The sequence below is a fragment of the Pseudomonas sp. 32A genome (assembly GCF_052682255.1).
This window is the reverse complement of sequence record NZ_JBQYLY010000001.1, coordinates 1,484,633-1,542,303: the sequence shown is the minus strand read 5'-3', so window position 1 is coordinate 1,542,303 and position 57,671 is coordinate 1,484,633. Positions and strand designations below refer to the sequence as shown.

The 57,671-nt window shown below is 60.5% G+C and carries 48 protein-coding genes (2 of these 48 running past the window's edge); 27 read left to right on the top strand and 21 right to left on the bottom strand.

All coding sequences use genetic code 11. From position 1 onward, the window contains the following. The 5 genes from ACUN0G_RS07060 to cobA form a co-directional block, all read left to right on the top strand. Nucleotides 1-884: the 3' portion of a protein kinase domain-containing protein gene (locus ACUN0G_RS07060; RefSeq protein ID WP_445572986.1), read on the top strand. Its footprint begins 787 nt before the window's first position; 884 of the gene's 1,671 nt are visible here — the last part of the coding sequence; the start codon falls outside the window, past its left edge; the stop codon is at nt 882-884. 232 nt (nt 885-1,116) lie between these two features. After that, the gene (gene nirB, locus ACUN0G_RS07055; RefSeq protein ID WP_421525731.1) at nt 1,117-3,570 is read left to right on the top strand and encodes a nitrite reductase large subunit NirB; all 2,454 of its coding nucleotides are present in this window, start codon (nt 1,117-1,119) and stop codon (nt 3,568-3,570) included. Then, complete coding sequence (gene nirD / locus ACUN0G_RS07050; RefSeq protein ID WP_063032355.1) at nt 3,567-3,884, top strand: nitrite reductase small subunit NirD; 318 nt, start codon at nt 3,567-3,569, stop codon at nt 3,882-3,884. Before nirB ends, nirD begins: the two co-directional genes overlap by 4 nt. Next, nucleotides 3,884-6,592, top strand: a complete 2,709-nt coding sequence (locus ACUN0G_RS07045) for a nitrate reductase (RefSeq protein WP_445572985.1) — start codon at nt 3,884-3,886, stop codon at nt 6,590-6,592. Before nirD ends, ACUN0G_RS07045 begins: the two co-directional genes overlap by 1 nt. Before the next feature lie 9 nt (nt 6,593-6,601). Continuing rightward, the gene (gene cobA / locus ACUN0G_RS07040) at nt 6,602-7,345 is read left to right on the top strand and encodes a uroporphyrinogen-III C-methyltransferase (protein WP_445572984.1); all 744 of its coding nucleotides are present in this window, start codon (nt 6,602-6,604) and stop codon (nt 7,343-7,345) included. 60 nt (nt 7,346-7,405) lie between these two features. Here cobA and ACUN0G_RS07035 read toward each other — a convergent pair whose 3' ends face one another. From ACUN0G_RS07035 to ppsA, 8 genes are all read right to left on the bottom strand, one after another. Then, nucleotides 7,406-8,389 (bottom strand): OmpA family protein, encoded by a 984-nt coding sequence (locus tag ACUN0G_RS07035; protein WP_421525728.1) that lies wholly within the window; start codon nt 8,387-8,389, stop codon nt 7,406-7,408. Nucleotides 8,390-8,496: 107 nt separating this feature from the next. Then, nucleotides 8,497-9,087 carry an RNA polymerase sigma factor SigX gene (gene sigX / locus ACUN0G_RS07030; protein WP_258344320.1) on the bottom strand — a complete coding sequence of 197 codons (591 nt, stop codon included), beginning with the start codon at nt 9,085-9,087 and terminating at the stop codon, nt 8,497-8,499. A gap of 87 nt (nt 9,088-9,174) precedes the next feature. Continuing rightward, nucleotides 9,175-9,999: a mechanosensitive ion channel family protein gene (locus ACUN0G_RS07025; protein ID WP_008432650.1), complete on the bottom strand. Its 825-nt coding sequence runs from the start codon at nt 9,997-9,999 to the stop codon at nt 9,175-9,177. A 2-nt stretch (nt 10,000-10,001) separates the two neighbouring features. Further along, entirely contained in the window at nt 10,002-10,247 is a 246-nt protein-coding gene (locus ACUN0G_RS07020; protein ID WP_003215011.1) for a hypothetical protein, read from the bottom strand. 86 nt (nt 10,248-10,333) lie between these two features. Further along, nucleotides 10,334-11,329: a zinc transporter ZntB gene (locus tag ACUN0G_RS07015; RefSeq protein WP_258344319.1), complete on the bottom strand. Its 996-nt coding sequence runs from the start codon at nt 11,327-11,329 to the stop codon at nt 10,334-10,336. Between the two features lie 25 nt (nt 11,330-11,354). Beyond that, on the bottom strand, nt 11,355-11,846 hold the full coding sequence (rraA, locus tag ACUN0G_RS07010) for a ribonuclease E activity regulator RraA (protein ID WP_258344318.1): 492 nt from the start codon (nt 11,844-11,846) through the stop codon (nt 11,355-11,357). Nucleotides 11,847-12,068: 222 nt separating this feature from the next. Further along, nucleotides 12,069-13,058: an alpha/beta hydrolase gene (locus ACUN0G_RS07005; protein WP_258344316.1), complete on the bottom strand. Its 990-nt coding sequence runs from the start codon at nt 13,056-13,058 to the stop codon at nt 12,069-12,071. A 107-nt stretch (nt 13,059-13,165) separates the two neighbouring features. Further along, nucleotides 13,166-15,541 (bottom strand): phosphoenolpyruvate synthase, encoded by a 2,376-nt coding sequence (ppsA, locus tag ACUN0G_RS07000; protein WP_063032371.1) that lies wholly within the window; start codon nt 15,539-15,541, stop codon nt 13,166-13,168. 178 nt (nt 15,542-15,719) lie between these two features. On the opposite strand from ppsA, the gene ppsR reads away from it, so the two are divergent. Then, a complete protein-coding gene (gene ppsR, locus ACUN0G_RS06995) occupies nt 15,720-16,538 on the top strand; it encodes a posphoenolpyruvate synthetase regulatory kinase/phosphorylase PpsR (protein WP_003215001.1) in 819 nt (272 codons plus the stop codon). Nucleotides 16,539-16,709: 171 nt separating this feature from the next. Here ppsR and ACUN0G_RS06990 read toward each other — a convergent pair whose 3' ends face one another. Next, complete coding sequence (locus tag ACUN0G_RS06990; protein ID WP_017479080.1) at nt 16,710-18,134, bottom strand: aminotransferase-like domain-containing protein; 1,425 nt, start codon at nt 18,132-18,134, stop codon at nt 16,710-16,712. Nucleotides 18,135-18,284: 150 nt separating this feature from the next. Between ACUN0G_RS06990 and ACUN0G_RS06985 the strand changes: the two genes are divergently transcribed. The 7 genes from ACUN0G_RS06985 to ACUN0G_RS06955 all read left to right on the top strand — a co-directional run bounded on the left by ACUN0G_RS06985 (nt 18,285) and on the right by ACUN0G_RS06955 (nt 27,034). Beyond that, nucleotides 18,285-19,178 (top strand): DMT family transporter, encoded by an 894-nt coding sequence (locus ACUN0G_RS06985; RefSeq protein ID WP_177071781.1) that lies wholly within the window; start codon nt 18,285-18,287, stop codon nt 19,176-19,178. Nucleotide 19,179: 1 nt separating this feature from the next. After that, nucleotides 19,180-21,039, top strand: a complete 1,860-nt coding sequence (gene moeB, locus ACUN0G_RS06980) for a molybdopterin-synthase adenylyltransferase MoeB (protein WP_445572983.1) — start codon at nt 19,180-19,182, stop codon at nt 21,037-21,039. Between the two features lie 24 nt (nt 21,040-21,063). Then, nucleotides 21,064-21,978 (top strand): PLP-dependent cysteine synthase family protein, encoded by a 915-nt coding sequence (locus ACUN0G_RS06975; RefSeq protein ID WP_063034033.1) that lies wholly within the window; start codon nt 21,064-21,066, stop codon nt 21,976-21,978. Between the two features lie 22 nt (nt 21,979-22,000). Next, nucleotides 22,001-22,993: a serine O-acetyltransferase gene (locus ACUN0G_RS06970; protein WP_258344314.1), complete on the top strand. Its 993-nt coding sequence runs from the start codon at nt 22,001-22,003 to the stop codon at nt 22,991-22,993. A 2-nt stretch (nt 22,994-22,995) separates the two neighbouring features. Next, the gene (locus ACUN0G_RS06965; protein WP_076017166.1) at nt 22,996-23,724 is read left to right on the top strand and encodes an alanyl-tRNA editing protein; all 729 of its coding nucleotides are present in this window, start codon (nt 22,996-22,998) and stop codon (nt 23,722-23,724) included. Nucleotides 23,725-23,951: 227 nt separating this feature from the next. Further along, nucleotides 23,952-25,697, top strand: a complete 1,746-nt coding sequence (locus tag ACUN0G_RS06960; protein WP_258344313.1) for an ABC transporter permease — start codon at nt 23,952-23,954, stop codon at nt 25,695-25,697. A gap of 14 nt (nt 25,698-25,711) precedes the next feature. Further along, nucleotides 25,712-27,034 carry an ABC transporter ATP-binding protein gene (locus tag ACUN0G_RS06955; RefSeq protein WP_076017164.1) on the top strand — a complete coding sequence of 441 codons (1,323 nt, stop codon included), beginning with the start codon at nt 25,712-25,714 and terminating at the stop codon, nt 27,032-27,034. Nucleotides 27,035-27,201: 167 nt separating this feature from the next. On the opposite strand, the gene prpD is transcribed toward ACUN0G_RS06955, so the two are convergent. The 6 genes from prpD to ACUN0G_RS06925 form a co-directional block, all read right to left on the bottom strand. Further along, nucleotides 27,202-28,686 carry a 2-methylcitrate dehydratase gene (gene prpD, locus ACUN0G_RS06950; protein WP_445572982.1) on the bottom strand — a complete coding sequence of 495 codons (1,485 nt, stop codon included), beginning with the start codon at nt 28,684-28,686 and terminating at the stop codon, nt 27,202-27,204. A 161-nt stretch (nt 28,687-28,847) separates the two neighbouring features. After that, on the bottom strand, nt 28,848-30,038 hold the full coding sequence (gene prpF, locus ACUN0G_RS06945) for a 2-methylaconitate cis-trans isomerase PrpF (protein ID WP_445572981.1): 1,191 nt from the start codon (nt 30,036-30,038) through the stop codon (nt 28,848-28,850). Nucleotides 30,039-30,080: 42 nt separating this feature from the next. Next, entirely contained in the window at nt 30,081-32,675 is a 2,595-nt protein-coding gene (gene acnD / locus ACUN0G_RS06940) for a Fe/S-dependent 2-methylisocitrate dehydratase AcnD (RefSeq protein WP_421553578.1), read from the bottom strand. Nucleotides 32,676-32,880: 205 nt separating this feature from the next. Further along, complete coding sequence (gene prpC, locus ACUN0G_RS06935; protein WP_258344308.1) at nt 32,881-34,008, bottom strand: bifunctional 2-methylcitrate synthase/citrate synthase; 1,128 nt, start codon at nt 34,006-34,008, stop codon at nt 32,881-32,883. Between the two features lie 174 nt (nt 34,009-34,182). After that, nucleotides 34,183-35,076 carry a methylisocitrate lyase gene (gene prpB, locus ACUN0G_RS06930; RefSeq protein ID WP_003214976.1) on the bottom strand — a complete coding sequence of 298 codons (894 nt, stop codon included), beginning with the start codon at nt 35,074-35,076 and terminating at the stop codon, nt 34,183-34,185. Next, nucleotides 35,073-35,786 carry a GntR family transcriptional regulator gene (locus ACUN0G_RS06925; RefSeq protein WP_258344306.1) on the bottom strand — a complete coding sequence of 238 codons (714 nt, stop codon included), beginning with the start codon at nt 35,784-35,786 and terminating at the stop codon, nt 35,073-35,075. The genes prpB and ACUN0G_RS06925 overlap by 4 nt, the downstream gene beginning before the upstream one ends. Before the next feature lie 272 nt (nt 35,787-36,058). Here ACUN0G_RS06925 and rloA point away from each other — a divergent pair, with 272 nt between their 5' ends. The 6 genes from rloA to ACUN0G_RS06895 all read left to right on the top strand — a co-directional run bounded on the left by rloA (nt 36,059) and on the right by ACUN0G_RS06895 (nt 41,349). Further along, the gene (gene rloA, locus ACUN0G_RS06920; protein ID WP_445572980.1) at nt 36,059-36,592 is read left to right on the top strand and encodes a retropepsin-like aspartic peptidase RloA; all 534 of its coding nucleotides are present in this window, start codon (nt 36,059-36,061) and stop codon (nt 36,590-36,592) included. A gap of 5 nt (nt 36,593-36,597) precedes the next feature. Continuing rightward, nucleotides 36,598-38,130, top strand: a complete 1,533-nt coding sequence (gene rloB, locus ACUN0G_RS06915; RefSeq protein ID WP_258344302.1) for an osmotic stress tolerance membrane protein RloB — start codon at nt 36,598-36,600, stop codon at nt 38,128-38,130. Then, nucleotides 38,130-39,116, top strand: coding sequence for an alpha-L-glutamate ligase-like protein (locus tag ACUN0G_RS06910; protein ID WP_003214969.1), 987 nt, complete (start codon nt 38,130-38,132; stop codon nt 39,114-39,116). Before rloB ends, ACUN0G_RS06910 begins: the two co-directional genes overlap by 1 nt. A gap of 5 nt (nt 39,117-39,121) precedes the next feature. Next, a complete protein-coding gene (pabB, locus tag ACUN0G_RS06905) occupies nt 39,122-40,462 on the top strand; it encodes an aminodeoxychorismate synthase component I (protein WP_445572979.1) in 1,341 nt (446 codons plus the stop codon). A gap of 228 nt (nt 40,463-40,690) precedes the next feature. After that, nucleotides 40,691-40,993 (top strand): type II toxin-antitoxin system HigB family toxin, encoded by a 303-nt coding sequence (locus ACUN0G_RS06900; RefSeq protein ID WP_258348763.1) that lies wholly within the window; start codon nt 40,691-40,693, stop codon nt 40,991-40,993. Further along, a complete protein-coding gene (locus ACUN0G_RS06895; RefSeq protein ID WP_445572978.1) occupies nt 40,993-41,349 on the top strand; it encodes a helix-turn-helix domain-containing protein in 357 nt (118 codons plus the stop codon). The genes ACUN0G_RS06900 and ACUN0G_RS06895 overlap by 1 nt, the downstream gene beginning before the upstream one ends. A 116-nt stretch (nt 41,350-41,465) precedes the next feature. On the opposite strand, the gene thrH is transcribed toward ACUN0G_RS06895, so the two are convergent. Next, on the bottom strand, nt 41,466-42,083 hold the full coding sequence (gene thrH / locus ACUN0G_RS06890; protein WP_063032398.1) for a bifunctional phosphoserine phosphatase/homoserine phosphotransferase ThrH: 618 nt from the start codon (nt 42,081-42,083) through the stop codon (nt 41,466-41,468). 152 nt (nt 42,084-42,235) lie between these two features. Between thrH and ACUN0G_RS06885 the strand changes: the two genes are divergently transcribed. From ACUN0G_RS06885 to ACUN0G_RS06875, 3 genes are all read left to right on the top strand, one after another. Next, nucleotides 42,236-42,970 (top strand): phosphoadenylyl-sulfate reductase, encoded by a 735-nt coding sequence (locus tag ACUN0G_RS06885; RefSeq protein WP_003214958.1) that lies wholly within the window; start codon nt 42,236-42,238, stop codon nt 42,968-42,970. Between the two features lie 352 nt (nt 42,971-43,322). After that, entirely contained in the window at nt 43,323-44,852 is a 1,530-nt protein-coding gene (locus ACUN0G_RS06880) for an NCS1 family nucleobase:cation symporter-1 (protein ID WP_445572977.1), read from the top strand. Between the two features lie 13 nt (nt 44,853-44,865). Continuing rightward, nucleotides 44,866-45,594, top strand: coding sequence for an aspartate/glutamate racemase family protein (locus ACUN0G_RS06875; RefSeq protein WP_258344296.1), 729 nt, complete (start codon nt 44,866-44,868; stop codon nt 45,592-45,594). Between the two features lie 118 nt (nt 45,595-45,712). Here the strand turns inward: ACUN0G_RS06875 and ACUN0G_RS06870 are convergent, their stop codons facing one another. Beyond that, nucleotides 45,713-46,636 (bottom strand): LysR substrate-binding domain-containing protein, encoded by a 924-nt coding sequence (locus tag ACUN0G_RS06870; protein WP_445572976.1) that lies wholly within the window; start codon nt 46,634-46,636, stop codon nt 45,713-45,715. A 114-nt stretch (nt 46,637-46,750) separates the two neighbouring features. Here ACUN0G_RS06870 and ACUN0G_RS06865 point away from each other — a divergent pair, with 114 nt between their 5' ends. Both ACUN0G_RS06865 and ACUN0G_RS06860 read left to right on the top strand, forming a co-directional pair. Continuing rightward, nucleotides 46,751-47,497: a 3-oxoacyl-ACP reductase family protein gene (locus ACUN0G_RS06865; RefSeq protein WP_445572975.1), complete on the top strand. Its 747-nt coding sequence runs from the start codon at nt 46,751-46,753 to the stop codon at nt 47,495-47,497. A 120-nt stretch (nt 47,498-47,617) separates the two neighbouring features. Continuing rightward, nucleotides 47,618-51,088, top strand: coding sequence for a hybrid sensor histidine kinase/response regulator (locus ACUN0G_RS06860; protein WP_445572974.1), 3,471 nt, complete (start codon nt 47,618-47,620; stop codon nt 51,086-51,088). A gap of 102 nt (nt 51,089-51,190) precedes the next feature. Here ACUN0G_RS06860 and rmuC read toward each other — a convergent pair whose 3' ends face one another. Together rmuC and ACUN0G_RS06850 are read right to left on the bottom strand one after the other, a co-directional pair. After that, entirely contained in the window at nt 51,191-52,555 is a 1,365-nt protein-coding gene (gene rmuC / locus ACUN0G_RS06855; RefSeq protein ID WP_421525832.1) for a DNA recombination protein RmuC, read from the bottom strand. A 175-nt stretch (nt 52,556-52,730) separates the two neighbouring features. Then, the gene (locus ACUN0G_RS06850; RefSeq protein ID WP_026078187.1) at nt 52,731-53,054 is read right to left on the bottom strand and encodes a hypothetical protein; all 324 of its coding nucleotides are present in this window, start codon (nt 53,052-53,054) and stop codon (nt 52,731-52,733) included. A gap of 845 nt (nt 53,055-53,899) precedes the next feature. Between ACUN0G_RS06850 and ACUN0G_RS06845 the strand changes: the two genes are divergently transcribed. The 3 genes from ACUN0G_RS06845 (at nt 53,900) to ACUN0G_RS06835 (ending at nt 56,307) form a co-directional block, all read left to right on the top strand. Then, nucleotides 53,900-54,124 (top strand): hypothetical protein, encoded by a 225-nt coding sequence (locus ACUN0G_RS06845; RefSeq protein ID WP_003214941.1) that lies wholly within the window; start codon nt 53,900-53,902, stop codon nt 54,122-54,124. Between the two features lie 264 nt (nt 54,125-54,388). Beyond that, the gene (locus ACUN0G_RS06840; RefSeq protein WP_258344292.1) at nt 54,389-54,871 is read left to right on the top strand and encodes a hypothetical protein; all 483 of its coding nucleotides are present in this window, start codon (nt 54,389-54,391) and stop codon (nt 54,869-54,871) included. 146 nt (nt 54,872-55,017) lie between these two features. Further along, on the top strand, nt 55,018-56,307 hold the full coding sequence (locus ACUN0G_RS06835; protein WP_445572973.1) for an OmpP1/FadL family transporter: 1,290 nt from the start codon (nt 55,018-55,020) through the stop codon (nt 56,305-56,307). Between the two features lie 65 nt (nt 56,308-56,372). Here ACUN0G_RS06835 and ACUN0G_RS06830 read toward each other — a convergent pair whose 3' ends face one another. Together ACUN0G_RS06830 and ACUN0G_RS06825 are read right to left on the bottom strand one after the other, a co-directional pair. Continuing rightward, complete coding sequence (locus tag ACUN0G_RS06830) at nt 56,373-56,924, bottom strand: glutathione peroxidase (RefSeq protein ID WP_421525827.1); 552 nt, start codon at nt 56,922-56,924, stop codon at nt 56,373-56,375. Nucleotides 56,925-57,074: 150 nt separating this feature from the next. Further along, on the bottom strand, nt 57,075-57,671 hold the 3' portion of the coding sequence (locus ACUN0G_RS06825; RefSeq protein WP_445575526.1) for an MFS transporter. The gene runs 603 nt beyond the window's last position; 597 of the gene's 1,200 nt are visible here — the last part of the coding sequence; its start codon lies off the right edge, out of view; it ends in the stop codon at nt 57,075-57,077.

Genomic DNA, 57,671 nt, shown 5'->3' with positions numbered 1-57,671 from the left:
TGGAAGCACAACTGGGGCAAAGCCGCCAATCCCTGCTCTACCGGGTGCGCGATGCCCAGCAACAGGCCTGGCTGCTGAAAACCTTGCCGGTCAGCCATGACGATGACGTGTTCGCCGCCCAGGCATTGCTGTCGGAGGAGTGGTTCCTGCGCCGCGTCGCCGGCCGCGCGTTTCCTGAAGTCCATCCCGCCAGCGGTCGTCAGCATTTGTACTACGTGATGCGTGAATACGCAGGGCAAACCCTGGCCGAACTGTTCAAGCACCAGGGCCTATTGCCCCTGGCGCAGTGGCAGTCCCTGGCCGAACGTCTGTTGCGCGCGGTCGGGCTGCTGCACCGCCGGCAGATCCTGCACCGCGACATCAAGCCGGAAAACCTGCTGCTGGGAGAAGACGGCGAATTGCGCGTGCTGGACTTCGGCCTGGCCTGCTGCCCCGGGCTTTCCGAGGATCGCGCGCACCTGCTGCCTGGCACGCCGAGCTTTATCGCCCCGGAAGCCTTCAACGGCGAACGCCCTACCCCGCAACAGGATTTGTATAGCGTCGGCGTGACCTTGTATTACCTGCTCACCGGGCATTATCCCTACGGCGAAATCGAAGCTTTCCAGCGCCCCAGGTTCACCACGCCGGTCAGCGCCAGCCGTTACCGCCCCGACCTGCCCGACTGGCTGCAACAAAGTCTGGAGCGCGCAGTCGCCGCGCAACCCGAGCAACGTTATGAAACCGCCGAGGAATGGTTGCTGGTATTAGAGCAGGCGGACCGCCGCGAGCTGAGCATTCGGCCAAAACCGCTGCTGGAGCGCGAACCGCTGAAGGTCTGGCAGACGTTGGCCGTGCTGTCGCTGCTGATCAATCTGGTGCTGTTGTACGGGCTGTTGCACCACTAAGAGGCGAAATATCTCGAGACATCGGCAGCAGACCGAACAAACCCGGCCAAACCGCCACTTGGCACAACCACTGCATTAACTTTTCCATCAACACACATATAGCCGCACCTTCAACGTCGAAGGTCGAGCTTCCCGAGAGAACGGGACCAGGACAAAGGCGTCCTCGCTACTTACCTAGCGGGGACGCCTTTTTTTGTTGCGCACGATTTGTCGAGCCACTGCGGAGAACGACATGAAGAAACTCAAACTGGTGATGATCGGCAACGGCATGGCCGGGGTTCGCACCCTTGAAGAATTGCTCAAGCTGAGCAGCGACCTGTACGACATCACCGTCTTCGGCGCCGAGCCCCACACCAATTACAACCGCATCCTGCTCTCGCCGGTGCTGGCCGGTGAGCAGACCTTCGAAGAGATCGTGCTCAACGATTTGAGCTGGTACCTCGATAACAACATCAAGTTGCTGCTCAATCGCAAAGTGGTGCAGATCGATCGGGTCAAACGCAAAGTCATCGCCGAAGACGGCAGCGAGGCCGAGTACGATCGCCTGCTGATCGCCACCGGGTCCACGCCGTTTATCCTGCCGATCCCCGGCAATACGTTGCAGGGTGTAATCGGCTACCGTGACATCGCCGACACCCAGGCCATGATCGACACCGCCAGGACCCACAAGCACGCGGTGGTGATCGGCGGCGGGCTGCTGGGCCTGGAGGCCGCCAACGGCCTGATGCTGCGCGGCATGCACGTGACCGTGGTGCATATCGGCGAGTGGTTGTTGGAGCGGCAACTGGACAAAACCAGCGGTCAACTGCTGCAAACCGAACTGGAAAGCCGTGGCCTGGTGTTCCGCCTGCAGGAACAAACCCAGGCGCTGCATGACGCCGGCAACGGCCGCGTCGGCTCGGTGCAATTCAAGAATGGCGATGTGATCCCCGCCGACCTGGTGGTGATGGCTGCCGGTATTCGCCCCAACACCGAGCTCGCGGAAAAATCCGGCATCCCGTGCAACCGTGGGATTCTGGTCAACGACACCCTGCAAACCTACGACCCGCGCATCTATGCCATCGGCGAATGCGCCAGCCATCGCGGGATCGCCTATGGCCTGGTGGCGCCGCTGTTCGAACAGGCCAAGGTCTGCGCCAACCACCTCGCCCAGCTGGGTTTCGCGCGTTACCAGGGTTCGGTGACCTCCACCAAATTGAAAGTCACGGGCATCGACCTGTTCTCCGCCGGGGATTTCATGGGTGGCGAAGGCACCGAAACCATCACCCTTTCCGACCCGATTGGCGGCGTCTACAAGAAGCTGGTGATCAAGGACGACATCCTCGTCGGCGCCTGCCTGTACGGCGACACCGCTGACGGTGGTTGGTATTTCCGGCAGATCCGTGAGAACCATGCCATTGGCGAGATCCGTGATCACCTGATGTTCGGCGAAAACGCCATCGGCGATGTAGGTCACCAGGGCCAGGACAAGGCCATGAGCATGGCCGACAGCGCTGAAGTCTGCGGCTGCAACGGCGTGTGCAAGGGCACCATCGTCAAGGCGATTCAGGAACACGGGCTGTTCAGCGTCGACGACGTGAAAAAACACACCAAGGCCGCCAGCTCCTGCGGCTCCTGCGCCGGGTTGGTGGAACAGATCCTGATCAACACCGTGGGCGGCGCGGCCGACGTCAAACCCAAAAGTGAAAAAGCCATCTGCGGCTGCAGCGACCTCAACCACGGACAGATCCGCCAGGCCATCCGCGACCAGCACCTGCTGACCATCGCCGGCACCATGAGCTACCTGAACTGGCGCACCCCGAACGGCTGCGCCACCTGCCGCCCGGCACTCAACTATTACCTGATTTCCACTTGGCCCGGCGAGGCGAAAGACGATCCGCAATCGCGCCTGATCAACGAACGGGCCCACGCCAATATTCAAAAAGACGGCACCTACTCGGTAGTCCCGAGGATGTGGGGCGGTGTGACCAATCCATCGGAACTGCGGCGCATCGCCGATGTGGCCGACAAGTACAACGTGCCGATGGTCAAGGTCACCGGCGGGCAGCGTATCGACTTGCTGGGCATCAAGAAGCAGGACTTGCCCGGTGTATGGAAGGATCTCGACATGCCGTCCGGCCATGCCTACGGCAAATCCATCCGCACCGTGAAGACCTGCGTGGGCAGCGAGTTCTGCCGCTTTGGTACGCAGAATTCCACACAGCTGGGGATTGAGCTGGAACATGACCTGTTCAATATGTGGTCGCCCCACAAGGTCAAGCTGGCAGTGTCCGGCTGCCCGCGCAACTGCTCGGAAGCGGGGATCAAGGACGTGGGAATTATCGGCGTCGATTCGGGCTGGGAGATGTACATCGGCGGTAACGGCGGGATCAAGACTGAAGTCGCCGAGTTCTTCGTCAAGCTGAAAACCGCCGAAGAAGTGCGCGAATACAACGGCGCTTTCCTACAGCTCTACCGGGAAGAAGCCTTCTACCTGGAGCGCACCGTGCACTACCTGCAACGGGTGGGCATGGAGCACATCAAGAAGGCCGTCCTGGAAGACCCGGCGCGGCGCCAGGCGCTCAATGACCGCCTGCAATTCTCCCTGTCGTTCGAACAGGACCCGTGGAAAGAACGCCTGGAACAGCCGCTGCTGAAAAAGGAATTCGACACCATCCCCGTCAAACTGCTGGAGGTGCCGGCATGAACTGGCTGGATATCTGCGCCCTTGAAGAAATCAACGCCCTGGGCTCGCGCATCATCACCGGGCCCAAAGGTGACATCGCGATTTTTCGTACCAGTGACGACGAAGTTTTCGCCCTCGACGACCGCTGCCCCCACAAGGGTGGCCCGTTGTCCCAAGGCTTGATCTACGGCAAGCGCGTGGCCTGCCCGCTGCATAACTGGCAGATCGACCTGGAATCCGGTGAAGCCCAGGCACCGGACGTCGGCTGCGCCCATCACCACCCGGCCCGTGTGGAAAACGGCCGGGTGATGCTGGCCCTGCGGGACGCCGGTTGATGAACCGCCAGACCACCGCGTCTACCTGCTGCTACTGCGGGGTCGGTTGCGGCGTGCTGATCGAGCATGATGGTTCGCAGATCCTCGGCGTCACTGGCGACCCGAGCCATCCAGCCAACTTCGGCAAGCTGTGCAGCAAGGGTGCAAGCCTGCACCTGACTGGCGATCTTGCTGCCCGTGCGTTGTACCCGGAACTGCGGTTGGGCAAAGGCCTGGCCCGCACCCGCACTGACTGGGACACCGCCTTGGAACACGCGACCAATGTGTTCGCCGAAACCATCGCCGAACACGGGCCGGACAGCGTGGCGTTCTATATATCCGGGCAGTTGCTGACCGAGGATTACTACAGCTTCAACAAACTCGCGCGAGCGCTGGTGGGCACCAACAATATCGACAGCAACTCGCGGCTGTGCATGTCTTCGGCGGTGGTCGGCTACAAGCGCAGCCTGGGGGCTGATGCGCCGCCCTGCAGTTATGAGGACCTGGAGTCGAGCGACTGCGTGATGATCGTCGGCAGTAACATGGCCTACGCACATCCGGTGTTGTTCCGACGCCTGGAGGAAGCCAAGGCTCGTCGGCCACAGATGAAGGTGGTGGTGATTGATCCCCGGCGCACCGACACCTGCGACCTGGCGGACCTGCATCTGGCGATCCTGCCGGGTACGGATGTCGCGTTGTTCCATGGGATCTTGCACCTGTTGTTGTGGGAAGACTGGATCGACCGCGACTTTATCCAGGCCCACACCAACGGTCTGGTGGAGCTCAAACGCCTGGTTCACGACTACACGCCGCAGATGGTTACGCAGCTGTGCGGGATCAGTGTCGAGCAATTGCGGCTGTGCGCAGAATGGGTCGGCACCTCGGCGAGCTTCCTGTCGTTGTGGTGCATGGGGCTGAACCAGTCCACCGCAGGCAGCGCAAAGAACAGTGCGCTGATTAACCTGCATTTGGCGACCGGCACCATCGGCCGTCCTGGCTGTGGACCTTTCTCCCTGACGGGTCAGCCGAATGCCATGGGTGGACGGGAAACAGGAAGCTTGTCGAATCTGTTGCCGGGCCATCGCGAGGCTGCCAATCCTGAACATCGGGCAGAAGTGGCTGCGTATTGGGGTGTAGAACAACTTCCCGCCAGCACCGGGCTCACAGCCATCGAACTGTTTGAACAGATGCAGGCTGGCAAGATCAAGGCCCTGTGGATCGCCTGCACCAACCCCGCACAATCCCTGCCCGACCAGAACACCGTACGCCAGGCCTTGGAGGCATGTCCGTTCGTGGTGCTACAGGAAGCCTTTCGTACAACCGAGACAGCGCGTTTCGCCGACCTGTTGTTGCCCGCAGCGAGCTGGGGCGAGAAAGAAGGGACGGTCACCAACTCTGAACGGCGCATTTCCCACGTCCGGCAGGCCATCGTCCCACCAGGAGAGGCGCGGCCGGACTGGGCAATCACCGTGGATTTTGCCCAGCGCCTGGAGCGGCGTCTTCGTCCCGGAAAACCGGGTCTTTTTGCCTTTGAGCAACCCGCGCAGATCTTTGAAGAATACAAATTGCTGACCCGTGGGCGCGACTTGGACCTCTCGGGTATCAGTCACGCCCTGCTGGACCGGATCGGCCCCCAGCAATGGCCCTTCCCGGCCGACGCGGTGAGCGGAACACCACGGCTGTACACCGACGGGATTTTCCCTACGGAGACTGGCCGGGCGCACTTTGTCGCCGACCCTTATCGCGCCGCCAAGGAGCAGCGTGACGCGCGCTTCCCTCTGACCCTGATCACCGGACGCCTGCGGGACCAATGGCATGGCATGAGCCGCACTGGTACCGCTGCGCAGCTGTTCGGGCATGTCAGTGAAGCGTTGCTCAGCCTGCACCCGGACGAGCTGCGCCGGCATCGTTTGAAGGAAGGCGACCTGATCAACCTGAAAAGTCGGCGCGGCAGCGTGATTGTCGCCGTCGGCAGTGATAACAGCGTGCGCCCCGGCCAGGCGTTCCTGCCGATGCACTGGGGCGACCGCTTTCTCAAAGGCGGCGTAAATGCGCTGACCCAGCCGGCGTTCGATCCGCTGTCCAAGCAGCCGGAACTCAAACATAGCGGCGTGCGCCTGGAGGCGGTGCAACTGCCCTGGCACTTGTTTGCGCTGATCGAGGGCGATGTGCAGCAACACTTCGAAGCGTTGCGACCGCTGTGTGAGGGCTTTGCCTACGTCAGCCTGAGCCTGACCGGGCGCGAGCGGCCTGCCCTGCTGATTCGTGCGGCGCATCACGAGGCGCCTGCACTTGAGCTGCTCAAGCAGATTGACCAGTTGCTGGGCCTCAATGACGGTCCGGTCATGGCCTACGACGACCCGCGGCGCTCCATTGGCAAGCGGGTAAAAATTGAAAAGGGCCGTATCACCGCAATCCGTCTGGCCGGCGAAACCCTGGCTCGCCACTGGTTGCAAAGCCTGTGGCTGGAAGGCCGCACCGATGACACGTTACGACGTTGGCTGCTGGCGCCATTGAGTGCGCCACCGGGGGGTGGTTCCACCAGCAACAAGACATTGTGCAACTGCAAGAACGTCAGCGAAAACGCGGTCTGCGCCGGCATTGCCCGGGGCCTGGACCTGAACGGGCTGAAGCAGGAGTTGGGTTGCGGTACGCAATGCGGCTCCTGTGTGCCGGAAATCAAACGGCTATTGGCGAACGGCACGCAGCCAATCGCGATCACGGTGTGAGGAAAGCATATGAGCGCAAAAGTCTGGCTGGTGGGCGCAGGTCCCGGCGATCCGGAGCTGCTGACACTCAAGGCGGTGAGAGCCCTGCGGGAAGCCGACGTGGTGCTGATCGATGATCTGGTCAACCCGGCGCTGCTGGAGCATTGCCCCACTGCACGGCTGATCACCGTGGGTAAGCGCGGCGGCTGTCGTTCCACGCCGCAGGCGTTTATCCATCGCCTGATGTTGCGCTATGCCCGGCAAGGCAAATGCGTGGTGCGGCTCAAGGGTGGCGATCCGTGCATTTTTGGTCGCGGCGGCGAAGAGGCGGCGTGGCTCAGGCAGCAAGGGGTGACCGTGGAGTTGGTCAACGGCATTACGGCGGGGCTGGCCGGGGCGACGAACTGTGATATCCCGCTGACGTTGCGCGGTATCAGCCGTGGCGTCACGCTGGTCACGGCTCACACTCAGGACGACAGCAGCCTCAATTGGCGAGCACTGGCCGAGGGCGGCACGACGCTGGTGATCTATATGGGCGTGGCGAAGCTGGGGGAGATTCGCCAGCAGTTGCTGGAAGGTGGCATGAGCGATGACATGCCGGTGGCGATGATTGAAAACGCCTCGTTGCCACATCAGCGTGAGTGCCGCAGCAGTCTTTCCCGGATGCAGGAAGATGCGCACGAATTTGCGCTCAAGAGCCCGGCGATCCTGGTGATTGGCCGGGTTGCCCAGGCGACACAAGCGGTTGAGGCCCTGGCCAGCGCCACCGCCTGAGGTAAATTACAGGCGAAAAAAAGCCCGGCCTAAGCCGGGCTTTTTTCTACAACTCAGTAATTACTGAGCTGCTTGTGCTTCTACCGAGGCTTCTACGCGACGGTTGATAGCACGGCCAGCTTCAGTTGCGTTGTCAGCAACTGGGCGGGATTTGCCATAACCAACCGAGCTTACACGGTTAGGAGCAATACCGTCTTTGACCAGGACTTGCTTAACAGCGTCAGCACGACGCTGGGACAGCTTCTGGTTGTAAGCGTCAGGACCGACGGAGTCAGTGTGACCTTCAACAACGGTGGTGGTTTGTGGGTACTGTTTCATGAAGTCAGCGAGGTTTTTCACGTCGCCGTAGCTGTTAGGCTTAACAACCGACTTGTCGAAGTCGAACTTCACGTCCAGCTCAACACGAACAACCTGAGCAACCGGAGCTTCTGGCTCTGGAACTGGCTCTGGAGCTGGTGCTGGGGTAGGAGCTGGAGCTGCTGCGCCAGCGTTACCGCCGAAGTTTACACCCAGGCCGACCAGTGCGGAGTAATCCCACTTGCCGTTGTCGATTGCGTAGTCAGCTTCAACACCGGCACGAGCGTACAGGTTGTTGGTGAAGTAGTACTTCACGCCAGCGCCAGCGATAGCCAGAGTCGACTGATCGCGACCGCTGTGACCATCAGCCTGTACGTTGGAACGGCTCTGGTGGCCGAAACCGCCCTCTACGTATGGACGCAGGGAGTCAACACCAGCTTGACCGAAGTGGTACTGGGCAGTAACGCTGCCGGTATCACCTTTGATCTTCTGGTTGCCAGTACCGTCGTTAGAACGGGTGTGGTTGGTTTTGTCGTAGCTCAGGTTCAACGACAGGTCGTCGGTCAGGAAGTAACCAATGCGAGCGCCTGGGTTGAAGCCGTCTTCGATATGCTTGACGCTATCGTTGTACTGCTTCTTGTAGAACAGCTCGCCTTCAACTGCGCCTTGGCCTTGTGCCAGAACGCCGAAAGAAGTAGCGGCAATAAGAGAACCAATGGCCAAGCCCAAGGTGTTTTTCAGTTTCATCCGTTAAATCCCCATCTGGTGATTGTAAAGCAGTCCCACATACCGGGGGACAACTCGGCGACAAGTCTAACAGAACTTGCCTACACGTAAGAGATATTTGCCACGCACTAAGTTTCAGTGCTGACCGCAAATTTCTCACGTAATTTATCAAGAGCGCGTTTGTAACGCATTTTTGTAGCACTCAAACCCATATGCATGATGTCTGCGATTTCCTGAAACTCCAGCTCTGCGACAAATCGTAGCACCAGAATTTCCCGGTCAATCGGATTCACATGCACCAACCAGCGATCGAGTCCGCCCTTTTCTTCCGAGGTTGGCGTCTTTTCTTCAGACGCTTCCTCAAGGGGGTCCAGACTCAAAGCGTCCATCAAGCGACGCTTTCGCCGTTCCTTCCGATACTGCGTGATGCACTCGTTGTACGTGATGCTGTAGAGCCATGTCTTGAACTTCGATTTGCCCTCGAAGTTCTTCAGGCCGTAGAGCACCTTGAGCATCACTTCCTGACAGACATCATCCGCATCTCTATCGTTCCCTAAATACCTTGAACAAACGTTGAACAGAGTGCGTTGATACCTGCGCATCAATTCTTCATACGCGCGTGTTACGTGAAACAGCTCCGTGTGCGAGCGCGCGACCAACTCCTCATCAGAGAGCTCACGGGGGTCATAGCGCGTGGACAGCGTTTGGGCTTTATTCAAAACAAGTCGTGCCGACAGTCAGGTCAATGTCCGCCAGAGTCTGGATACCCAGGTTCGCGGCGGCGTACATTAGCAGGATTCGCCGGGTTAGCGGCTAGTCACATGCTGTTCCAGCAAGATCCGATTCGAAAGCGACACCAGTTCGCCGTCGTCCGTCAGCACCGTCGTCTTGACCGTGCCGATCTCCTCGATCTGCCCTTCGACCTCGCCCACACGCACTTGTTGCCCAACCTGATATAGCTCACGCACATAGATTCCCGCAAGAATCTGCCCTGCAATTTCCCGACTTCCCAGCCCCATGGCCAGCGCAACGGCCAGACCAACGGTAATCAAAACAATCACAATCACGTGGTTCAGCAGGTCAGTCTTGACCTCCAACTGGCTGATCGCGACCGAAATACTGATGATAATCACCAGGCCCTGGGCAATTCGCCCCAGGCCGCTGGCGTAATCCAGACCTACGCCTTCAGCCGCACCGCGCACCAGGCCGTTGGCCAGTTGCGCCAGCAAAACCCCTACCAGCAACACCAGCGCGCCACCGAATACTTTCGGCAAATACAGCGCCAGCATGTCGAGCGTAGCTGAAACTCGCTCAAGTCCAAGGGATTCAGCCGCAGAAACCAGAAAAATCAGCAAAACAAACCAATAAACGATCTTGCCGATCAATGTCGAGATCGGTACCTGCAACCCGGCACGCCCCAGAATCTTGGTCAGGCCGGTACCACCCATCAATCGATCAAGACCCAGTTTAGCCAGCAATTTGGAAAGCAGGGTGTCCAGCAGCTTGGCCACGACAAACCCCAGCAGTACCACCACCAATGCACCAAACAGGTTGGGAATGAAATTCGCCACCTTGGTCCACAGTGCAGTCATTGCAGTTACCAGACTCTGGGTCCAGAGATCGAGTTCCATATTCATTCAGCCTTATCAGCAGTGCGAGCAAGAGGTTTACGACGGGAAACCGGTGAAACGTGGGCCGAACCGTTGTTCAACGCCATCATCAACGCCGGCAACCAGCGGCCGAGCAGACCGAACAGATCCCCCGCCCCGACCTGGCGGTTGGCGGTTTTCAAAACGCGACCCAGGCAAGCATCGTCGTCCCGGTTGGACGGCGAGGCATTCAGCATGTCACGCAAAGACTGTTCGAACGGATCGTGCATAAAAAACCTCTCGCAAGTGATTTAAAAGACGAGGGTAAAATTCTTCGGGTCACATGACCTCTTTCCACGTTCAGGTCACATTCAGCTCACACCCAACGTAAACGTCGAAACAACCACCACTGCCCGACCGCCACCGAGACCATCATCAGGCAGGCAATCAGGAATCCGTAAGGGCTGGTAGAGAACGGAATTCCGCCCACATTGATCCCCAGCAAACCGGTCAGAAAACTCATCGGCAGGAAGATCCCGGTGATGATCCCGAAGCGGTACATGGTGCGGTTCATGCGCAGGCTCAAACGCCGGTCTTCGGTCTCCAGCACAAGCCCCACGCGCTCCCGGGACAATTCCAGCTCCTCCAGGTAACGGGTCAGGCTGTTGTTCAATTCGTTCCAGTAGTCAGCATCGTCGTCACAGAACCAGGGCAATTTGATCCGGGTCAACTGCGCGAAAATATCCCGCTGCGGCGACAGGAAACGCTTCAGCCCGGCAGCACGCCGACGGATCTGCAAAACGCTGCCATGCTCCGGAGTATACCGTTCGTCGGCATCCAGTTTTTCTTCTTCGATATCGACGATTTCGGACAGATCGCTGACCAGATCCTGAACCTTGTTGGTCAGGTACTGCGCCATATACAGGACCAGTTCCGAGGACGTCTTCGGCCCCTTGCCGTCCGCCAGTTGCACCAGCAACTCGTCGGTGGCGCGCAATGGGCGCAAACGCAGGGAAATCACCCGCGCGGCCGAGGCAAAGATCCGCACCGAGACCATGTCTTCCGGTTCGGCGCCGGGATTGAGGTTGACCCCGCGCAAAAACAGCAGCAGTTCAGCGTCCGGCAGTGGCAACAGGCGTGGGCGGGTGTTTTCCTCCAGCAGCAGGTCACAGGCGAACTCGCTCAAACCGCTGGATTTGCGCAACCAGGTCTGGGTCTGGGGGTGACTACGGTCCCAATGCAGCCACAAGCTTTCCTGAGGCTGCAGTTGCAGCTCATCAAGCTCTGTCCGGGCAATCGAACGCGCACCACCTTTACCGTCCAGCACCAGGGCATGCACCAACCCCCACTGCGCGTTTTCTTCCTCGAACATCCTCACCCCTGTCGGCTACGGCTATTTATTCAGGCATTTTCAGCGGGCTTGGGGAGACGATCACGCCGTTATTGTCGGCATACACGTACTCGCCAGGGCGGAAGGTCACGCCGGCGAATGTCACCGCCACGTTCAAATCGCCAAGACCACGCTTGTCAGTCTTCATCGGATGGCTGGCCAGGGCCTGCACGCCCAGGTCGGTTTGGGCGATCACGTCCACATCACGGATGCAGCCGTAGATCACCAGCCCTTCCCAGCCGTTTTTCGCGGCTTTCTCGGCGATCATGTCGCCCAGCAACGCGCGGCGCAGGGAACCACCACCATCGACCACCAGCACCTTGCCGGCGCCGTTGAGTTCGGCTTGTTCCTTGACCAGGGAATTGTCTTCAAAGCACTTGATGGTCACGATCTCGCCACCAAAGGAGTCTCGGCCGCCGAAATTGCTGAACATCGGCTCAACTACCTGCACCAGCTCCGGGTAGGCATCGCACAGGTCGGGGGTAAGGTAATGGTTCATCGAGAAACTCCTGTAGGTGAAAGAAGGTGTCGAACATCCCACTGTTTACTTACATCTGGAAACGCTTTGCCATGAAGGTTCTTTAATCCGGGTCGAATAGTCAGGCCCATCGGACAGCAACGCAAGACCTACTGCGCGACTGAATATGACCAGAACCACCCAGCGCGTCATATCTTAGCCGCTACGGCAAACAAGCGAAACGCCCCTGATAGAGCCTTGCGCTCAAACTGCTGCCAGCTCCTGAGACTGCGCCCCCATCAAAGGTGTGAACGGATCTTTCAACCAACCCCTCACCAACGGCCACACCTCAACCTGTGCGGCCTTGCTGACGAGCATCTCGACGTGCCCGAAATCCCCGCTGAACCCTTGCTGGCGCCCCAGGCACAGGTACTGGCGATGCTCGGAGCCGACCTGTTCGAAGAGCTTGCGACAGGCCCAGTCCGGGTCCTGATGATCGCCGGCAGCGCTCACCGCCAAGAGCGGCACGTCGACACCTGCCAGGCCTTTCCACCAATCCTGCTTACCTTCGCCAAAGCGGCCGAACAGACCATTCCAGCGCATGGCTTCAATCAACACGCCCGCCGGCTCGTCCTCTGGGCCGCGTTTCAGCCGGGAGCCAGACAACTCGCCAAAACGTTTCAAGAGCAGGCGACCGGTCCATTCCACCGGTGGCAGTTTCAACGGCCAATGGGTGCGGCTGACCTGGCAGCCAAACAACGCCACCGAGGCCACCGCCGGCGCGCCCAGATGCTGCCCACCCAAGGCCGCAGCCAAGGTCGTACCGCCCAGGGAATGCCCGATCCAGTGAGGAATCTGCCCGCTTTGCTCACGCACAAAGGCGGCGATGGCCGGCAAGTCGTAGCGCGCATAGTCGGCAACGCGATTCTTGGCGTAATCGTGGTTACGTCGGGACAGCCCATGGCCGCGCATTTCCGGAATCCAGACATCGAACCCCTCGCGCGCCAGGTAGGCACCCAGGCCGATACCCTTGGGCGAATACCAGAAGCGTCGGTTGGAGAAACTGCCGTGCAACAAAACCACCGGCACGCCCCGGTTTTCCGGGACATCAGCCAGGCCCAGGCGGGTCACGGCCAGCTCGACGGTGCCGTCGGGGCTGTTGCCAGGTTTCAGCCGGTACACATCTTCACTCAGGTCGCCACGACGCTCAGCGCTGATCAAGGCGACGGGGAACAGGTTGCTGCTGCTTTGCATAATGCTCTTGCACAAAAAAGGGCGGCGTCCGGAAGGAGTTCCGCCCTGTACAGAATGAGAAATGCCGGCCAACCGCAAGGGTGACCGGCACTTTGGGGTGCTGCGTTTTACGCCGGCGTTTGACCTTCAGCCAGGAAGAACCAGGTTTCCAGTACGGAATCGGGGTTCAGCGAGACGCTTTCGATGCCCTGCTCCATCAGCCACTTGGCCAGGTCCGGGTGATCGGAAGGGCCTTGGCCGCAGATGCCGATGTACTTGCCAGCCTTGTTGCAGGCCTGGATAGCGTTGGCCAGCAGCTTCTTGACCGCAGGGTTACGCTCGTCGAACAGGTGAGCGATGATCCCCGAGTCGCGGTCCAGGCCCAGGGTCAGCTGGGTCAGGTCGTTGGAGCCGATGGAGAAGCCGTCGAAGAACTCCAGGAACTCTTCGGCCAGGATGGCGTTGGACGGCAGCTCGCACATCATGATGACCCGCAGGCCGTTTTCGCCACGGGACAGGCCGTTTTCTGCCAGCAAGTCCACCACCTGGCTCGCCTCACCCAGGGTGCGCACGAACGGCACCATGATTTCGACGTTGGTCAGGCCCATCTCGTTGCGCACGCGCTTGAGGGCACGGCATTCCAGCTCAAAGCAGTCGCGGAAGGCTTCGCTGATGTAACGCGAAGCACCACGGAAGCCCAGCATCGGGTTTTCTTCTTCCGGCTCGTAGAGCTTGCCGCCGATCAGGTTCGCGTATTCGTTGGACTTGAAATCCGACAGCCGCACGATGACCTTTTTCGGGTAGAACGCCGCCGCCAGGGTGCTGATGCCTTCCACCAGCTTCTCGACGTAGAAGCCCACCGGGTCGTTGTAGCCGGCGATGCGCTTGTCGACGCTTTCCTTGATGTCCGGCGGCAGGCCGTCGTAGTTCAACAGCGCCTTGGGGTGAACGCCGATCATGCGGTTGATGATGAACTCGAGGCGGGCCAGGCCCACACCGGCATTCGGCAACTGCGCGAAATCAAAGGCGCGGTCCGGGTTGCCGACGTTCATCATGATCTTGAACGGCAGGTCCGGCATGGCGTCGATGGAGTTTTGCTTGATGTCGAAGCCCAGCTCACCTTCGAAGATAAAGCCGGTGTCGCCTTCCGCGCAGGATACGGTCACGCCCTGGCCGTCTTTCAACAGTTGGGTCGCGTTGCCGCAGCCCACCACTGCCGGAATCCCCAGCTCACGGGCGATGATCGCCGCGTGGCAGGTACGCCCGCCACGGTTGGTGACGATGGCGCTGGCGCGTTTCATCACCGGTTCCCAGTCCGGGTCGGTCATGTCGGAGACCAGCACGTCGCCTGGCTGGACCTTGTCCATCTCCGACACGTCCTTGATGATCCGCACCTTGCCGGCGCCGATGCGCTGGCCGATGGCACGGCCTTCCACCAGCACGGTGCCGGTTTCTTTCAACAGGTAGCGTTCCATGACGTTGGCCGAAGTGCGGCTCTTCACGGTTTCAGGGCGGGCCTGAACGATGTACAGCTTGCCGTCGTCGCCGTCTTTGGCCCATTCGATGTCCATCGGGCACTTGTAGTGCTTCTCGATGATCATCGCTTGCTTGGCCAATTCGCTGACTTCGGCGTCGGTCAGGCAGAAACGCGCGCGTTCGGCCTTGTCGACATCAACGGTTTTCACCGAGCGACCGGCCTTGGCCTCGTCGCCGTAGATCATCTTGATCGCCTTGCTGCCCAGGTTGCGGCGCAGGATGGCCGGGCGGCCGGCTTCAAGGGTGTGTTTGTGGACGTAGAATTCGTCCGGGTTCACCGCGCCTTGTACGACGGTTTCGCCGAGGCCGTAGGCGCCGGTGATGAACACCACGTCGCGGAAGCCCGATTCAGTGTCCAGGGTGAACATCACGCCGGCGGTGCCGGTTTCCGAACGCACCATGCGCTGCACACCGGCAGACAGGGCCACCAGCTTGTGGTCGAAACCCTGGTGTACGCGGTAGGAAATGGCGCGATCGTTAAAGAGGGAGGCAAATACTTCCTTGGCCGCGCGGATCACGTTTTCCACGCCGCGGATGTTCAGGAAGGTTTCCTGCTGGCCGGCAAAGGATGCGTCTGGCAGGTCTTCGGCGGTGGCCGAGGAGCGCACGGCGACGGCCATGTCCGGGTTACCGGCCGACAGCGTGGCAAACGCGGTGCGGATCTCGGCGTTGAGCTTCTCGGGGAACTCGGCTTCCATGATCCATTGACGGATCTGGGCGCCGGTCTTGGCCAGGGCGTTGACGTCATCGACGTCCAACGCATCGAGGGCGGCATGGATCTGATCGTTGAGGCCGCTCAGCTCGAGGAAATCACGGTAAGCCTGGGCAGTGGTGGCAAAACCACCTGGCACCGATACACCGGCACCCGCAAGATTACTGATCATCTCGCCCAGGGATGCGTTCTTGCCCCCTACGTGCTCTACATCATGGACGCCGAGCTTATCGAGGGAAACTACGTACTCTACCAAGGTGATCTCTCCACTTTCTGTGTTGGAAAAGCTCAGGACGCCGGCGGCTCAGTAGGAGCAGTTACCGGCGTTTGTGGCCTGGACCTGGAAAATAAGTGAGAATGCGGCCCACTGCGGGACGGCAAAATCGCGCCTATCATATCCAAGATTCGTCATCAGCTTAAGGCCCAAGGCTCAAATGAAACGATCTGCTTTCTTTATCTCCGACGGCACCGGCATTACAGCCGAAACCCTGGGTCAAAGCCTGCTGGCGCAGTTCGAAAACATTACCTTCAGCAAATTCACGCGACCCTATATCGATAGCGTGGATAAAGCGCGAGCCATGGTACAACAAATCAATCTGGCGGCCGAAAAAGACGGATTTCGTCCGATCATTTTCGACACCATCGTCAATCAGGACATTCGTGAGATCCTCGCCACCTCCAATGGTTTCATGATCGACATCTTCTCTACCTTCCTGGCGCCGCTGGAACAAGAGTTAAGTGAACATTCGTCATACTCCGTCGGAAAATCTCACTCCATCGGCCACAACTCCAACTATATGGAGCGGATCGAGGCGGTGAACTTCGCCCTCGACAACGACGACGGCGCCCGCACCCACTACTACGACAAGGCTGATTTGATCCTGGTGGGCGTGTCCCGCTGCGGCAAGACGCCGACCTGCCTTTATATGGCCATGCAATTCGGGATACGCGCGGCCAACTACCCGCTGACCGAAGACGACATGGAGCACCTGACGCTGCCGAGCGCTTTGCGCGCGCACCAGCACAAGCTGTTCGGGCTGACCATTGACCCGGACCGGCTGACGGCGATCCGTAACGAGCGCAAGCCCAATAGCCGTTACTCCAGCTATGCGCAGTGCGAATTTGAAGTGCGGGAAGTGGAAAATCTGTTCCGCCGGGAGAATATTGCGCACATCAATTCCACGCATTTTTCGGTGGAAGAGATTTCGGCGAAGATTCTGGTGGAGAAAGGGGTGGAGCGGCGGTTTAAGTAACCGGCAGTTCAGGCACCACAGATCAACTGTGGCGAGGGGGCTTGCCCCCCGTGGGCTGCGAAGCGGCCCCAGTAATGCCACCGCAGTCTCTCAGACAGAACGGCGTCGGCAGGTTTGGGGCTGCTGCGCAGCCCAACGGGGGACAAGCCCCCTCGCCACAAGGGCCTATCATCACAAGTGAAACCGCCCCCCACCCTGCCCCAACGCCGTCGCCAGCGCATCAAACCCATCCAGCAACAACTGATCATCCCCCGACGTATTGCAGATACTCGCCCGAATAAACTGCGGCACCGCCGTCTGCCCCACCGCAAACGCTTCGGCTGTCGCGATCAGGTAATTGTTCTGCTTTAACTCCGCCTCGATTTCCGACGCACGCCAGGGCTCCGGGACTTCGATCCAGAAGTGCGGGCTGTTCAGGTGAGTGCGGTACTCCAACCCGATCAACAACCCTTCAACCAGTGCCTTGCGCCGGCTGATTTCCTGGATCTGCTGGTGCAACAGGTGTTCTGCCGTGCCGTTTTCGATCCATTGCGTGGCCAATTCCAGGGTGACCGGCGTGGCCATCCAGCAGGTGGAACGCAAGGCCGCAGAAATCCGGCTGACCAGCGCCGGCGGCGCATGCACGTACCCAACGCGCAACCCCGCCGACACCGCCTTGCTAAGGCTGCTGATCAGAATCGTACGCTCCGGGGCGAAATGGCTCAGGGGCGGCGGGCGGTCTTCCACCAACACCCCGTGGGCCTCGTCCTCAAGAATCAGCAGGTTGTGTTCACGGCACACCTTGACCAGCGCCTCACGGCGCGCGACCGACAGCACCGCTGTCGTGGGATTCTGGATGGTCGGCGTGCAGTACAACGCCGAAACCCGGTGATTGCGGCAGACTTCATCCAGCGCCCCCGGCAGCAGCCCTTCTTCATCCATTTCCAGGCCGATCAGGCGGATGCCCAGCATGCGCGCGGCGGTGATCAGCCCCGGGTAGGTCAACTGTTCGGTGACCACCGTGTCGCCGGCCCGTAACAGCGCCATCAGTGCACACAGCAGCCCATGCTGGCCGCCGTTCACGCAGATCACCTGCTCGGGAATCGGGTGGAAATCCCGCTGCACCAGCCACTGGGCACCCGCCGCCCGGTAGCGCGGCAGGCCGGCATCCGGGGTGTAGGCACTGATGTCCTGCAAAAACTTGGCGTTGGTGGCCAGCGTCTGGAAGCTCTGGGCCAGGAACGTGGTCTCCTGCCCCGGGATATGCATATTGCGGCTCATATCAAAGTATTGCCGCGGCTCGTCGCTGAAGTTGCGAAAGCCTTCATCCCGCTGGCGCTCCATCCCACGCTTGCGCACGAAGGTGCCATCACCGACCCGCGCCACCACCAACCCCAGGCGTTCCAGCTCACCGTAGGCGCGGCTGATGGTGCCGATGGTGACCCCCAGATTGTCGGAAAGCACCCGATGGGGCGGCAGCTTTCTTCCCGGTTCAATCAAGCCTTCAAGAATGCCCCGCTCCATGACATCGGACAGGCGTTTGTACTTCACGCCCTGCCCGTTGGAGAGTCCTTCTCGCATAATTGACACCATGTCAATATTTGTTTTGACAGCCATCTTTCGCCCTAATAGTGTGCTTTTACGGGTTCAATCACCGAATCAAGGCACTCAATATAGAGGTCAATTCGGTCTCATGGAAGCAATGTCACGATGCCAATGTCCGCCGTTCTCGAAAATGCTGAAAAAACAAAAACTCACAAGCAGTGGTTGGCTGGGCTGATTACCAGCGTCATGTTTCTGATCGTATGCCTGAGCTGGGGTACTACCTGGCTGGGCATCAAAATCGCCGTGGAAAGCGTGCCGCCGCTGACCTCTGCCGGGCTGCGGTTTTTGATCGCGTTTCCGTTGTTCCTGTGTTTCGCGTGGGTGCGCCGCGAGCCGATCCTGTTTCCCCGGGAGAGCCGTTGGTTCTTCGTGTTTGTGACGCTGTCCTACTTCAGCGTTCCGTATTACCTGCTCAATTACGGCGAGATGCATGTCTCGTCCGGCCTTACCGCGCTGCTGTTCAGCTGCATGCCGGTGTTTATCCTGATTTTCTCTGCGTTGTTCCTGCGTGAGCGCATCTACTTCTCACAAGTGGTCGGTATCGCCATCGGTTTCGGCAGCCTGTACATGATCATCAAGAGCCAGGGCCTGCACCTGGACCACGCCGAGTTCTTCGGGGTGCTGGCGATCCTGGCCGCCGCGATCATGCATGCCTTGTGCTACGTGATTACCAAGAAACAAGGCAGCGCCATCAGCGTAATCACCTACAACACCCTGCCCATCGGCATCGCCGGGCTGATGCTGTTTGTTGCCGGGCTTTTCTTTGAAACCCCGACCTTTGAAGACATCACCCTGCGGTCCTGGAGTGCGCTGTTCTACCTCGGGCTGGTGGCGTCGGTGGGCGGTTTCATCGTGTATTTCATGCTGCTCAAGCGCCTGAGCCCGATCATTCTGTCCTTCGTGTTCATCATCTTCCCGGTGTTCGCGGTGATAATCGGCGCCTGGTACGAAGGCGTGCAGATTTCCAAGGACCTGATGATGTACTCGGCGATCCTGCTGGCCGGTTTTGCCATCACCAAGCTGCCCATCGAAAAGCTCCTGGCGAAGAAAAACTGAGATGAAGGTCCTGAGCCCAACCGCCCTGGAGCAGATTTACGCCCACGCCGACCGCAGCTACCCCGAGGAATGCTGCGGTTTCGTTTTCGCCGATGGCAGCGTGTACCTGGGCAGCAACATCCAGAACGAGCTGCACAGCAAGAACCCGCAGATGTATTCACGCAGCGCCGCCAACGGCTACACCTTTTCGGTGGCCGACACGCTGATGATGAACAAGGCGTTTCGCAGTGATAACCCGGTGGTGGTGATCTACCACTCCCACCCTGACGTCGGCGCGTATTTCAGCGACGAAGACCAGGACAAGGCCCTTTTCATGGGCGAGCCGATCTACCCCGTAAGCTACCTGGTGGTGGATGTTCGCCAGGGCAAGACCCAAGGTTCCAAGCTGTTTGCCTGGGATGGCAAACACTTCGCCCAAAAACCCTTCAACGACCTGCAAACGGAGTTGTGCATGAACGCTGTCTCTTTCCCCGACATCCTGGTCCGCGTGGCCAAGCTGCCAGCATCGACCCTCGAGGGTGCCGGATCGACATTGCGCGAAGTCATTGAAAACCTCTGCCTTGAGCACCCGCAATTGCGGGCTCACCTGCTCTACGAGAACAACCAGCTCAAGGAACACTTCCTGTTCACCGCCGAAGAGGAACTGATCGACGCCAACGACCCGTTGCCCGAAAAAGCCAACATCGAAGTACTGCTGGCCACCTCCGGCGGCATGGACGTCGACCAACTGAGCAATGAAGAAGTGCAGCGCTACGTGCGCCACATTACCCTGCCCGGCGTCGGCCGCGAAGGCCAACTGAACCTGAAGAAAGCCAAGGTGCTGATCATCGGCACCGGGGGCCTCGGTTCGCCCATCAGCCTGTACCTGGCGGCGGCCGGCATCGGCACCCTGGGGCTGGTGGATTTCGACGTGGTGGAAAGCAGCAACCTGCAACGCCAGATCGTCCACGGCAACAGCACCTTGGGCCTGCCCAAGGTCGAGTCCGCCAAGCAGCGCTTGCAAGACCTCAACAGCCACATCCAGATCAACACCTACGACACCGCCTTCAACACCGACAACGCCCTGGAACTGGTGGGCGCCTATGACCTGGTGATCGACGGCACCGACAATTTCGAAACCCGCTACCTGGTCAACGACGCTTGCGTGCAGTTGGGCAAGCCGTTGGTGTACGGCGCTATCTACCGCTTCGACGGGCAGATCAGCGTGCTCAACTATAAAGGCGGGCCGTGCTATCGCTGCCTGTTTCCCCAGGCACCGCCGGCGGAACTGGCGCCCAACTGCAGCGCCGGCGGCGTGATCGGCGTATTGCCCGGGGTGGTCGGGATGATCCAGGCCACCGAGGCGATCAAGCTGTTGATCGGCATTGGCGAACCACTCTCGGGCCGGCTGATGCGCTTTGATGCGCTGGCGATGAAGTTCAGCGAGATCCGCTTCAAGCGCCGCGCCGACTGCCCCTGCTGTTCCGAGCTGCGCCACACCCAAACCCTTGCACCCGCCGTCTGCGCCGATGCGATGCCAAGCCAACCGTCCCTGGCCGAAGAACGCTACATCAAGCCACAGGTACTCAAGCAACTGCTTGAACGCCACAGCAAGGCCGACGTGTTGCTGGACGTGCGCGACGCCAGTGAGCTGGAAGTATGCAAATTGCCGGGGGTGGTGCACATCCCGCTGGCCGAGCTCGACGGGCAACTTGCCAACCTCAGCCGCGACAATACGCACTACCTCATCTGCTACGCCGGAACCCGCGCGGAGCAAGCCGCCAGCACGTTGCTGGCCGCCGGATTCGCCAACACAAAAGTACTGCAAGGTGGCATGAAACACTGGGTTCGCGACGTCGAACCCGACATGCCTTTGTACTGATCAGCGGCCATGGGCTCTTACTTGATGTTGCATAACTCGATACTCGACGCCATTGGCCAAACGCCCATCGTGCGTCTGGAACAGTTTTCCGAAGACCTTGGCATCGAGGTCTACGCCAAGCTGGAATCCCTCAACCCCGGCGGCAGCCACAAGGCGCGCATCGCCCTAGGCATGATCCTCGACGCCGAGCGCCGAGGCATTCTGATTCGCGGCTCCGGGCAAACCATCATCGAACCCAGTGGCGGCAACACCGGCATCGGCCTGGTGATGGCCGGCAACGTGCTGGGCTACAAAGTGGTGCTGGTGATCCCCGACAACTACAGCCCGGAAAAGCAGAAACTGCTGCGCCTGTACGGCGCCAAAGTGGTGCTGTCGGACAGCCGCCAGGGCAACAATTCCCACGGCGAAAAGTGCATGGAGCTGCAGCTGGAAAACCCCAGCTACGTGATGCTCAACCAGCAGCGCAACGGCGCCAACCCGCAGACCCACCGTGACACCACCGCCCGGGAAATCATCCGCGCCTTCGGCGAGCTGCGGGTCGATTACTTCGTCAGCGGCATCGGCACCGGCGGCCATATCACCGGCATCGGCGAAACCCTCAAGAGCACCTGGCCGGCAATCCGCGTGATGGGGGTGGAGCCGGAAGAATGCGACCTGCTCAGCGACCGCCACGCGCCGCACCATATCCAGGGCCTGTCCATCGGGTTGATCCCGAGCATTCTCAACGTCGCAATCATTGACGGGATGCTCAAGGTGTCGCGCCAGGAATGCCTCGACATGATCAAACGCATCATGCGCACCGATGCCATCAGCCTCGGGCTGTCGTCGGCCGCCAACATGGTGGCGATCGCCAAACTGGCGCCGGAGCTGCCCACCGATACCGTTGTGCTGACCATGGTCTACGACAGTGCCGACAGTTATTTGCCCTGTTTTGAATAACAACTATTGCGGGGGTGCCTCCATGGGGGGCTTTATCGACATGCAACAGCTGCACGATGAGTTGCTCACCCACCTCATCACCACGCTTACGCCTGCGCAGTTGAAGCAGCTGGAGGCGCATCTTGCGCCGCTGATCCAGGCGGCGGCCCAAGCGGTGGCCGAAGACCTGATCGCCTATGCCTGGCGCGACCCGGCGTCCCGTGGGCGCGGTGAGCTGATCCTGGAGTCCTACGCCTCGTTCAAGGCCGTGCTGTACTACCGGCTGGCGCACCTGGTGTGGAATTTCCCGGACACGAACAACGGTGTGTTTTCCACCATCGCCCTGAAGCTGAGCAACCAGGGCAAGATTCTGTCCGGCGCCGAAATTCACCCCGCCGCGCGGATCGGCCGACGTTTTGTGCTGGACCACGGTTACGGTACGGTCATCGGTGAAACCTGCGAGATCGGCAACGACTGCTACATCCTCTGCGGCGTGACCCTTGGCGCCCGGGGCATCGCCAACAACCCGGACGGCAAGCGTCACCCACGGTTGGGCAACAACGTGGAAGTCGGTTCCGGCGCGCGGGTGCTGGGTTATGTGCTGATCGGCGACAACGTGTTTATCAGCCCTTCCTGCGTGATCACCCAGGACGTGCCGGCCGGCACCAAGGTCAAGGTGGTCAACCAGATCCAGTTACAGAAAAACGATGAGTCGGACCACAGCAACTACCTCGGCGCGTTTGCCCTTGATGAACGCCTGCACGTGGTCGGCGAGGTCAACGCCAGCCATAAGGTGATGGTCCTCGACGCCGACTTCCATCCCTTGCCCGGTCTGCTGCTGGAGCCAACGGTCAAGGAACGCCACCATTTGCAGTTCCGCCTGCGCTATATCGAGACAACGGCCTACCCGCCGCGCCTGCCGCTGAACCTGAAAGTGACCGGGCCCGAATTTGAAATCACCCTGCTATCTCCCCCTGGCTTGAGCGCGATGGTTCGTCGCCTGCTGCAAGCCAGCCCACTGATCGTCGGAGGTTGAACATGTCCGTGCACACCATGGAAACCCTCGCGCTGTTCGACAGCGCGCCTTACCAGAATGCGTTCAGTGCGCGGGTGATTGCCGTCAGCGAACAGGGGATCGCCCTGGAACACACGCTGTTCTACCCCACTGGCGGCGGGCAGCCGGGCGACACCGGGCACTTCATCCTGCCCGACGGCAGCCGCGTGGACATCACCGGCACCGTGCGTGATCCGGTGCTGCGCTCGATCATCTGGCACCAAGTCGAACAGTGCCCTGAACAACTGGCCGCCGGAATGCAGGTGGACGCCAGCCTGGATTGGGAGCGGCGCTACCAGCACATGAAAATGCACACCTGCCTGCACCTGCTGTGCTCGATCATCGATGCACCGGTGACCGGTTGCAGCATCGGTGCCGACAAGGGCCGCCTGGATTTCGACCTGCCGGAAATGACCCTCGACAAAGACACCATCACCCGCGACCTCAATGCCCTGATCGAGCAGGCGCACGCGGTGAAAACCCTGTCGATGCCCGCCTCGGAGTATTCGACCCTGCTACAGATCACCCGCACCCAGGCGGTGGCGCCACCGGTGATCCAGGGCTCGGTACGGGTGATCGAAATTGCCGGTATCGACATCCAGCCCTGTGGCGGCACCCATGTGACCAATACCGAGGAAATCGGCCGGGTGTTCTGTGAAAAAATCGAGAAGAAGAGCAAGCACAACCGTCGGGTGATCCTGCGGTTTGAATAGCGGCCAAGAAGCGGCTGGGGTGCCTACGCCCTAGCTGCAGTTCGTACAGGAAACTGACAGCAAATTTATGTGCTTGTAACATTTAGAAACGTACAATCCCGCCTGCAACGCCTCGTTGCCCCTGACTCGCGAAAACAGCGCCCTTCCTTCTCGGAGGGTCATTCGTGCAGCAGCTAAGCTCACTCCCATCACGCCCCTGAACCTGAACGCTGCAGGACTGACTGCCTATGAAAAGAGTGCTCCGTCACTACATCCCTGCGTCCACATTGCGTTTGTTGCCCAACCGCTGGGACTTGGTCGCCCTCCCCCTGGTGATCGGCTTTTTACTGTTTTTCTCCATCACGGCGCGAGAAACCTGGGCGCCCATCGCCACCTTGCAAAGTGAAGTCATCTCCCTCGACCCGGCCAACCTGCCGGAATACGCGATGCGCACCACCCTGCGCATGCTGGCGGCGATGGTTGCAGCGCTGGTGTTCACCCTGTTGTACGGCACCCTGGCCGCCAAAAGCCGGCGCGCCGAGAAACTGTTGGTGCCCGTGCTGGATATCCTGCAATCGGTACCGGTACTGGGCTACATCTCGTTTACCGTGACGTTCTTTCTGCTGCTGTTCCCCGGGCGCGTGCTCGGCGCGGAGTTCGCGGCCATCTTTGCGATCTTCACCAGCCAGGCCTGGAACATGACGTTCAGCTTCTACCAGTCGCTGCGCATGCTGCCCAACGACCTGGTGGAAGTGTCGACCAACCTGCGGCTTTCCGGTTGGCAGCGGTTCTGGAAGCTCGACGTACCCTTCGCCATGCCCGGGCTGGTGTGGAACATGATGATGAGCATGTCCGGCGGCTGGTTTTTCGTGGTCGCCTCCGAGGCCATTACCGTCGGCGACAAGACCATCACCTTGCCGGGCGTAGGTTCCTACCTGGCCCTGGCGATTGCCCAGAAAGACCTGCACGCCGTGGGCTACGTGATCCTGGCGATGATTGTGGTCATCCTGATGTACGACCAGTTCCTGTTCCGCCCCCTGGTGGCCTGGGCCGACAAGTTCCGCATGGAAACCACCGCCTCCCAGGGCGCCGCGCCGCAATCCTGGCTGCTGAACCTGATCCAGCGCACGCGCATCGTCCAGCGCAGCCTGCGGCCGCTCACCCGCACCATCAGCCGCATTGGCAACAAGCGCTTCAGCCTGGCGGGCGGCGCACTCAAAGCGTTGCCGGCAGAAACCCCGAAGGCGTCAAAAGTGATCGACTGGGTGTGGGGGACGCTCATCGCGCTGCTGGCCGCTTATGCGCTGTACCACATCGTGCAGTACGTCGGCACCGAAGTGACCCTCGCCGAAGTCGGCCATGTCTTCGTGCTGGGGCTGATCACGTTGTTGCGGGTGGTCGGCCTGATCCTGATCGCCTCGCTGATCTGGGTGCCGTTGGGCGTGATGATCGGCTTGCGCCCTGCGCTTGCGGAAAAAATCCAGCCCTTGGCGCAGTTCCTCGCGGCCTTCCCGGCGAACCTGCTGTTCCCGGTGTTCGTCATCGTGATCCTGCACTACAACCTCAACCCGGATATCTGGCTGAGCCCGCTGATTGTGCTGGGCACCCAGTGGTACATCCTGTTCAACGTGATCGCCGGCGCCAGCGCGTTCCCGAATGACTTCAAGGAAGCCGCGGCGAACTTCCGCATTCGCGGCTGGTTGTGGTGGCGCAAAGTGATGCTGCCGGGGATTTTCCCATACTACGTCACCGGCGCCATTACCGCCTCGGGCGGTGCCTGGAACGCCAGTATCGTGTCCGAGTACGTGTCCTGGGGCCAGGACAACGTAGTCGCCCACGGGCTCGGCGCCTACATCGCACAGACCACTGCGGCCGGCGACTTCCCGAAAATTGCCCTGGGCGTGGTGGTGATGTCGATCTTCGTGGTGGCGTTCAACCGTGCTGTGTGGCGGCCGATGTACGCCATGGCTGAAAACAAACTTCGTCTGAATTGATGGGATTCGCAGTGATGACTACCTATACCGAGCATGCCGCCGACACTCCGGAAATCTACTCGTTGAAAAACGTGAACCGGGTGTTCGGCAAAGGTAAAGACGAGTTGCAAGTCCTCAGCGGCGTGGACCTGAGCCTGCACGAAGGCGAGATTGTCGGCATGCTCGGCCGTTCCGGCTCGGGCAAGTCGACCTTGCTGCGCATCATCGCGGGGCTGATTCAGCCGTCGTCGGGCGAAGTACGCTACAACGGCGCGCCACTCACCGGCCCGGCCGAAGGCGTGGCCATGGTGTTCCAGACCTTTGCCCTGTTCCCGTGGCTGACCGTGCTGGAAAACGTCGAGGCCGGCCTGCAAGCCTTGCAGGTCGAGCGCAAGGAGTCCCGCAGGCGCGCCCTGGCGGCCATCGACCTGATCGGCCTGGACGGCTTTGAAAACGCCTACCCGCGCGAACTGTCCGGCGGCATGCGCCAACGCGTGGGTTTCGCCCGCGGGCTGGTGGTGAACCCGACCCTGCTGCTGATGGACGAACCGTTCTCGGCGCTGGACGTGCTCACCGCTGAAACCCTGCGCACCGACTTGCTGGATCTGTGGAGCGGCAAGCAACTGCCGATCAAATCGATCCTGATCGTGACCCACAACATCGAAGAAGCGGTGCTGATGTGCGACCGCATCCTGGTGCTGTCGTCCAACCCTGGCCGGGTGGTGGCCGAGATAAAGGTGCCGTTTGCCCACCCGCGCAACCGGCTGGACCCGACCTTCCGGCAAATGGTCGACGACATCTATGCCCTGATGACCGACCGCCGCAGCGCTGACGCCAGCAGAGGTTTGCCTGAGCTGAAAATGGGCAGCCTGTTGCCGGAAGTCTCCACCAACCTGATGGCCGGCCTGATCGAAACCCTGGCCGCCGAGCCCTACAACGGCCACGCCGGCCTGCCGACCGTGGCCGAACGGCGCTTGCTGGAAGTCGACGATCTGTTCCCGGTGGCGGAGATGCTTGAGCATTTGGGCTTCGCCGAACTCAAGGGTGCCGATATCACCCTCACCGACGCCGGCAAACTGTTCGCCGACTACGGCACCCAGGAGCGTAAAACCCTGTTTGCCGAACACTTGATCCGCCATGTGCCATTGGCCGCGCGTATTCACCAGGTGTTGCTTGAGCGCAGCGGCCACCGCGCGCCACGGGTGCGTTTCGAGCAGGAGCTGGAAGATTCGATGACGGAAGCCTTTGTGGAAAAGACCCTGGAAAGCGTGGTGGCGTGGGGACGGTATGCGGAGATTTTCTCCTATGACGACCATACCGAGACATTCAGCCTGGATGATGTGGAAGGCAGCATGTGACGGCGTGATGTCGACCACTTTCCATTGAACAACACAGAACAAATGTGGGAGCTGGCTTGCCTGCGATAGCATCACCTCGGTGTATCTGAAAGACCGAGGTGTCTGCATCGCAGGCAAGCCAGCTCCCACATTGATTGTGGTTTACACAGTGAGTGCTGTGGTGGTGTTTAGATGACGAACAGGTCGACAAACCGGTTGACCGCAGTGGCCTCAAGCTTCGCCTGATCCTTGCACAGGGCAAAAATCTCGGCACTGCGCTGCGCAGTAAACCGGGTCGCCAGGTTGGCCTTGAACTTGTCTTCCAGCAATGGAATGCCATCCACCCGACGGCGACGATGGCCAATCGGGTATTCCACGGCCACCTGTTCGGTGCTGGAGCCATCCTTGAAGAACACCTGCACCGCATTGGCGATGGAGCGCTTGTCGGCCTCCAGGTATTCGCGGCTGTAGCGCGGCTCTTCGACGATGACCATCTTCTCCCGCAGCTCATCAATGATCGGATGGGCCGCGTGAAACTCATCTTCGTATTGCTCGGCCACCAGATTGCCAAACGCCAGCGGCACGGCGGTCATGTATTGCAGGCAGTGATCACGGTCGGCCGCATTGGCCAACTGCCCGACCTTGGAGATGATGCGAATCGCCGACTCGTGGGTGGTGATGACAATCCGGTCGATCTCATGCAGGCGATTCTTCACGTGCGGGTGCAAGGTGACCGCCGCTTCACAGGCGGTTTGCGCATGGAACTCGGCCGGGAAACTGATCTTGAACAGCACGTTCTCCATCACATACGTGCCGTAGGGCTGGGACAGGCTGAAGGCGCGCTTGTCTTCGGGCTTGAGCGCCAGGTCCTTGTTGATGTGGCTGAACAGCACGTCATAAAAACCCCATTGCGGCGCGCTCAACACACCGGGAATGCCCATCTCGCCGCGCATGGCGATATCCGCCAGCCGTACACCGCGACTCGACGCATCCCCCGCCGCCCACGACTTGCGCGAACCGGCATTCGGCGCATGGCGATAAGTACGCAACGCCTGGCCATCGACAAACGCCTGGGACAATGCCGACAGCAGTTGCTCACGGTTGGCGCCCATCAGTTTGGCGGTGACGGCAGTGGAGGCGACTTTCACCAGCAGCACATGGTCCAGGCCGACGCGGTTAAAGGAGTTTTCCAGGGCGATCACGCCCTGGATTTCGTGGGCCATGATCATCGCCTCCAGCACGGCCCGCACGGTCAGCGGCGCCTCGCCGTTGGCCACGCGTTTTTGCGAGAGGTGATCGGCGACCGCGAGAATGCCGCCGAGGTTATCCGACGGATGCCCCCATTCGGCGGCGAGCCAGGTGTCGTTGTAGTCGAGCCAGCGCACGATGCAGCCGATGTCCCAAGCGGCCTTGACCGGGTCCAGGCGGAACGAGGTACCCGGCACCCGTGCGCCGAACGGCACCACCGTGCCTTCCACGATCGGCCCCAGGTGCTTGGTGCACTCCGGGAAACGCAGGGCCAGCAGGCCGCAACCGAGGGTATCCATCAGGCAGTTGCGGGCGGTGTCCAAGGCATCGCGGGATTCGATCCTGAAGTCCAGGACGTAGTCGGCGATGTCTTGCAGGACCTGATCGTAGTCGGGACGGTTGTTCTGGTCGACGTTGGCGCTCATGGCAGTACTCCAAAGTGGGTTAGGTGTGGTCCATCCTCAGGGTCAGGGTGATCGTTCCCACGCTCTGCGTGGGAATGCCGCCTTGGACGCTCTGCGTCCCGTAAAAGGGTGACGCAGAGCGTCACGGGATGCATTCCCACGCAGAGCGTGGGAACGATCGGTTAGAAAGCGTCGCCGGGTACGCGCACGAACCCTTCCATCAACACCCGCGCACTGCGGCTCATGATGGCTTTTTTCACGACCCATTCACCGTTGACCTGGCTGGCCTCGGCGCCTACCCGCAGCGTCCCGGACGGATGCCCGAACCGCACGGCATTGCGCTCCACGCCGCCCGCCGCCAGATTCACCAGCGTGCCGGAAATCGCCGCCGCCGTGCCAATCGCCACCGCTGCCGTGCCCATCATTGCGTGGTGCAACTTGCCCATGGACAACGCCCGCACCAACAGGTCGACATCGGCCGCCTTGATCGCCTTGCCACTGGATGCCACGTAATCCGCAGGCCGTGCCACAAACGCGACTTTTGGCGTGTGCTGCCGCTGGGCCGCTTCGTCCAGATGCTTGATCAAGCCCATGCGCAACGCACCGTGGGCACGAATGGTTTCAAACATCGCCAGGGCCTTGGGGTCGCTATTGATCGCGCCCTGCAGCTCGGTGCCGGTGTAGCCCAGGTCCTGGGCGTTGATAAAGATGGTCGGAATCCCGGCATTGATCAGGGTCGCTTTGAACGTGCCGACACCCGGCACTTCCAGGTCATCCACCAGGTTGCCGGTAGGGAACATCGAACCACCACCGCCCTCTTCTTCCGCCGCCGGGTCCATGAATTCCAGCTGCACTTCGGCGGCCGGGAAGGTCACGCCGTCGAGTTCGAAGTCGCCGGTTTCCTGCACCGCGCCGTCAGTGATCGGTACGTGGGCGATGATGGTCTTGCCGATATTCGCCTGCCACACCCGCACCACGGCCACGCCGTTATGCGGAATGCGCGCGGCTTCTACCAGGCCAGCGCTGATGGCGAACGAACCCACCGCCGCCGACAGGTTGCCGCAGTTGCCGCTCCAGTCCACGAACGGTTTGTCGATGGACACCTGGCCGAACAGATAGTCCACGTCGTGATCGGCGCGGGTGCTTTTGGCGAGGATCACGGTTTTGCTGGTGCTGGACGTCGCGCCGCCCATGCCGTCGATCTGCTTGTCGTACGGGTCGGGGCTGCCGATCACCCGCAATAACAGCGCATCCCGCGCCGCGCCCGGCACCTGGGCCGATTCGGGCAAATCCTTGAGGCTGAAAAACACCCCCTTGCTGGTACCGCCACGCATGTAGGTGGCGGGAATCTTGATCTGCGGTACGTGTGCCATGGTGGTCCTCATGGGCCGGGGCGCGAACCCCGGCCACAGTTGTCAGGCGGTAACAGCCGATTCCAGAAAGTCCTGGGCAAAGCGCTGCAACACGCCGCCCGCCTCGTAGATCGACACTTCTTCAGCCGTGTCCAGGCGGCAGGTCACCGGCACCTCGACACGCTCGCCATTCTTGCGGTTGATCAACAAGGTCAACTGCGCACGCGGGGTGCGCTCGCCGATCACGTCGTAGGTTTCCGTGCCGTCGATCTTCAGGGTCTTGCGGTCGGTGCCCGGCAAGAACTCCAGGGGCAACACGCCCATGCCCACCAGGTTGGTGCGGTGGATGCGCTCGAAACCTTCGGCGGCAATCGCTTCCACACCCGCCAGGCGCACGCCCTTGGCCGCCCAGTCCCGAGACGAACCCTGGCCGTAGTCGGCGCCGGCAATGATGATCAGCGGCTGCTTGCGCTCCATGTAGGTTTCGATGGCTTCCCACATGCGCGTGACCTTGCCTTCCGGCTCCAGGCGCGCCAGCGAACCCTGCTTGACCTTGCCGTCTTCGATGACCATTTCATTGAACAGTTTCGGGTTGGCGAAGGTGGCGCGCTGCGCGGTCAAGTGGTCGCCGCGGTGGGTCGCATAGGAGTTGAAGTCGACTTCCGGCAGGCCCATTTTCGCCAGGTATTCGCCGGCGGCGCTGTCGAGCATGATCGCGTTGGACGGCGACAGGTGATCGGTGGTGATGTTGTCCGGCAGCACCGCCAGCGGGCGCATGCCCTTGAGCGGACGCGCGCCGGCCAGGGCGCCTTCCCAGTACGGTGGACGGCGGATATAGGTGCTCTGCGGGCGCCAGTCGTACAGCGGCGTGACTTTCGGGCCGGTGTCTTCGTGGATCGCGAACATCGGGATGTAGACCTGGCGGAACTGCTCCGGCTTGACCGACGCCTTGACCACTGCGTCGATTTCTTCGTCGCTCGGCCAGATGTCCTTCAGGCGGATTTCCTTGCCGTTGGCATCCAGGCCCAGCACGTCTTTTTCGATGTCGAAACGGATGGTGCCGGCAATCGCATAGGCCACCACCAGCGGCGGCGAAGCAAGGAACGCTTGCTTGGCATACGGGTGGATACGGCCGTCGAAGTTGCGGTTACCCGACAGCACGGCGGTGGCGTACAGGTCGCGGTCGATGATCTCTTGCTGGATCACCGGATCGAGTGCGCCGGACATGCCGTTGCAGGTGGTACAGGCAAACGCCACCACGCCGAAACCCAACTGCTCCAGCTCGGTGGTCAGCCCGGCTTCGTCGAGGTACATGGCGACGGTTTTCGAACCCGGTGCCAGGGACGACTTGACCCACGGCTTGCGGGCCAGCCCGAGCTTGTTGGCATTGCGCGCCAGCAGGCCGGCGGCAATCACGTTGCGCGGGTTGCTGGTGTTGGTGCAACTGGTGATGGCCGCGATGATCACTGCGCCGTCGGGCATCTGCCCCGGCACGTCATCCCACTGGCCAGAGATGCCCTTGGCCGCCAGGTCGCTGGTGGCGACGCGGGCGTGGGGGTTGCTCGGGCCGGCCATGTTGCGCACTACACTGGACAAATCGAAGCTCAGGCCACGCTCGTATTGCGCGCCCTTGAGGTCGTCCGCCCACAGGCCGGTGTGGCGAGCATATTGCTCCACCAGGGTGACTTGTTCGTCTTCACGGCCGGTGAGCTTGAGGTAGGCGATGGTCTGCTGGTCGATATAGAACATCGCCGCCGTGGCGCCATATTCCGGGGCCATGTTGGAGATGGTGGCGCGGTCGCCCAGGGTCAGCGCCGAGGCGCCTTCGCCGAAGAACTCGAGCCACGCACCCACGACCTTTTGCTTGCGCAGGAACTCGGTCAGCGCCAGCACCATGTCGGTGGCGGTGATGCCCGGTTGCAGCTTGCCCGTCAGCTCCACGCCGACACTTTCCGGCAGGCGCATCCACGAGGCGCGGCCGAGCATCACGCTCTCCGCTTCGAGGCCGCCAACGCCGATGGCGATCACGCCCAAGGCATCAACGTGAGGCGTGTGGCTGTCGGTGCCGACGCAAGTATCCGGGAAGGCCACACCGTCACGCACCTGGATCACCGGAGACATTTTCTCCAGGTTGATCTGGTGCATGATGCCGTTGCCCGGCGGGATCACGTCGACGTTCTTGAAGGCCTTTTTGGTCCACTCGATAAAGTGGAAACGGTCTTCGTTGCGGCGGTCTTCGATGGCACGGTTTTTCTCGAACGCCTCCGGGTCAGAACCACCGGCTTCGACGGCCAGGGAATGGTCGACGATCAATTGGGTCGGCACCACCGGGTTGACCTGGGCCGGGTCACCGCCTTGCAGGGCGATGGCATCGCGCAGGCCGGCGAGGTCCACCAGGGCGGTCTGGCCGAGGATGTCGTGGCATACCACGCGGGCCGGGAACCATGGGAAATCGAGGTCGCGTTTGCGCTCGATCAGTTGGCTCAGCGACGCGTTGAGGGTCGCCGGGTCACAGCGACGCACCAGGTTTTCCGCGAGCACGCGGGAGGTGTACGGCAGTGTGGCGTAGGCGCCGGGGGTGATTGCATCGACCGCCGCGCGGGCATCAAAGAAATCGAGGCGGCTGCCGGGGAGCGGTTTGCGGTGTTCAGTGTTCATAGTCTGGGACTCGGTCACGGTTAGGTGTACAGCAAAAACCTGTGGCGTTGGCCTGGATGAACACGGTCCCTGTGGGAGCCGGGCTTGCCCGCGATGCAGGCACCTCGGTGTGTCAGTTACACCGAGGTGATGCTATCGCAGGCAAGCCAGCTCCCACATTGAACCGGTTCCGATCCTGAAAACCGGCGCCTCAGATTCCCACCACTCAGCGACGTTCGATTGGCACGAACTTGCGCTGTTCAACGCCGATGTACTCGGCGCTCGGACGGATGATGCGGTTGTTGGCACGCTGTTCAAATACATGCGCGGCCCAGCCTGTAAGCCGCGAGCAGACGAAAATCGGGGTGAACAGCTTGGTCGGGATGCCCATGAAGTGGTACGCCGAGGCATGGTAGAAGTCGGCGTTGGGGAACAGTTTCTTCTGCTCCCACATGGTCTTGTCGATGGCTTCGGAAACCGGGAACAACACGGTGTCGCCCACCTCCTCCGCGAGTTTTTTCGACCAGCCCTTGATCACTTCATTACGCGGGTCGCTGTCTTTATAGATCGCGTGGCCGAAGCCCATGATCTTGTCCTTGCGCGCCAGCATGCCGAGGGTGCCTTCCACTGCTTCCTGGGCGGAAGAGAAACGCTCGATCATCTCCATCGCCGCTTCGTTGGCGCCGCCGTGCAGCGGGCCGCGCAGGGAGCCGATGGCGGCGGTGACGCAGGAATACAGGTCCGACAGGGTCGACGCACATACACGGGCGGTGAACGTCGAGGCGTTGAATTCGTGCTCGGCATAGAGGATCAGCGACACGTTCATCACCTTGACGTGCAAGTCGCTGGGCTTCTTGCCGTGCAACAGGTGCAGGAAGTGGCCGCCGATGGTCGGCTCGTCGGTCACGCAATGGATGCGCTGGCCGTCGTGGCTGAAGCGGTACCAGTAGCACATGATCGCCGGGAACGCGGCGAGCAGGCGGTCGGTCACATCGCGCTGCACGCTGAAGTCTTTCTCCGGCTCGATGTTGCCCAGGAACGAGCAACCGGTGCGCATCACGTCCATCGGATGGGCGTCGGCGGGGATGCGTTCCAGCACTTCTTTGAGCGCCTGGGGCAGGTCGCGCAGTTTGCCGAGTTTGGCGGTGTAGGCCGCGAGTTCGGCCTTGGTCGGCAGTTCGCCATAGAGCAGCAGGTAGGCGACTTCTTCAAACTGCGCGTCGGCGGCGAGTTCGCGCACGTCGTAGCCGCGGTAGGTCAAGCCGGCACCGGCCTGGCCCACGGTGGACAGTGCGGTCTGCCCGGCAACCTGGCCACGCAGGCCAGCGCCACTGAGTACTTTTGCTTCGGCCATGGTTATCTCCAATCTTGTATTTATTAGGGAAGCGTCTCGCTGAAGCTTCACACCACCCCTTGCAGGAGCGAGCGTGCTCGCGAAAAACTTCAGGGCGCCGCGTTCATTCAGGCTAAGCGCGTTATCGTTAACGATCTTCGCGAGCAAGCTCGCTCCTACAGGTATCAGGGTCGGTTATTTTTTGGCGGCGAACAGGGCGTCGAGCTTCTGCTCGAAGGTGTGGTAGTCGATGCGATCGTAAAGCTCCATGCGGGTTTGCATGGTGTCGATCACGTTCTGTTGGGTGCCGTCGCGACGGATCGCGGTGTAGACGTTCTCGGCCGCCTTGTTCATGGCGCGGAAGGCCGAGAGCGGGTACAGGACGATGGAAACATCCGCAGATTTCAGTTGATCGACGGTATAGAGAGGCGTTGCGCCGAATTCGGTGATGTTGGCCAGGATCGGCGCTTTCACGCGAGAGGCGAACAGCTTGTACATCTCAAGCTCAGTGATGGCTTCCGGGAAGACCATGTCGGCGCCGGCCTCGATGCAGGCGGCGGCCCGTTCCAGGGCGGATTCCAGGCCTTCCACCGCCAGTGCGTCGGTACGGGCCATGATCACGAAACTGTCGTCGGTGCGCGCATCCACGGCGGCCTTGATGCGGTCGACCATTTCCTGCTGGGACACGATTTCTTTATTCGGGCGATGGCCGCAACGCTTGGCGCCCACCTGGTCTTCGATATGGATCGCCGCCGCGCCGAACTTGATCATCGACTTGACGGTGCGCGCGACGTTGAACGCCGAGGAGCCGAAACCGGTGTCCACGTCCACCAGCAGCGGCAGGTCGCACACATCGGTGATGCGGCGCACGTCGGTCAGCACGTCATCCAGGCCGGTAATGCCCAGGTCCGGCACACCCAGGGAGCCGGCAGCCACCCCGCCACCCGACAGGTAGATCGCCTTGAACCCGGCACGCTTGGCCAGCAGCGCGTGGTTGGCGTTGATCGCACCGACCACCTGCAATGGGTGCTCGCTGGCGACGGCGTCACGGAAACGCTGGCCTGGAGTAGTGTTGTTATTGGAACTCATGACTCACCTCGTGATTGGGGAGCGCCGTCCGGGAAGTGACGGGCAATGTTGCGTTTGGAGGCGCCGATATGACGGCGCATCAACAACTCGGCCAGTTCACCATCGCGATCGGCAATCGCGTCAAGAATGCGGTGATGCTCGGCAAAGGCCTGGCGTGGACGATTGGGGGTGGCGGAAAACTGGATGCGGTACATGCGCACCAACTGATACAGCTCGCCGCACAACATTTGGGTCAGGGTGCGGTTACCGGCGCCTTGAATTATCCGGTAATGAAAATCGAAGTCGCCTTCCTGCTGGTAGTAGCCGACACCGGCCTGAAAGGCCGCGTCGCGCTCGTGGGTGTGCAGCACCTGGCGCAACTCTTCGATCTCGGCGTCGGTCATGCGCTCGGCGGCCAGGCGACAAGCCATGCCTTCCAGGGATTCGCGGATTTCGTAAAGTTCGATCAGCTCTTCATGGCTCAAGGACACCACTCGCGCGCCCACATGAGGGATGCGCACCAGCAGGCGCTGGCCTTCCAGACGGTGGATGGCCTCACGCAGCGGGCCACGGCTGATGCCATAGGTGCGCGCCAGTTCCGGCTCGGAGATCTTGCTGCCGGGGGCGATCTCGCCCTTGACGATGGCAGCCTGGATACGCCGAAAGACGTTCTCCGACATGGTCTGGGAATCGTCTGACGCTACCACTGGGGTTTCCAGCTGATCCAGCATATTGTCGACACCTTTAAAAGCAATGCCGCAAAAACTAGCCAATCAGCCCCAGATAGTCAAAGAATAAATACACATTGTCGACAATCGTCTAATAACCCGCCTTGCACCCTATCAGGGCATGGCCGGCTGCCAGCGCTGGCGCAAGAAAACCTTCATGTTAGAATGCCGGCCACTTTTGCCTGACATCCCTGGATGAAAAGGCGCACGAGGGAGCTTGCGCAGCAATGCCAGTCGCCTTGAATTGAACATCGCACTGCACCGCCTCAGGATTTATGAGACTCAAGCCCTTCCCCCTTTTGCTTCTACTGCTTATGCCGGGCCTTGGCGTTGCTGCCGAGAAGACCGTGTATGGGCTCAATGAATACGCCAAGTTGGCCGGCATTGACCTGGAAGTGGCCGCCAAACTCGACACCGGTGCCAAGACCGCTTCCTTGAGCGCCCGCGACATCAAGCGTTTCAAGCGCAACGGTGAATCCTGGGTGCGCTTCTACCTGGCCATCGACACCGCACATTCCCATCCCGTCGAGCGTCCCCTGGCCCGCGTGAGCAAGATCAAGCGCCGTGCCGGTGACTACGACCCCGATGAAGACAAGAACTACACCGCCCGTCCAGTGATTGCCCTGGACATCTGCATGGGCACCGCTTTACGCAGTATCGAAGTGAACTTGACTGACCGCAGCGCCTTCCAATACCCGCTGCTGATCGGCTCCGAAGCGCTCAAACGCTTTGATGCGCTGGTCGACCCCAGTCTTAAATACGCGGCGGGCAAACCTGCCTGCGCCTCCGACGCTCATACCGCTGAGTAATTTGAATGCGCTCTCTTAATCTGCACCTGAAAATCCTGATCGCCGTTTTGGTGGTATTGGGCATTTCGGTCACCGCCTATCAGATTTTCGTGCTGGGGATTCCCGTCACCGAGGACGCCACCGACGACCTGTGGAACATCGACGCCAAGGTCGAGTTCGTCGCCAGTGCCAAGGACCCGGTGAAAATCCAGATGTTCGTGCCGCCCCTGAGCCGCGACTTCGTCAGCCTGAACGAAAGCTTTATCTCGAATAACTACGGCGTCAGCGTCAATCGCCTCGACGGCAACCGCAAGGTCACCTGGTCGGCCCGCCGAGCCAAGGGCAACCAGACCCTCTACTACCGCCTGGTACTGACCAAGCGCTACAGCGGTGAAAAGGTCAAGATCAAGGGCCCGACCTTCCGCGACAGCATCGCCGTCGAAGGCCCGGAAAAAATCGCCGCCGAAGCCCTGCTGGCGCCGATCCGCCAGCACTCGGCCGACGTCGAGACCTTTATCAGCGAAGCCATCAAGCGCACCAACAACCTCAACGACGACAACGTGAAGCTGCTGCTGGCGGGCGACCCGTCGACGCCGCACAAGGCCAAGATCGTCGAGTTGCTGCTGTCCATCGCCCACGTGCCGGTGGAAAAGGTCCACACCATCCGCCTGGTGGCCGACCAGCCGCAAACCCCGGAACTCTGGCTGCGCAGCTTCAATGGCAATGACTGGCTGTACTTCAACCCCGACACCGGCGAGCAAGGCCTGCCGGCTGACCGCCTGCTGTGGTGGACCGGCGATGAAAACCTGATCACCGTCGATGGCGGCAAAAAGGCCATGGTGACCTTCAGCCTCAATAACAGTGAAATGAACGCGATTCGCCTGGCCAAGCTGACGGACGAAAACACCGACGCCAACTTCCTCGAATACTCGCTGTACGGCCTACCGCTGCAAACCCAGCAGACCTTCATGATCATGGTGATGATCCCGATTGGTGTGCTGGTGATCCTGATCCTGCGCAACCTGATCGGCCTGCAGACCCTCGGCACGTTTACGCCGGTGCTGATTGCCCTGGCGTTCCGCGAGACGCAGCTGGGCTTCGGGATTGTGTTGTTCACCATTATTACGGCGCTGGGGCTGTCGCTTCGGTCTTACCTGGAACACTTGAAGCTGCAGATGCTGCCGAGGCTCTCGGTGGTGCTGACCTTCGTGGTGGTGCTGATCGCGGCCATCAGCCTGTTCAGCCACAAGCTGGGTCTGGAGCGCGGGTTGTCGGTGGCGTTGTTCCCGATGGTGATCCTGACCATGACCATCGAACGCCTGTCGATCACCTGGGAAGAACGCGGTGGCGGCCATGCGATGAAAGTCGCGATCGGCACACTGTTCGCCGCCTCCCTGGCCCACATCATCATGAGCGTGCCGGAACTGATCTACTTCGTGTTCACCTTCCCGGCGATCCTGTTGATCCTGGTGGGCTTTATGCTGGCGATGGGTCGTTATCGCGGCTACCGCCTGACCGAACTGGTACGTTTCAAGGCCTTCCTCAAGGCTGACTCGTAATGTTCGGCTTCTGGAAGACCTGGAAGGCCCTGGAAGCGCGGGGGATCATGGGCATCAACCGGCGTAATGCCGACTACGTGCTCAAGTACAACAAGCGCAGCCTGTACCCGATCGTGGATGACAAGATCATCACCAAGGAACGGGCCATGGCCGCCGGCATCCATGTGCCGGAGATGTACGGGGTCATTTCCACCGAGAAGGAAATCGACAAGCTCGACGAGATCATCGGCGGGCGCAGCGACTTCGTGATCAAGCCGGCCCAGGGCGCCGGCGGTGACGGTATCCTGGTGATCGCCGACCGTTTCGAAGGGCGCTATCGCACGGTCTCCGGCAAGATCATCAGCCATGAAGAGATCGAGCATCAGATTTCCAGCATCCTCACCGGCCTGTATTCCCTCGGCGGTCATCGTGACCGGGCGCTGATCGAATACCGGGTGGTGCCCGACCAGATTTTCAAAAGCATCAGCTACGAAGGCGTGCCGGACATCCGCATCATTGTGCTGATGGGCTACCCGGTGATGGCCATGCTGCGCTTGCCCACCCGCCAGTCCGGCGGCAAGGCCAACCTGCACCAGGGCGCGATTGGCGTCGGTGTCGACCTGGCCACCGGCCTGACCCTGCGCGGCACCTGGCTGAACAACATCATTACCAAGCACCCCGACACCACCAACGCGGTGGACGGAGTGCAACTGCCCAACTGGGACGGTTTCATGAAGCTCGCCGCCGGCTGCTACGAGCTGTGCGGTTTGGGTTACATCGGCGTGGACATGGTGCTGGACCAGGAGAAAGGCCCGCTGATCCTTGAGCTTAACGCTCGCCCGGGGCTGAACATCCAGATTGCCAACGACTGCGGCCTGACCTTGCGCACTCATGCAGTGGAGGCTCGGTTGGAAGAGCTGAAGGCGGCAGGCGTGACGGAAACGCCGGAAGAGCGCGTGAAGTTTGTGCAGGAGATGTTTGGGCATATTCCGGCGGTCGAGGGATAAACCCAGTGACCTGCTCCGTACACCCCCTGCCCTACCGGGCGAACCCTGCCGAATACTTTGCAGCCATCCGCCATGCCCCCGGCGCGGTGCTGCTGGACAGTGGCCGACCGGCTGCCGAGCGCGGCCGTTATGACCTGCTGAGCGCCTGGCCCGAGACGACACTGGCGGTACTGCCGGACGAGAGCGGCGGCGATTTCCTGCAACGCTTGCGGGAAAACCTGACGTTGCTGGGTGAAGCCACGATTCCTGCGCCCTACGAACTGCCGTTTGCCGGTGGCCTGATCGGTTACCTGAGCTACGACTTCGGTCGCCATCTTGAACAACTGCCGCACCTGGCCGTGGACGACCTGCACCTGCCCGATGCGCGATTTGGCCTGTACGCCTGGGCCTTGATCAGCGATCACCAGGCGCAGACCAGCCAACTGGTGTTCCACCCCAAACTGGCGGAAAGCGAACGGCAACGCCTGATTACCTTGTTCTGTCAGCCGGCCATCAGCGCATCGGCCACCTTCAAGCTGCAAGGCCCAATGGCCCCGGACATAACAGCCGACACCTACAAACACGCACTCGCCCGCATCCAGGATTACATCCAGGCGGGTGACTGCTACCAGGTCAACTTTGCCCAACGCTTCCGCGCCCCATGCGTCGGCGACCCGTGGGTTGCCTATTGCGCCCTGCGCGCAGCCTGCCCAACACCGTTTTCCGGGTTCCAAAGCTTGCCAAATGATGGCGCGGTATTGAGTTTGTCGCCGGAGCGCTTCGTCAAAATCAGCCAGCGCCAGGTGGAAACCCGCCCGATCAAAGGCACCCGGCCACGAGGTGCAACGCCTGCAGAAGATGCGGCCAACGCCGCCGAACTGCTGGCCAGCCCCAAGGATCGGGCCGAGAACCTGATGATCGTCGACCTGCTGCGCAACGACCTGGGCCGCACCTGCCGTACCGGCTCGGTAAAAGTGCCGGAGTTGTTCAGCCTCGAAAGCTATCCCAACGTGCATCATCTGGTGAGCAGCGTCACCGGTGAGCTGGCGGACGACAAAGACGCCCTCGACCTGATCGCCGGCAGCTTCCCCGGCGGCTCGATCACCGGCGCCCCGAAGATCCGCGCGATGCAGATCATCGACGAACTGGAGCCAACCCGGCGCGGCTTGTATTGCGGTTCGTTGTTATACCTGGACGTGCGCGGCGAGATGGACAGCTCCATCGCAATCCGCAGCCTGCTGGTCAAGGATGGGCAGGTATGTTGCTGGGGTGGCGGCGGGATTGTCGCTGACTCGGAGTGGCAGGCGGAGTACCAGGAGTCGATGACCAAGGTGCGGGTGTTGTTACAAACCTTGGAAAGCCTGTAGCACGCAACCCCTCCCTGGCTCTGCGACGCGGAGCCAAGCAGCAGAAAAGACCTGAATCAGTACCGAAGTGGACGGAGCGGAAGTCGGACGATAGCGTCCGGCTTCAACCGTCCACCCGCCGTCTGTGAAGGATCACATGAAACGACTGCCTACTTGTCAGGAAAGATTTCCGAGATTGCATCTGCCCTTAACCGCACCTATTATCTCCCAAATTGGGAGGTTGCAGCGATGCGGATAATCGCGCTGTCTGCCTTGCGAATATTCTGGGAAAGCCAACCCGGTTACAGGGATGCAAAAACGCCGCTGGTCGAGCTGTATCGCCATATGGAAAAAGCTATTTACCCGACGCCACAAGCCCTCAAAGCAGAGCTGAGGACAGCGAGCATTCTCAAAGCGGGCAGGGTTGTGTTCAACATAGGCGGCAACAAGTATCGAGTAATCATGGCGATCAACTATCAGCGACAGCTTGCGTTCATACGCTTCGTGGGGACCCACGCGCAGTACGATCAGATCAACGCGGAGACCGTGTGATGAACATCAAACCTATTCATTCCCGAGAAGACCTGACCGCTGCGCTCGCGCGCGTCGAGCAGCTTTGGGAAGCGGAAATCGGCTCGCCTGAGGGTGACGAGCTGGAAATTCTCGCAATACTTATCGAAAAGTACGAAGCAGAGCATTACCCAATGCCGCCTTCGGATCCTATAGAAGCAATTAAATTTCGAATGGAGCAGCTAGGCCTGACCGCCCGTGACCTGGAGCCTTTCATAGGTCCGAGCGGGCGGGTTTCTGAAGTGCTGAACCACAAGCGCAAGCTGAGCTTGTCCATGATTAAACGCCTGCATGAAGGCTTGCGCATTCCTTATGAGAGTTTGCTGGCAGGGGTCTAGGCGGTGCAGTGGCCACTCCGGCCCCATCGCGAGCAAGCCCGGCTCCCACAGGGGAGCGCGGTCAACATGTGGGAGCTGGCTTGCCTGCGATGAAGGCGTCAGCCACGCCAAATAACTTACAGGCTCAACGAACGATTCGACGCCTTGATGAACTCCTTCTTCAAATCCTCGAACGTATGCACCGCCGGGAACTGCGGGAACTCGCGAATCACGTTCTCCGGCGCGTGGAACAGAATCCCGCGATCCGCCTCACCGAGCATGGTGGTGTCGTTGTAGGAATCACCGGCGGCAATCACTCGGTAGTACAAGGTCTTGAAGGCCAGCACCGACTGACGCTTGGGATCTTTCTGACGCAGTTGGTAGCTCACCACCCGGTCGTTCTCGTCGGTGATCAACCGGTGGCACAGCAAGGTCGGGAAGCCCAGTTGACGCATCAACGGCTGGGAGAACTCATAGAATGTGTCCGACAGGATCACCACCTGGAAGCGCTCGCGCAGCCAGTTGACGAATTCGATGGCGCCGTCCAGGGGCTTGAGGGTGGCGATCACTTCCTGGATGTCCGAGAGCTTCAGCCCGTGTTCATCAAGAATGCGCAGGCGCTGTTTCATCAGCACGTCGTAGTCGGGAATGTCCCGGGTGGTGGCCCGCAAGGATTCAATACCGGTTTTTTCGGCGAAGGCGATCCAGATTTCCGGGACCAGTACGCCTTCCAGGTCGAGACAGGCAATTTCCACAAGACACTCCCATTTAAAGTTATTGAGTTGAGCGAGCAAAAGGACTGCCGAACTCTAGCGATTCACGCTGGCCGCCGCAACGCAGGCGGGATTTTGTTACCATCGCCCTCCTATAGAGCGCTCAGCGCCACTGACCTGTAGGAACCGTCCTGATGAACCAAGCCTTCGACGTCGCTGAACTCGCCGCGACTTATGCCAACAAATCCGCCCAGGACATTCTCAAGCTGGCTTTCAGCCAGTTTGGCGACGACCTGTGGATCTCTTTCAGCGGTGCCGAGGACGTGGTGCTGGTCGACATGGCCTGGAAGCTGAACAAGAACGTCAAGGTATTCAGCCTCGACACCGGCCGCCTGCACCCGGAGACCTACCGGTTTATCGAGCAGGTGCGCGAGTTCTACAAGATCGACATCGAGCTGATCTCGCCGGACCAGAGCAAGCTGGAACCCTTCGTCAAGGAAAAGGGTCTGTTCAGCTTCTACAAGGACGGCCATGGCGAGTGCTGCGGCGTGCGCAAGATCGAACCGCTGCGCCGCAAGCTTTCCGGCGTAAGCGCCTGGGCCACCGGCCAGCGCCGCGACCAGAGCCCCGGCACCCGCAGCCAGGTGGCCGCGCTGGAAATTGATACGGCCTTCTCCACCCCGGAACGCACCCTGTACAAGTTCAACCCGCTGGCGCAGATGACCAGTGAGGAAGTCTGGGGTTACATCCGCATGCTCGAGCTGCCGTACAACAGCCTGCACGAGCGCGGTTTTATCAGCATCGGCTGTGAGCCGTGCACGCGCCCGGTACTGCCGAATCAACACGAACGCGAAGGCCGTTGGTGGTGGGAAGAAGCAACCCAGAAAGAATGCGGGTTGCACGCCGGGAACATCATCAGCAAGGCGTAACACCCAGGTCGAAAACCTGTACACAGAAATGTCACCATCGGTGCCATTTTTGTGTGCACTTATAAAATCCCGCACCGAAAAGTTACATCCTCCCGCGTCACACCGCTTCCTAAATCCCCGCCCCTCTCTGCGCTACAAAATAAATAGCTGTTCAAACGGTCAATTTATATCGCTTTAAATTCAGCCTGTTATTTCCAATCACGCTAAAAACCAAATCGCCGTGTATTTCACCCGGCGAAAATCTGGCACGCATGTGGCTTAAGGCAAAACACACTTTGTATACAATCAACAAAAAAGATACATACACTTTGACATCAGCCGCTCTCCTGCTGGTGTCCAGGAGCCTGCCGGAATGCGTACAAGTCTCTCCAATAACATCGCACTGGATCTGCCCTCCTCCACCCTGAACCCCGAGGCCACGAGCCCCGGCCCGCTGGTACTCAGCCCGCGCCTGCACAACAAGGACCTTGCACCCACCAAGGCCGAAGGCCGGCGCTGGGGCCGCTACAGCATCTTTGCCTTGTGGACCAACGATGTGCACAACATCGCCAACTATTCCTTCGCCATCGGCTTGTATGCGCTGGGCCTGGGCGGCTGGCAGATTCTGCTGTCCCTGGGGATCGGCGCGGCGCTGGTGTACTTCTTCATGAACCTGTCGGGCTATATGGGGCAGAAGACCGGCGTACCGTTTCCAGTGATCAGCCGCATCAGTTTTGGCATCCATGGTGCGCAGATTCCGGCGCTGATTCGTGCGGTGATCGCGATTGCCTGGTTCGGGATTCAGACCTACCTGGCCTCGGTGGTTTTCCGCGTGCTGCTGACGGCGGTTCATCCAGGTTTTGCCGACTACGACCACAACTCGATCCTCGGCCTGTCGACGCTCGGCTGGGCGTGTTTTGTGGCGATCTGGTTTGTGCAGCTCGCGATCCTCGCCTATGGCATGGAGATGGTGCGCCGCTATGAAGCCTTCGCCGGGCCAGTGATTCTGCTGACGGTGGCATCACTCGCCGGCTGGATGTATTTCCAGGCCGGCGGCCAGATTGCCTGGTCGACCCGCGAGCCGCTGACCGGTGGCGAGATGTGGCGCAATATCTTCGCCGGCGGTGCGCTGTGGCTGGCGATCTACGGCACGCTGATCCTGAATTTCTGCGACTTCGCCCGCTCTTCGCCCTGCCGCAAGACCATCAAGGTCGGCAACTTCTGGGGCCTGCCGGTGAATATCCTGGTGTTCGCCGCCATCACCGTGTTGCTGTGCGGCGGGCAGTTTCACCTCAATGGCCGGGTGATTGAGAGCCCCACCGAAATCATTGCGGCGATACCCAACACCTTCTTCCTGGTGCTGGGCTGCCTGGCGTTCCTGATTGTGACCGTGGCGGTGAACATCATGGCCAACTTCGTCGCACCCGCCTTTGTGCTGAGCAACCTGGCGCCCAAGTATCTGAACTTCCGCCGCGCCGGGCTGATCAGCGCCACCGTGGCGGTGCTGATCCTGCCGTGGAACCTCTACAACAGCCCGCTGGTGATCGTGTATTTCCTGTCGGGGCTGGGCGCTCTGTTGGGGCCGTTGTACGGGGTGATCATGGTCGACTACTGGTTGATCCGTAAAAGCCAGGTGGACGTGCCGCAGTTGTATAGCGAAGACCCGAATGGCGCTTATTACTACAGCCGCGGGATCAATTTGCGGGCGGTGGCGGCGTTTATTCCTGCGGCGGTGATCGCCATTCTCCTCGCTCTGCTGCCCGGTTTCGCCCATGTCTCGCCCTTCTCCTGGCTGATTGGCGCCGGTATTGCAGGGCTGCTGTACCTGCTGTTCGCCAAGCGCCAGCCGTATTACGCCGATGTGAGCGGCGAAAGCATTGCAGTCGATAACGTCAGTCATTAAGTAAGGACATTCCATGCGCATCCTTGTGGTCAACGTCAACACCACCGAGTCCATCACCGAAGCCATCGCCAAGCAGGCACGGGCGGTGGCGTCCCCCGGCACCGAGATCGTCGGGCTGACCCCGTTTTTCGGTGCCGAATCGGTGGAAGGCAATTTCGAAAGCTACCTGGCGGCCATCGCGGTGATGGACCGGGTGATGGCCTACGACCAGCCGTTCGATGCCGTGATCCAGGCGGGTTACGGCGAGCACGGCCGTGAAGGTTTGCAGGAGTTGCTCAATGTGCCGGTGGTGGACATCACCGAGGCGGCGGCCAGCACCGCGATGTTTCTTGGGCATGCCTATTCGGTGGTGACCACCCTGGACCGCACCGTGCCGCTGATCGAGGACCGACTGAAACTGGCGGGTTTGTATCAGCGCTGCGCGTCGGTACGGGCCAGCGGCATGGCGGTACTGGAACTGGAAGAAGACCCGCTGCGGGCCATGGAGGCCATCGTGCGCCAGGCCGAATTGGCGATCAGCGAAGACAAGGCCGAAGTGATCTGCCTGGGCTGCGGCGGCATGGCCGGACTGGACGACCAGATTCGCTACCGCACGGGTGTGCCGGTAGTGGACGGCGTGACCGCAGCGGTGACCATTGCTGAAGGGCTGGTGCGGCTAGGGCTGTCGACGTCGAAGATCCGCACGTATGCGACGCCGAGGCCGAAGAAAGTGATCGGCTGGCCCGGAAAGTTCGGACACTGAAGATCCAAAAGGTGGGAGCGGGCTTGCTCGCGAAAGCGGTGGATCAGTCGATGCATCGGGTGACTGTCACACCGCCTTCGCGAGCAAGCCCACTCCCACACTTTGATCCCCACAAGGATCAAATGGCGCTGAACCGCCGCCCCAACTCGCGTTCGACAAACTGCTCCAGAATGAAATCCACAAACGCCCGCGTCTTGCCGGGCAGCAGCTTGTGTTCGGCGTAGTACAGCGAGATGTTGCCGTCGTCGACGTACCAGTCGGGCAGCACTCGCACCAGTTGGCCGCTGTCCAGATACGGCACCGCCATCGGCATGCTGACCAGCGCAATCCCCAGGCCCTGGGCGCTGGCGCAGCAGGCAGCGCCAGAGTCGCTCATGGTCATGCGCGGCTTGAGCACCAGCGGGCGCTGTTCACGGTTGCGATGAGTAAGTTGCCAGGAACGCACGCGCCCGGTTTGCGGTGAGCGGATCAGAATGCCGTTGCAGAGCGACAAGTCCTCGGGCGCGAGTACCGGCTTGCGTTTGGCGAGGTACTGCGGTGATGCCAGCAGGATTCGATGCGCCGGCGCCAGCTTGCGCGCGACCACGCCCTGGGGCAGCTCAAAACCACCGCCGATCGCGGCATCGAAGCCTTGGCCGATCAGGTCCACCTGGCGGTTATCGAAATGCCAGTCGGGGTTGATATCAGGAAAGCGCTCTAGAAATCCCCCCAGTAACGGCACTACATAACGGTTGCCAAACACCGTGCCCATGCTGACCTTCAGCGTTCCCACCGGCCGCCCTTCGGCACTGGCCAGGTTGGCCACGGCGTTTTGAATAGTGGTGAGGCTGCCGCTGACTTCTTCCAGAAATAGTTTGCCCGCTTCGGTCAGGGTCAGGCGCCGGGTGCTGCGCTGAAAAAGCCGCACACCCAGGCGTACTTCCAACTTGGCCACGCTTTTACCCACGGCCGCCGGGGTCAGGCTCAGGTGCCGGGCAGCTTCGGCAAAGCTGCCACCTTCGGCGCTGCGCACAAAGCATTCGATACTGCCAAAGCTTTCCATATCGCCCCACTCTAAACTTTTGGTTTACACAGACTATAGCAATCACGGTCTACCGAGGGCGCCATGCGAGGTCGATACTCGACTCCAACCTCAACACACCTTTTGGAGATCGACATGACCACACAGAACCTCAGCGGCAAAGTCGCCTTGATCCAGGGCGGTTCTCGCGGTATCGGCGCCGCCATCGTCAAGCGCCTGGCGGCCCAAGGCGCAGCCGTCGCGTTCACCTATGTCAGCTCGGCCGCCAAGGCCGAAGCATTGCAGAACAGCGTGATCAGCGAAGGCGGCAAGGCCTTGGCGATCCACGCTGACAGCGCCGACGCAGCCGCCATCCGCAGCGCCGTCAACGCCACCGTCAAAGCCTTCGGGCGCCTGGATATCCTGGTGAACAACGCCGGCGTGCTGGCCGTCGGCCCGCTGGAAGATTTCAGCCTGGAAGACTTCGACCGTACCCTCGCCATCAACGTGCGCAGCGTGTTTGTCGCTACCCAGGAAGCCGCGCGGCACATGGGTGAAGGTGGTCGCATCATCAACATCGGCAGCACCAACGCCGATCGCATGCCGTTTGCCGGTGGCGGCCCGTACGCCATGAGCAAATCGGCGCTGGTCGGCCTGACCAAAGGCCTGGCCCGCGACCTGGGGCCACGGGGCATCACCATCAATAACGTGCAGCCCGGCCCGGTGGACACCGACATGAACCCCGCAAGCGGTGATTTCGCCGAGAGCCTGATCGGCTTCATGGCCGTGGGCCGTTATGGCCATGTGGAAGAGATCGCCAGTTTCGTCGCTTACCTGGTTGGCCCTGAAGCCGGCTATATCACCGGTGCCAGCCTGACCATCGACGGCGGCTTCGGCGCCTGAACCCAAGCTGCGACATCACACCACGCTCCGACCTTGGTCGACACTGACTAACGCCAAGCATCATGCGAGACTGTTCGCCCGGGCCGGGAATGCCCGGGCGTTCTTATGTCTGGAGTTCTCATGACGCTGTCCAGCGGGCTGATCGCCGCCGTTGCCCTGGCCTATATGGCCATTATGTTTGCCATCGCCTTTTACGGTGACCGTCGCCATGCGCCATTGCCGCCGCGGATGCGCGCCTGGGTGTATAGCCTGTCGCTGGCGGTGTATTGCACCAGTTGGACATTCTTTGGTGCCGTAGGCCAGGCGGCCGAACAGTTGTGGGCATTTTTACCGATCTACCTGGGGCCGGTGCTGCTGCTGGTATTGGCGCCGTGGGTCCTGCAAAAGATGGTGCTGATCAGCAAGCAGGAAAACATCACCTCCATCGCCGACTTTATCGCCGCCCGTTACGGCAAATCCCAATCCCTTGCCGTGGTGGTGGCGCTGATCTGTCTGGTGGGCGTGCTGCCTTATATCGCCTTGCAGCTCAAAGGCATCGTGCTGGGGGTGAACCTGCTGATCGGGGCCAGCGCCGACACCACCGGCACCCGCTCCCAGGACACGGCGCTGATCGTGTCGCTGGTGCTGGCGCTGTTCACCATCGTGTTTGGTACGCGCAACCTGGATGCCACGGAACACCACCGAGGCATGGTGCTGGCGATTGCCTTTGAATCCCTGGTCAAGCTGTTCGCGTTTCTCGCCGTCGGTGCGTTTGTGACCTACGGGCTGTACGACGGGTTCGAGGATCTGTTCAGCCAGGCGATGCTTGCGCCACGGCTGGAGGAATACTGGAAAGAGACGGTCAACTGGCCCTCGATGGTGGTGCAGACCGGCGTCGCGATGATGGCGATCATCTGCCTGCCCCGGCAGTTTCACGTCACCGTGGTGGAAAACATCGACCCCCAGGACCTGCGCCTGGCCAAGTGGGTGTTCCCGGCCTATCTGATCCTGGCCGCCCTGTTTGTGATCCCAATTGCCCTCGGCGGGAAGATGCTGCTGCCGGGCTCGGTATTGCCGGATTCCTACGTGATCAGCCTGCCATTGGCCGAAGCCCATCCGGCCCTCGCGGTGCTGGCGTTTATCGGCGGAGCTTCGGCGGCGACAGGCATGGTGATCGTCGCGAGTATCGCGCTGTCGACCATGGTCTCCAACGACATGCTGCTGCCCTGGCTGCTGCGCCGTTCCAGCGCCGAGCGGCCGTTCGAGGTGTTTCGTCACTGGATGCTGTCGGTGCGCCGGGTAAGCATTGTCATCATCCTGCTGCTGGCCTACGTCAGTTACCGGTTGCTGGGATCCTCTGCGAGCCTTGCAACCATTGGCCAGATTGCGTTCGCCGCCGTGACCCAACTGGCACCGGCGATGCTCGGCGCGCTGTATTGGAAACAGGCCAACCGACGCGGGGTCTTTGCCGGGTTGGCGGCGGGTACATTCCTGTGGTTCTACACCTTGGTCCTACCGGTCACCGCGAAAAGTCTCGGCTGGTCGTTCAGCCTTTTCCCGGGCATGACGTGGCTGCATTCGCACCCGTTGGGTTTGTCGGTGACGTCCCTAACGCTGGGCACCGTATTTTCCCTGGCGGGTAACTTCACATTGTTTGTGTGGGTCTCAATGCTGTCGCGTACGCGGGTGTCGGAGCATTGGCAGGCCGGGCGTTTTATCGGCCAGGAAACCAGCCAGCGGGCCAGCGCCCGCTCGATGCTTTCGGTGCAGATCAATGATTTGCTCAGCCTCGCAGCGCGGTTTGTCGGCGAAGAACGGGCTCATCAGAGTTTTGTGCGCTTCGCCTATCGCCAGGGCAAAGGCTTTAACCCTAACCAGAACGCTGACAATGACTGGATTGCCCACACCGAACGCCTGCTGGCCGGTGTGCTCGGAGCTTCGTCGACCCGGGCGGTGGTGAAAGCTGCCATTGAAGGCCGGGAAATGCAGCTGGAGGACGTAGTCCGCATCGCCGACGAAGCGTCGGAAGTACTGCAGTTCAACCGGGCACTGCTGCAAGGCGCCATCGAAAACATCACCCAGGGCATCAGCGTGGTGGACCAGTCGTTGCGGCTGGTGGCGTGGAACCGGCGCTACCTTGAACTGTTCAATTACCCCGAAGGGTTGATCAGCGTGGGCCGGCCGATTGCCGACATCATTCGCTACAACGCCGAGCGCGGGCTGTGCGGCCCGGGCGAGGCCGAAGTGCACGTGGCGCGCCGCCTGCACTGGATGCGCCAGGGCCGCGCGCATACCTCCGAGCGGCTGTTCCCCAATGGCCGGGTGATCGAGCTGATCGGCAACCCGATGCCGGGCGGCGGGTTTGTCATGAGTTTCACCGATATCACCGCGTTCCGCGAAGCCGAGCAGGCGTTGACCGAGGCCAACGAAGGCCTGGAACAGCGAGTGACCGAGCGTACTCACGAACTGTCGCAACTCAACGTCGCCCTGACCGATGCCAAGGGTGTCGCCGAGACGGCCAGCCAGTCGAAAACCCGGTTCCTCGCGGCGGTCAGCCACGACTTGATGCAGCCGTTGAACGCCGCAAGGCTGTTCTCTGCTGCTCTCTCCCATCAGAACGACGGCATGTCGCCGGACGCCCGGCAACTGGTGCAGCATCTGGACAGTTCGCTGCGCTCAGCGGAAGACCTGATCAGCGACCTGCTGGATATTTCACGCCTGGAAAACGGCAAGATCAATCCGCAGCGCCAGCCCTTCGTGCTCAATGAACTGTTCGATACGTTGGGCGCTGAGTTCAAGGCGCTGGCCCAGGAACAGGGATTGCGCTTTCGCCTCCGGGGCAGCCGTTTGCGGGTGGACAGCGATATCAAGTTGTTGCGGCGGGTGTTGCAGAATTTCCTGACCAACGCGTTCCGGTATGCCGATGGGCCGGTTCTATTAGGTGTCCGGCGCCGTCGTGGCGAGCTGTGCCTTGAAGTGTGGGATCGCGGCCCCGGGATTCCTCAGGACAAACAGAAAGTCATCTTCGAAGAATTCAAACGCCTGGACAGTCACCAGACCCGCGCCGAGAAAGGCCTGGGTCTGGGCCTGGCGATTGCCGATGGCTTGTGCCGCGTGCTGGGGCATCGCTTGAGTGTGCGTTCATGGCCGGGCAAGGGCAGCGTGTTCAGCGTGCGCGTGCCATTGGCGCGCAGCCAGGTCAGCGCCCCCGCCAAGCCGGTGCTGGAAAACGGCCAACCGTTGAGCGGCGCCCAGGTGCTGTGTGTGGATAACGAAGAAAGCATCCTGATCGGCATGCGCAGCTTGCTCACGCGCTGGGGCTGTGAAGTCTGGACCGCGCGCGACCAGGCGCAATGCGCCGCGCTGCTGGCTGAGGGTGTACGGCCGCAGCTGGCTCTGGTGGATTACCACCTGGACAACGGCGAAACCGGCACCGAATTGATGGGCTGGCTGCGCGCGCAACTGGCGGAGCCGATTCCGGGTGTGGTGATCAGTGCCGATGGACGGCCGGAGATGGTGGCCCAGGTGCATGCGGCCGGGTTGGATTACCTGGCCAAACCGGTGAAGCCGGCAGCGTTGCGGGCCTTGTTGAGCCGGCACCTGCCGCTTTAGCCCATGTGGGAGCTGGCTTGCCTGCGATGGCATCGCCTCGGTGTATCTGGAGGACCGAGGTGTCCGCATCGCAGGCAAGCCAGCTCCTACAGAGACCGGTGACTATTCTGGCAACTGCGCCACGCCGTCTTCATCGGTCATCGCGCGTTCCAGCAGGTCGGCCGGCAGGCTTTTGCTGGCGCGGGCGCCGAGCAGTTTCAGTTGCTCGGTACGGCTCACCAGGTTGCCGCGCCCATCGGTCAGCTTGTTGCGTGCTGCGCTGTAGGCTTTGTCCAACTGCTGCAGGCGGTTGCCTACCTCGTCCAGGTCCTGGATAAACAGCACGAACTTGTCATACAGCCAACCGGCACGCTCGGCGATTTCCCGGGCGTTCTGGCTTTGCCGTTCCTGTTTCCACAGGCTGTCGATCACCCGCAAGGTCGCCAGCAGTGTGGTCGGGCTGACGATCACGATATTGCGATCGAAGGCTTCCTGGAACAGGTTTGGCTCGGCTTGGAGCGCGGCCGAAAACGCGGCTTCGATGGGCACGAACAGCAGCACGAAATCCAGGCTGTGCAGGCCTTCGAGACGTTTGTAGTCCTTGCCGGCCAGACCTTTGACGTGGTTGCGCAACGACAGGACGTGTTGCTTGAGGGCCACCTGACCGATCGCCTGGTCATCCTCGGAAACGTACTGTTGATAGGCGGTCAGGCTGACCTTGGAGTCCACCACCACCTGCTTGTCACCCGGCAACATGATCAACACGTCGGGCTGAAAGCGTTCGCCGTCCGGGCCCTTGAGGTTGACCTGGGTCTGGTACTCGCGGCCCTTCTCCAGGCCTGCATGCTCCAGCACTCGCTCCAGGATCAACTCACCCCAGTTGCCCTGGGTTTTCTGGCCCTTGAGGGCGCGGGTCAGGTTGGTGGCTTCATCGGACAGGCGCAGGTTCAGCTGTTGCAGGCGCTCGAGTTCCTTGGCCAGGGAAAAGCGCTCGCGGGCTTCGCTCTGGTAGCTTTCTTCGACACGCTTTTCGAACGACTGAATGCGTTCCTTGAGCGGGTCGAGCAATTGGCCGAGGCGCTGCTGGCTGGTTTCGGCGAAGCGTTGTTCGCGCTCGTCGAAGATCTTGCCGGCGAGTTCAGCGAACTGCGCGCGCAGCTCGTCGCGGGAGCCTTGCAGGTCGCTGAGGCGTTGCTGATGGCTTTCCTGTTGCTCGCGCAGTTCGGCGCGCAGGGACGCGGACAAGGCGTCCAGGCGGCGAAGCTCGGTTTCTTTGGCGGAACGGTCGAGGTTCCAGGCGTGGGCGGCGTCGCGGGCGTTGTCGCGGTCGATCTGCAGCAGTTCGACTTCGCGGCGCACCGCGGCCAGGTCGGCCTGTTTGGCGGCGTTGGCCTGGCTCAGGTCGCTGATTTCGTCGCGGCTGGCGTCCAGCTGTGCGGCGAGCCCTTCCTGGGCCAGTTGTGCGGTGGCCAGGCGCTCTTCGAGCAATTCCCAGCCGGCCATTCGCGCCGTCAGTTTTCGCTGAATCTGCCAGCACAGCCCCAACAGCGGCAATCCAGCACCGGCGAGACCCAGCGCAACACTGGTCCAGTCAAAAGCCATAGCGATTCCTGCCGTCACCCGAAAAGAAGAAGGTTAACCAAGCCTGCGCATTGAGGACAGCTCAGTCTTCGATCTGGCCCAGTTCACGCTGGGCGATGCGGTCGCCGGCGCGAGCGGCCTGGCGCAGCAGGTCGTGGCCGATGCGGCGGTCCCGGGCATTGCCGCACTCGCGGCACATCAACTGGCCCAGACGGCTTTGCGCTACCACCACGCCAGCGCGGGCGGGTTGCTTGAGCAAATGCCCGGCGAAATGCTTGACGTTGGGGCTGTGGCCCAGGCGCGGGCTGTCGAGCAACCACAAAGCCACTTTCAGGGAGAAACGCTTGGGTGCGGTAACAACCTGAGGGCTGTCGGTAACAGAAGGTGATACTGAGCGAAACTTCATAAAGCACTGTGGGACAGAACGGAAGGCGCGCCACTCTACTCTTTTTTTCGTACAGGTAAAGCTGAAAAAACCCTGCACGCCCGTTCTAGAGCAAGCGCTTGGGACAATCCACAGAACCTGTGGATAACTCAGTGGACAACCGTTATGTAACTCCCGCAAAGGCCCATGGAATGGGGGCCGCAGTCAAACTGACGATTTTTTCACCAATAAAAAAAAGCTCGATTTTTCATTGACTTAAATTTTAGTTGCAGGCACCCGGGGGCGCTTCTGGGCTTATGTCAGGACGGTGACACAGGGCGCAACCAATGTGCACAACTGCCCATCTGGCGGTTATATGCACCGCGTTTTTTGTCAGACGGCGGCTGAGGAATGTTACCGACGCACCAGGGCCAGAAAAGTTTTTTACCTAGCACACTTCCTTTCATCGTTTCAATCCGTTACTATCCGCGGCGTTAGTACCAAGCTGAAAGTCAATTCTGGTCGAACAACTCCCTCACGGCACCGCCGACAAAAAGGGATCGACCACCTCGATGGTTTCCAGGTATCACTTGCGACGACACAGCCTTTGAACAATGCAAAGGGTGTCGCGAAGTCTCAATACTCTGAAAGAACCAACCTGCAAATTGATCAGGATCTTCACCCCGGGCCCAGAACCTTTGCCCCTGTTGTGTTGCCTGCCCTCCTAAGTACCTACCTGCCAGCCCAAGCGCGCCAACTTAATAGCGCTTCAAACTGGCTGCTTTGTTCCAGTCGGGTTCTTCGTTCGATCAATGGTGATCAACGTCACTGGAACGTTTTAACGTTGCACGGTTCTTAACCGTGTCATTTGTAGGAACACCAATAATATGTCCACTCAAATCCATACTCAGGATGCCATTCGCACCCTCACCAACGCTTTTGCACCAATGAACTGCCTGATCATGGCCGCTCGCAAAGGCTGCTTCAGCTTTACCCTGGTCAACGAACACGGCATCGCTCGTCACAGCGAACGCCTGTACCCCGATCAATACTCCAGCGCAGAACCGCTGCAGGCCGTGATCGATCGTACTCGTCAGGCACTGGTTGCCTGATCGACCCGGATCGCTGAAACACAAAACCCCGGTTAAAACCCGGGGTTTTTTATTGCCTGAAATTCAGGCGCGCTAAGTTTAAATTGATATAAACGATATAACTAAATGATAAAAATATTTTAAAAACAGTCCTTTACGTCGTAAATATGACACTACACTTCAACTCAAGCGGCTTGATCCGCTTACGGCGAGCCTGAGATCCGATTCACCGCTGCCAAGCCCCCTCTCAGGCATCGCCGACCAATTTCATGGATTGAGGCTTTTATGGGCATCGCCGCCAGCGAATTGTGTCGTTATGTGATCCGGCCCACCCTGCTTTACCTGGGCCGTGATAACCCGACTGCTGAATCCCTGCTGCTGGGCATCGCCGCCAGCCAGTCGGCACTCGGATCAGCCCTTCACGACCGCCGTGGCCATGGCCTCTACAGCATCACCGAACCGCGCCACCGTGCGTTGTGGGATAACTACCTGGCGCTGGACCCCGAGCGCGCCAGCCTGGTTCGCGGCCTCGCCAGCCAGCATGCCTTCCTCAGCGGGCCGCAGCTTGAGCTGACGGTCAACCTGCGTTACGCCACCGCCATCGCCTGGCTGCTGGTGGAACAGCACCGCCCTTCCCTGCCGCCAGCCGACGATGTAGTGGCGATGGCGCGTATCTGGAAAGAAATATTTCACCCTCAGGGCCGGCTTCGGGATTTCACCCAAGCCTGGCAAACCTGTGTTTCAACCATGAATCACGTCGCCTGTTGACCGGGCGATTTGCAAGATTCGGCTAAAAACGCTGATTTTGGTCGGATTGTCCTACAAAACCGCTCTATCTCCTATGTTTCAGCCTATAGCGCAAACATAAATTTATTGTTACTTTCCGCAGCGGTGATCACCACGGAGTTCTAATAATGAAAAAAGTAATGCTCAAGACGACACTTAGCCTCGCCGTTGCAATGGCCTCCTCCCACGTGTTCGCGAGCGGCTTTGCCCTCAACGAACAAGACGTTGCCGGGATGGGGACCGGTTTTGCGGGACGTTCTTCATCTGCCGAAAACGCAAGCACCGTTTATGGTAACCCTGCCGGTATGGCTCGCCTTGAAGGCCAGCAAGTGACAGGTGGTGTTGCAGCGATTGATGCCTCCACCAACATCAAAGATGTCAGTGGCCGCTCCACCGGTAGCAACAAAGGCGACATGGTCCCTTTCACTGCCGTTCCTTTCGGTTTCTACACCAATAAACTCAATGAGCAATGGGCTGTCGGTTTCGGCGTCTATGCACCCTTTGGTCTGGTGACTGACTACGAAAGCGGCTTCCAGGGCAAAGCATTCGGCAGTAAGAGCGAAGTGAAGGTCATCACCTTCCAGCCAACCGTCAGCTATGCCTTCAACGACCGGGTATCGATTGGTTTTGGTCCGACTATCAACCGTATCGCCGGTACGCTTGAGTCCGATATCAACCTGCCAATCGCCGGGACCGGCTCCAACAACGTCAAGATCAAGGGTGATGACACCGCACTCGGCTTCAATGCAGGCCTGCTGGTACAAGCCACTGACACCACTCGAGTGGGCCTGACCTATCACTCGAAAGTGAAGTACAAGCTCGAAGGCCACACCGAAGTGACCAAGGGGGCCAACGTTCCTGCCAGTCTCTTGAACAACGGTCGTTACGACGCTTCGTTGAAGATCGACACCCCTGAATCCTGGGACCTGTCTGTTACTCAAGACCTGAGCGACGCCTGGAAACTCTATGCGGGCGCAACATGGACTCGCTGGAGCCGCCTGAAAGACATCACCGTCAATAACGAAGGCGTATCGGCCGCCGCAGGCAGTGGTGCTCTGGCTCCGCAAATTGTCGGCACCATCAAGGAAGACCAGAACTGGCACGACACCTGGGCCTACGCCCTGGGTACTTCGTACCGCGTGACCAAGCAGGTGGTACTGCGTACCGGCCTGACGTTCGACCAGTCGCCGACCAATAACACTGATCGCTCGCCTCGCATCCCTACCGGTGACCGGACGATCTTCAGTCTCGGCCTGGGCTACGACGTCATGCCGAACATGACCGTCGACCTGGCTTACTCCTACCTCAAGGAAGAACCTGTCAAAGTTGCGCGCGCTAACGCACTGGGCCAGTCCTACAACGCCAAGTACGAAAACAGCGCCAACGGTTTCGGCCTGGGTGTGACGTACAAGTTCTGATGTAAAGCGACATAAAAAAGCCCCGCTCTCTTGCAAAAGAGGCGGGGCTTTTTAGTGGGCGGTAATCAGGGTTTGGAAGCCAACGCCTCTTCCACTGCCTTGATAAGGTCCGGACTATCCGGCTTGGTCAGGCTGGAGAAATTGGCGATCACCTTGCCCTGGCGGTCCACCACGTACTTGTAGAAATTCCACTTCGGCGCGCTGCTCTGCTGCGCCAGAACCTTGAACAAATGCACCGCGTCCGGGCCTCTGACCTTCTGTGGATCGGTCATGGTGAAGGTCACGCCGTAGTTCACATAACAAACCTTGGCCGTTTCCTCCCCGGTCTTGGCTTCCTGCTTGAAGTCATCGGACGGCACGCCAATCACTTCCAGCCCCTGGCCCTTATAGCGCTGGTACAAGGCCTCAAGCCCTTTGAACTGCGGCGCAAACCCGCAGAAGCTGGCGGTGTTGACGATCACCAGCGGCTTGCCGGCGAAGCGCTGGCACAGGTCGATGGATTCCTTGGCGCGCAGCTTGGGCAGTTGGCCTTCAAGCAACGGCGGGCAATCGGCGGCCATGGCGACACCGCCAAAAGCCACCATCAGAGCGGGTACTGCAAGCCAGCGCATCTGCATGTCAGGTGTCCTTGAAAAGTCTCAGACGCAGAACTTAACAGATCGCCATGCCCAACTGCATCAATGCCAGGCCGCCCTGTTGCCAGCCCCACCACGCCAACAGCAGCAGAACTGCTGCTCCTGCTGCGCCGAGCCAATGCCAGGTCGAATTCATGCCACCCCCATTTGCGCCTGCAAACGTGCCACCGGGCGCTCGCGCACCGGCCAGTTCAGCGCCGCTGCCACCAGGCTCAGGACGATTGCCACCTGCCAGATCAAATCGTAGTTACCGGTTCGATCATAGACCACCCCGCCCAACCAGCCGCCGAGGAACGAGCCCAATTGGTGGAACAGGAACACGATCCCACCGAGCATGGAAAGGTTTCTGACACCAAACAAGGTCGCGACCGTGCCGTTGGTCAGCGGCACCGTGGACAGCCACAGGAAGCCCATCGCCATGCCAAACAGGTAGGCGCTGGTTTGCGTCACCGGCGCCCACAGGAAGATCACAATCACCACCGCCCGCAGCAAGTACAAACCGGTCAACAGGCGTGGCTTGGACATACGCCCGCCGAGCCATCCCGCCGTATACGTGCCGAAGATATTAAACAGGCCAATCAATGCCAGTACCGTGGTACCCACAGAAGCCGGCAAGTGCTGGTCCACCAGGTACGACGGCAAGTGCACGCCGATAAACACCACCTGGAAACCGCAGACAAAAAAACCGAACGCCAACAGCCAGAATCCTGAATGGGAGCAGGCTTCACC

What these genes read in the sequence shown, in the direction of transcription:
- nirB (WP_421525731.1), top strand. Translation starts at nt 1,117, where the DNA reads ATGAAGAAACTCAAACTGGTGATGATCGGCAACGGCATGGCCGGGGTT.
- nirD (WP_063032355.1), top strand. Translation starts at nt 3,567, where the DNA reads ATGAACTGGCTGGATATCTGCGCCCTTGAAGAAATCAACGCCCTGGGC.
- ACUN0G_RS07045 (WP_445572985.1), top strand. Translation starts at nt 3,884, where the DNA reads ATGAACCGCCAGACCACCGCGTCTACCTGCTGCTACTGCGGGGTCGGT.
- cobA (WP_445572984.1), top strand. Translation starts at nt 6,602, where the DNA reads ATGAGCGCAAAAGTCTGGCTGGTGGGCGCAGGTCCCGGCGATCCGGAG.
- ACUN0G_RS07035 (WP_421525728.1), bottom strand. Translation starts at nt 8,389, where the DNA reads ATGAAACTGAAAAACACCTTGGGCTTGGCCATTGGTTCTCTTATTGCC.
- ACUN0G_RS07025 (WP_008432650.1), bottom strand. Translation starts at nt 9,999, where the DNA reads ATGGAACTCGATCTCTGGACCCAGAGTCTGGTAACTGCAATGACTGCA.
- ACUN0G_RS07020 (WP_003215011.1), bottom strand. Translation starts at nt 10,247, where the DNA reads ATGCACGATCCGTTCGAACAGTCTTTGCGTGACATGCTGAATGCCTCG.
- ACUN0G_RS07015 (WP_258344319.1), bottom strand. Translation starts at nt 11,329, where the DNA reads ATGTTCGAGGAAGAAAACGCGCAGTGGGGGTTGGTGCATGCCCTGGTG.
- rraA (WP_258344318.1), bottom strand. Translation starts at nt 11,846, where the DNA reads ATGAACCATTACCTTACCCCCGACCTGTGCGATGCCTACCCGGAGCTG.
- ACUN0G_RS07005 (WP_258344316.1), bottom strand. Translation starts at nt 13,058, where the DNA reads ATGCAAAGCAGCAGCAACCTGTTCCCCGTCGCCTTGATCAGCGCTGAG.
- ppsR (WP_003215001.1), top strand. Translation starts at nt 15,720, where the DNA reads ATGAAACGATCTGCTTTCTTTATCTCCGACGGCACCGGCATTACAGCC.
- ACUN0G_RS06990 (WP_017479080.1), bottom strand. Translation starts at nt 18,134, where the DNA reads ATGGCTGTCAAAACAAATATTGACATGGTGTCAATTATGCGAGAAGGA.
- moeB (WP_445572983.1), top strand. Translation starts at nt 19,180, where the DNA reads ATGAAGGTCCTGAGCCCAACCGCCCTGGAGCAGATTTACGCCCACGCC.
- ACUN0G_RS06975 (WP_063034033.1), top strand. Translation starts at nt 21,064, where the DNA reads ATGTTGCATAACTCGATACTCGACGCCATTGGCCAAACGCCCATCGTG.
- ACUN0G_RS06970 (WP_258344314.1), top strand. Translation starts at nt 22,001, where the DNA reads ATGGGGGGCTTTATCGACATGCAACAGCTGCACGATGAGTTGCTCACC.
- ACUN0G_RS06965 (WP_076017166.1), top strand. Translation starts at nt 22,996, where the DNA reads ATGTCCGTGCACACCATGGAAACCCTCGCGCTGTTCGACAGCGCGCCT.
- ACUN0G_RS06960 (WP_258344313.1), top strand. Translation starts at nt 23,952, where the DNA reads ATGAAAAGAGTGCTCCGTCACTACATCCCTGCGTCCACATTGCGTTTG.
- ACUN0G_RS06955 (WP_076017164.1), top strand. Translation starts at nt 25,712, where the DNA reads ATGACTACCTATACCGAGCATGCCGCCGACACTCCGGAAATCTACTCG.
- prpD (WP_445572982.1), bottom strand. Translation starts at nt 28,686, where the DNA reads ATGAGCGCCAACGTCGACCAGAACAACCGTCCCGACTACGATCAGGTC.
- prpF (WP_445572981.1), bottom strand. Translation starts at nt 30,038, where the DNA reads ATGGCACACGTACCGCAGATCAAGATTCCCGCCACCTACATGCGTGGC.
- acnD (WP_421553578.1), bottom strand. Translation starts at nt 32,675, where the DNA reads ATGAACACTGAACACCGCAAACCGCTCCCCGGCAGCCGCCTCGATTTC.
- prpC (WP_258344308.1), bottom strand. Translation starts at nt 34,008, where the DNA reads ATGGCCGAAGCAAAAGTACTCAGTGGCGCTGGCCTGCGTGGCCAGGTT.
- prpB (WP_003214976.1), bottom strand. Translation starts at nt 35,076, where the DNA reads ATGAGTTCCAATAACAACACTACTCCAGGCCAGCGTTTCCGTGACGCC.
- ACUN0G_RS06925 (WP_258344306.1), bottom strand. Translation starts at nt 35,786, where the DNA reads ATGCTGGATCAGCTGGAAACCCCAGTGGTAGCGTCAGACGATTCCCAG.
- rloA (WP_445572980.1), top strand. Translation starts at nt 36,059, where the DNA reads ATGAGACTCAAGCCCTTCCCCCTTTTGCTTCTACTGCTTATGCCGGGC.
- rloB (WP_258344302.1), top strand. Translation starts at nt 36,598, where the DNA reads ATGCGCTCTCTTAATCTGCACCTGAAAATCCTGATCGCCGTTTTGGTG.
- ACUN0G_RS06910 (WP_003214969.1), top strand. Translation starts at nt 38,130, where the DNA reads ATGTTCGGCTTCTGGAAGACCTGGAAGGCCCTGGAAGCGCGGGGGATC.
- ACUN0G_RS06900 (WP_258348763.1), top strand. Translation starts at nt 40,691, where the DNA reads ATGCGGATAATCGCGCTGTCTGCCTTGCGAATATTCTGGGAAAGCCAA.
- ACUN0G_RS06895 (WP_445572978.1), top strand. Translation starts at nt 40,993, where the DNA reads ATGAACATCAAACCTATTCATTCCCGAGAAGACCTGACCGCTGCGCTC.
- ACUN0G_RS06885 (WP_003214958.1), top strand. Translation starts at nt 42,236, where the DNA reads ATGAACCAAGCCTTCGACGTCGCTGAACTCGCCGCGACTTATGCCAAC.
- ACUN0G_RS06880 (WP_445572977.1), top strand. Translation starts at nt 43,323, where the DNA reads ATGCGTACAAGTCTCTCCAATAACATCGCACTGGATCTGCCCTCCTCC.
- ACUN0G_RS06875 (WP_258344296.1), top strand. Translation starts at nt 44,866, where the DNA reads ATGCGCATCCTTGTGGTCAACGTCAACACCACCGAGTCCATCACCGAA.
- ACUN0G_RS06870 (WP_445572976.1), bottom strand. Translation starts at nt 46,636, where the DNA reads ATGGAAAGCTTTGGCAGTATCGAATGCTTTGTGCGCAGCGCCGAAGGT.
- ACUN0G_RS06865 (WP_445572975.1), top strand. Translation starts at nt 46,751, where the DNA reads ATGACCACACAGAACCTCAGCGGCAAAGTCGCCTTGATCCAGGGCGGT.
- ACUN0G_RS06860 (WP_445572974.1), top strand. Translation starts at nt 47,618, where the DNA reads ATGACGCTGTCCAGCGGGCTGATCGCCGCCGTTGCCCTGGCCTATATG.
- ACUN0G_RS06850 (WP_026078187.1), bottom strand. Translation starts at nt 53,054, where the DNA reads ATGAAGTTTCGCTCAGTATCACCTTCTGTTACCGACAGCCCTCAGGTT.
- ACUN0G_RS06845 (WP_003214941.1), top strand. Translation starts at nt 53,900, where the DNA reads ATGTCCACTCAAATCCATACTCAGGATGCCATTCGCACCCTCACCAAC.
- ACUN0G_RS06840 (WP_258344292.1), top strand. Translation starts at nt 54,389, where the DNA reads ATGGGCATCGCCGCCAGCGAATTGTGTCGTTATGTGATCCGGCCCACC.
- ACUN0G_RS06835 (WP_445572973.1), top strand. Translation starts at nt 55,018, where the DNA reads ATGAAAAAAGTAATGCTCAAGACGACACTTAGCCTCGCCGTTGCAATG.
- ACUN0G_RS06830 (WP_421525827.1), bottom strand. Translation starts at nt 56,924, where the DNA reads ATGCAGATGCGCTGGCTTGCAGTACCCGCTCTGATGGTGGCTTTTGGC.